This window comes from Arthrobacter sp. 3Tela_A (genome assembly GCF_049311025.1).
GTDB lineage: Bacteria > Actinomycetota > Actinomycetes > Actinomycetales > Micrococcaceae > Arthrobacter_B.
Map to the genome: position 1 here is coordinate 56511 of NZ_JAXIOM010000004.1, position 54713 is coordinate 111223.

Below are 54713 nucleotides of genomic sequence, written 5' to 3' on the forward strand. Positions count from 1 at the left end.
GGCTGCCCCTCGCTGTGCCTGTAGCCGTGCTGAATTGGTATCCGGCCGGTGCCCTGAACCGGTGCGCGCACCGCGTGCACCGTTGTTCCAGGACAAAACCTGATTCGAACATATATTCGAATCTCCAGTGTACGACTGCACTCTGACAATCAGCACAGTGCCCCCTATGAACCGGGTGGGAGTTCCTCTGCTACTCCGCAGCCGCCTCCACCCGGGACTGGGTTGAGAGCGGAATCTCCCGAATGAACAGGCACAGCACACCCCCTGCTGCCACGAGGGGGATGCTGAGCAGGAAGATCGGCGGCAGCGCCGTGCCGAACGCGGCTCCAATTGCCTGCTGCACCGGACCGGGAAGTGCCTGCAGCACCGCCGGCGTGAGCGAATTGATGCTCTCTGCAGGAAGCATCCCCGCGGTCCCTGCCGGGGCATCGGCAAGCTGGCCGGTCAGCCGCTGGATGAAGATCGAGCCGAAGGCAGCGATCCCGAAGGAGGCACCGATCTGGCGGAAGTAGTTCGCGGCGGAGATGGCTGTTCCCATGTTCTTAGGCGGCACACTGTTCTGCACGATCAGCACCAGGTTCTGCAGCAGCGCGCCGATCCCCAGGCCCAGCACCGCCATCCCAATTGCCGTAAACCAGTACGGAGTGTCCTGGGAGATCCGGGACAGCAGCACCAGGCCTGCTATAACCGTTGCACAGCCGGCAACGGGATAGATCTTGTACCGCCCGGTGCGCGCGATCAGCTGGCCGGTACCGATCGAGGTCAGCAGCAGTCCCGCCATCATCGGCAGCATCATCAGCCCGGATTCGGTGGCGCTGGCACCGTTGACCATCTGCAGGAACGTCGGCAGGTAGGAGATGGTGGAGAACATTGCTATTCCGACGGCGATACCCGCCAGCACCGGAATCAGGAAGTTCCGCAGCCGGAACAGGTCCAGCGGCAGGATCGGCTCGCTGGCCCGGCGTTCCGCCCACACAAACGCGGCTCCGGACAGCACTGCAACCGCGGACAGACCGAGGATCTGCGGGCTTCCCCAGTCATAGGTCGTTCCTCCCCAGCTGGTCACCAGGATCAGTGCAGTGGAAGCGACAGCGAGCAGCCCGGCACCGGCATAGTCCAGCCGCGGCCGGGACCGCGGGACTTTGGGCAGGTGCAGGGAGGTAATGACGACGGCGAGCGCGACGGCTCCGATGGGCACGTTGATGTAGAACACCCAGCGCCAGGACCATGAATCGGTGATCCAGCCGCCCAGCAGCGGTCCGCCGACGGACGCGAGTCCAAAGGAGGCGCCGATCAGCCCCATGTAGCGCCCGCGTTCCCGGGGGGAGACCAGGTCTCCGATGATCGCCTGCGCGCCGATCATCAGTCCGCCGCCGCCGATGCCCTGGATAGCCCGGAACGCGATCAGCTCACCCATGTTCTGCGCCAGGCCGGAGAGGACGGATCCGAGCAGGAAGACGGCGATGGCGAAGATGAAGATGTTCTTGCGGCCAAAGAGGTCTCCGAGCTTGCCGTAGACGGGCAGCCCGATGGTCGCGGCCAGGATGTAGGCGGTCACTACCCAGGACAGGTGTTCCAGCCCGTTCAGGTCTCCCACGATGGTGGGCAGGGCCGTGGCGACGATGGTCTGGTCCAGCGCCGCCAGCAGGACGGAGAGGACCAGCCCGGTAAAGACCAGCACCCGTCCGCGCGGCGCGCCCTCGTCCTGCAGACTCTCCGTGTGGCCGGCACGGGCGGGTACTGCCGCATGTGCACCTGAGGCCATCAGCGCTGCGCCTCCCCTTCCAGTTGAACGTTGGCTGTCTTCGCCAGCGGTATCTCTCGAATAAAGAGCGTCAGCACGAAGGCGGCGCCCAGCGCTGGGATTCCGAGCAGGAAGATCGGGGGAAGTGCGGTGCCGAACGCGTCGGCAATGAAGTCGCGCGCCGGAGCCGGCAGGGCTTTGAGCTGGGACGGGCTAATGGAGTTCACCCCCTGGCTGGTCACCCCGCGTACGGCTTCAGGGGCGTTGGCCACCTGGTCGTTGAGCCGGGAGATAAACACCGAGCCGTAGACGGCGATCCCAAGCGTTCCGCCTATTTGCCGGAAGTAGTTCGCCGAGGAGACCCCTGTGCCCATGTTTTGGGGCGGAACACTGTTCTGCACGATCAGCACGACGTTCTGCATCAGCGCCCCAATTCCCAGGCCGAGTACAAACATGCCCAGCGCCGTGAACAAGTACGGAGTTTCTGCGGAGATGCGCGAGAGCAGCAGCAGCCCAAGGATCATCACCAGCGACCCCAGGATCGGATAGATCTTGTACCTGCCGGTGCGGGAAATGAGCTGTCCGGTTCCGATGGAGCTGAGCAGCAGCCCTGCGGTCATGGGCAGCATCATCAGTCCCGAGTCGGTGGCGCTGGCGCCGTTGACCATCTGCAGGAAGGTCGGCAGGTAGGAAATGCTGCCGAACATCGCCAGCCCGACGGCGAGCCCCACCAGTGAGCAGACAACAAAGTTGCGGATCCTGAACAGCCGCAGCGGGAGGATTGGTTCCGGTGCCCGCAGCTCCACGGGAATGAACACCGCGATGGCCACCAGGGCTGCCGCGCCAAGCCCAAGGATGGTCGGGGATGTCCAGGCATAGGTGGTTCCGCCCCAGCTGGTGATGCCCACCAGTGCTGCGCTCGCAAACGCAAGCAGGACGGCGCCGGGATAGTCCAGTTTGATGCCGGCAGCGCTGCGCTTGGGCAGGTGCAGGGAGGTGATGATCAGTGCCAGGGCAATCGCCCCGAGCGGCAGGTTGATGTAGAACACCCAGCGCCAGGACCAGTACTGGGTCAGGTACCCTCCGAGCAGGGGTCCGCTGACTGAGGCAACGCCGAAGGCTGCGCCGATCAGGCCCATGTACTTGCCGCGGTCGCGTGCCGAAACGATGTCCCCGATGATCGCCTGCGCGCCGATGATCAGCCCGCCGCCGCCAACGCCCTGCAGCGCCCGGTAGGCAATCAGCTCGCCCATACTGTGGGCCTGGCCCGAAAGCGCTGATCCCAGCAGGAAGACCGCAATCGCAAAGATGAAGATGTTCTTCCGTCCCAGCAGGTCACCGAGCTTGCCGTAAATAGGCAGCCCGATCGTGGACGTCAGCAGGTAGGCGGTGATGACCCAGGACAGGTGCTCAAGTCCGCGCAGGTCGCCCACGATCGTGGGCAGTGCAGTGGAGACGATTGTCTGGTCCAGCGCTGAGATCAGCACTGCCATGATCAGTCCGCTGAAGACCAGTGCCAGCTGGCGGCGGTTATGCGGCGCCGGTGCTCCCTGCCCCTGCCCGGGCGGCGGTTCAGGCGGTGCCGGCGCTGCGGGCGCGGGTACCGTTTGGGAGGACGACGCCGGTGACCCCAGGTCGGTGGCGGTCCGGGCCACCGGATGGATGGCTTCGGCTCCGTGGGCAGTGAATCGAGCGGCCAATGACGCCTCCTAGGGAAGTCATCCATGGATGTTCTGGAACCAAAACCCACTACCCATTCGACGCCCGCCGTCCGGCCAAGTCAACGGTCCGCTGCGGCTGTTGTGGTCGGCTGCCGCCGGGAAGGCCAGGCGCATCCGGCATGCAGAGCCCGAAGTTCCCCCGCCGGTATCGGCTCCCCGCACGGGGCATTGTTCCGCGGCAGGACGGGGCGCAAACTTGCACTATCCGCGGACCGGTCTGGCCGCCTAAACCGCACGGGATCCCTGAGTGCTCCGGGGTGCACCATGAAGTGGACAATATGAACGGAACGATGAGCGTCATCTTTCGCGCCATCCCCCTCCTGATGGGCGCAGTGTGCCTCTCTTATGGCCTCTACATCCTGGCGGGGCCGGACGATGCCGACCACTTTGTTGCCGGTCACGTCAACGTGGGACTGACGGCCATCTGTTATGCGCTGTTCACCACGGCGGCCACCATCATCCGGCAGCTCATCGACCGCTACGGGCGCGGGTGGAGCATCGCCCTTCCGCTCTCCGGCTACGTGGCTGCTGCCGCAGCCATCGTCTGGGGCATCGTCCTGGCCAACCGGGGCAACGCCCCGGAGAACCTCACCGCCGGATTCGTTGTGCTCGGCATCGGCCTGGTCGCCATGTGCGTCAGCACCGTGGCGGCCGCATCCACGAAATTCACCCTGATCCAGTCAGCACAGCTGCTGGAGCCCATGGGCGGCCCTCCGGACGGTGCGCACTCCCGTGCCGCCGGCGCTGTGCTGATCGCAGTACCGGCGGCGGCGGCGGTCACCGGTTTCTGCCTCGCAACCGGTCTGCTGCTGCGCTCAGACATGCCCGGTTTCGTCGCCGGCCACGTTCTGATTGGCCTCTCGGCGATCTGCGCGTCGCTCATCGCCCTGGTGGCCAGCATCGTCCGCCAGGTTCGCAACGTCTTCAGTGACGCTGAGCGCTTCGCCTGGGCCTGGCTTGTCGGTGCCGCGGGCACGGCCAACCTTGTGCTCGGGCTCTTCGTGCTGTTCAGCTCGGATGAGCCCTACCGGCTGGCCCCGGGGTGCGTGCTGATCGGCCTGGGGCTGATCTGCTTCAGCATCCTGTCAAAAGTACTGCTGCTCGCCCTCGTCTGGCGCCGCACGTTTGCCCTGGCCAACCGCATCCCGCTCATGCCCATCGGAACGGCTCTCACCTGCCTGTTTTTCGCCGCGTTCCTCTTTGAAGCCGCAGGCACGGACCCGGCATTCTTTGTGGGAGCGCACGTGCTGGTTGGACTCGGAGCTGTCTGCTTTACGCTCTTCTCCATCGTGTCGATCCTCGAAGAGGGAACGTCGTAGCGCCGGCACGGAAACTGCTTTTCAGCCGGCAAACTCCATGCCGGGAGCAGGCCGCGGCCTGGTGAGCCAATAGCTTGAGCCATCCGGGCTGCGCCGGACGATTCCTTCGTCGACCATGGCACGCCGGAACATCGCCGGATCCTCAGTAAAGGCGGCCAGCCGGCCGGTGACCTCGGCTTCCGTTAGCCGTGCAGGACTGGCGGCGGGGGTTCCGGCACCGGCGTCCAGTACCCCGTGCCGGGAAAAGACCTCACCGGCCAGGTAGTGCAGGACTTCCAGGCGGTCAGCTCGTTTGGAAGGCAGGCTGCCGGAGCTGCCCCGGCCCAGGTGCCTCAGCGGGGACTCGTCCCTGGGCGCCCGGTCAGCAGCGAGCAGGCGGGAGAAAACCCCGGGCACCGGGTGCAGGCCGTCTCCCCCGGCCCGGACCAGCCCTGCCCTCAGCAGGGCGGTCAGCGATTTGGCTTCCGCACGGTCCAGGTCCTCTCCCAGGAGCGGTTCGCCCTGTCCTGCCGCGGTAATGATCCGGGCGTAGAGGTCCAGGCGGCGGGAATCTGCCAGCGCAGCAGCCACCGCTTTCCAGTTGGAGCTGCCGGGCTTGCCTGGATCTTTCAACTGCCGTGCCTTTCACGTGGTGCATTGGGCGCGGTCAGGATCTGTCCGCACCCGGATCTGTGCCGTAGCCTACTGCAACAGGAATCCGGATCCGAAGGGAGCTGCTGCATGGAGTCGTGCTATCCCGTGCGCTCCTTCGCGGCCGCGGCCGTGGCAGCAGCGGGCAGCGCGGTTGCAGAGCTCTCCTCGCGGCTTTCCGGCGTCCCGGTGCATGCCGAAGCAGACCCGGATCTTTCCCGGGCGTGGTTCGGCGGGTCCTTCCGTCCTGCCGGCTGGGAGGTGCCTCCGCCCTGGGACCCGCTCTCACGCGATTATCCGTGTGCGGACGGCTGGATCCGGCTGCACACCAATGCCCCGCACCACCGACGCGCTGCGCTCGCCGTCCTGGGCCTTCCCGCAGATACCGGGCCCGAGACAGCGGCCGTTGCTGTCAGGGCATGGAAAGGCGGGGAACTGGAAGATGCGGTGGTGGAGGCCGGCGGCTGTGCGGCATGGCTGCGTACGGCTGAGCAGTGGCGGGCCCACCCACAGGGACAGGCCGTCCGGGCCGAACCCCTGATCGGCTGGACCCGACGCGGCGCACGGCCGCCCGCCGACACGTCCGGAACCCCTGAACGGCCGCTGAACGGCGTCCGGGTCCTGGACCTCACGCGCGTCATCGCCGGACCTGTGGCCACCCGCTTCCTCGCCGGGTTTGGGGCACGGGTCCTGCGCATCGATCCGCCAAGCTGGCAGGAACCTGCTTTGGAGGCGGAAATGACGGTAGGCAAGAGCTGCGCCCGGCTGGACCTGCGCACGCCCGAGGGCGCTGCGAGGGTCCGCGAGCTGATCTCCGCCGCAGACCTGGTGGTGCACGGCTACCGTCCCGGTGCCCTCACCGGACTGGGACTGGACGAACACCGCCTCCAGCAGCTGCGCCCCGGCGTCGTAACCGTGGCGGTCAATGCCTGGGGCTGGACCGGTCCGTGGCGCGGACGGCGCGGCTTTGATTCGCTGGTGCAGACGGCGTCGGGGATTGCCGACGCCGGCATGGCCTGGTCCGCGGCGGATGCCCCGCTGCCGCTGCCGGTCCAGGCCCTGGACCACGCAACCGGGTACCTTGCTGCGGCCGCAGCAGTGCGCGCCTGGACCCGGCGGCTGGACGGTGAGGTGTATGCCGCGAGGCTGTCCCTGGCCAGGACAGCGGTGGAACTGCAGCGCGCGGCGGACGCCCGCCGGCCGGTGCCTCCGCCCTGGGAGTCGCCACCGGAGCCGACGCCCCCTGCGCTGCCCCGGGCTGCGGAGCAGACCTGGTGGGGGCCCGGTGAGCGGCTGGCAGCGCCTCTGGTGTTCAGCTCTGTTGGGCCGGTTCCTTCAATGGCGTGGGATCTTCCCGCGGCTCCGCTGGGATCGGCTCCCGCTGCCTGGTAACCGGATTACTGGATTAGCTGCGGCTGAAGGCGTCCAGCCGTGCCTGCGCTTCATCCTCATGCCGGGTGCGCAGTTCGTAGTCGATGAACGCATCGATCATGGCGCGGTAGGTTTTTTCCACCACGGTGGAGTCCTGTTCCTGCGCCTGCGCGGCTTCCCGCACGTGGTTGATGACTTCCTCAACCCGGTCCCTGGCGCGGACCTGGGCGTCGTCGTCCTTCAGTCCCCCGGCCAGGCGGACCAGGCGCTCCCGGCGCCAGATCAGCGCCACAATTTCTTCGTCGATCTCGTCAATGGCCGTGCGTACGGCCCCAAGCTGTTCGGTAGTCGGGTCTGTTTCCACTGTTTCTCCCATGGCTTCCAGTTTACCGGGACCCTGCGGCGGCCTTTTCCGGTTCCTCCGCCCGGCCGAGTTTCGAGGGCCACCAGATACGCCGGCCAATGTCGTAGGAGAGCGCCGGAACCAGCAGCGAGCGCACCACCAGGGTGTCCAGCAGCACGCCGAAGGCCACGATGAAGGCCAGCTGGGCCAGGAACAGCACGGGGATCACCCCCAGCGCCGCGAACGTCGCAGCCAGCACGATTCCGGCGGAGGTGATCACGCCGCCGGTGATCATCAGTCCGCGGATGATCCCGTCCCGGGTGCCCAGGAGGATGCTCTCCTCCCGCACACGGGTCATCAGGAAGATGTTGTAGTCCACGCCCAGGGCAACCAGGAAAATGAACCCGTACAGGGGCACCGCCGGGTCCGCACCGGGGAAGTCCAGCACGTAGTTGAACAGCAGCGCGGAGATGCCCAGCGTCGCCCCGAAGGACAGCATGACGGTGAGGATGAGCAGGAAAGGTGCCAGCACCGCCCGCAGCAGGAGCATCAGCAGGAAGAAGATCACCACCAGCACCACCGGGATGATGAGATTGCGGTCGTGCTCTGCCGCGTCATTGGTGTCCACGGTGGTGGCGGTGGTGCCGCCCACCAGGGTGTCCGGAGTGTCCGCCAGTTCCCGGCGCAGCTCACGGACGGTGTCCTCCGCCGCCGTCGAGTCCGCGTTCTCCGTCAGGGTGGCCTGCAGCAGCACCTGTCCGTCCACGGTCTTCGGGGACGCATTTTCGGCACCGGGGATCGGCGGGACCTGAACCCCGTCCTCCGTGACGGGCAGGGTGCCGGCAGGGGTGCCCTGCGCCACCACCGTGACGTCGGAGATGCCGCTGGTTCCCAGCACCGTGTCCGCGACGGACTTCAGCTCCGGCTCGGGCGCAACGATCAGCACCGGGCTGCCGGACCCGGATGGGAAATGCTCACCCAGGGCCGCCTGGCCTTCCTTGGCTTCGGTCTGGCCCAGCACAAAGTCACTCTGCGGCACACCGGAAGCACGGAAGTCCACCACCGCCACCGCCGCGGCGGCCAGTACGACGGCGCAGATGAGCCAGGTGCGCCGGGAATGGTTCCGCACCGTGCGGGCCACCGCCGGCCAGAAACCGCGGGCCTGGTGGTCGCGGTCCGGATGCGGAGAGCCGAACGCCGGGCGCCGCGGCCAGAACGCGGCCCGGCCAAAGACGAAGAGCAGCGACGGCAGCAGTGTCATGGCGGCCAGATAGGAACAGACGATCCCCAGGGATGCCACGGGCGCCAGGGCCTTGTTTGAGTTCAGGTCGCTGAGCAGCAGGCACAGCAGCCCCGCCACCACGGTACCGGCGGAAGCGGTCACGGGTTCCAGCGTGCCGCGCAGCGCAGCCCGTGTTGCCCCCCAGCGGTCCGCGTGGTCGCGCAGTGCTTCCCGGTAGCGGGAGACGTAGAGCAGGGAATAGTCCGTAGCTGCGCCGATGCCAAGGATGAACAGGATGCCCTGCACCTGCCCGTTCAGCGTCACTGCACCGGCTTTGGCCAGCCAGTACACGGCCAGGATCGCAGCGGAGAGCGCCAGGATGGAGGTCAGCAGCACAAGGATGGGCAGCAGCGGTGAACGGTAGACAATCACCAGGATCACCAGCACCGCGATCACCGCGACGATCAGCAGTGCACCGTCAATACCGCCGAACGCCTGGGAAATATCCGCCAGCTGTCCGGCCGGTCCCGTCACGTACGCGGTGAGCCCGCCGGGCACTCCGTCCTTCGCCACAGTGCTCAGGTTCTCCACGTTGTCGGCAGCGGCGTCGTCATCCGTAATCGGAACAAAGATCTCTGCTGCTTTCCCGTCCTCCGAGTACTGGGCCGGGGAGACCCCGCCGCTGACCCCCGGGGCGTCGGCGAACGCCTTTTCCCGGTCCTGGATGAAGGTGCGGTCGGCGTCCGTCAGCCCGGCGTCGTTGACATAAAGCACGACGGCGGGCACCGCGTCGCTGTCAGTGAATTCCGGCTGCAGTTCGCTGACCTTCGTGGAGGCGGAACTGGCCGGGAGGTAGGAGGCCTGATCATTCTGCTGGACTTCGCTGATCTTGCCGAAGTACGGTCCGCCCACCCCGCCCAGGCCGAACCAGACAATGATCAGCAGCACCGGGATCACGATCCGCAGCCAGGCCGGTGGCCCTGCACTGCGCCCTGCTTCGGGGGGCGGGCCGTCCCGGGGCGGGGCACCGCCGTCCGGGACCGGCGCAGATGCACCCGCAGCGGCGCCGTCGGAGGAGTGGCGGCCCGACCTCGGCTGCCCGGAATTCGGGGGGATCGCTGTGCTCATGGGCCTCATCGCATTCTCGCGAGAGCGCGGGCTGACCCTAGCCGGTCTCCGCCCCGCCCCTGGACGTGCACTGCCTCATTCCATAAGAGCCCCCGGCACCTGCTGCGTCAACGTCATCGGTCAAAGCCCTCTCCGGTGCGGCGCGAAAATACACCCGGGTCATGTTCTGGGTTTGCCGGGTGTTCGGTGGGAAGATTCCTACATGCTGCCCCAGTTGAGCGTCGTTACCCTAGGCGTGCGCGATGTCGAAGTGTCCTACGCCTTCTACGGCCGGCTTGGCTGGCAGCCGCTGCAGTACGTACCGGGCGAAGTGGTGTTTTTCCAGGTGGGCCACGGAATACTGCTCTCCTTCTTCCGCAGCGACCATCTGGCGGCGGAGTCCGGAGCTACCGGGTCGGCCAGCCTGGCGCCGTTCACCCTGGCCCACAACGTTGACTCCCCGAAGGATGTGGACGCCATCCTGCACGAGGCCGCTGCTGCCGGCGGGTCCATCGCCGCTCCGGGCATGCAGATGAGCTGGGGCGGTTACTCGGGCTACTTCACCGACCCGGACGGGTTCCGCTGGGAAATCTGCCACAACCCCGGACTGCAGGTTGCCGCCGACGGCACCGTAAGTCTCTCCGTCCTGGATCCCGGCGACCCGGGCGCAGCGCTTCCCACTGGCTGATTCTGCGGTTCGCCGGGCACCATCTGCAGTGCCCTAGAACAGCACCGCTTCGGCGTCCGTTTCATTCGGTTCCGCATCGGCGTCCAGCAGCCAGGGCCCGTCATGGCGCACATTGCCCACGGCCGGGTTCGCCGGTTCAATCTTCCATTCACCGGCCGCAGCGTAGGCATTTTCAAGTGCGGTGCCCAGGAGGGACAGCGCTGCGGTGGCGTTCAGGGTCCCGGGAGCGATCCACCGGTCCAGGTCCTCGCCGGCCAGCGGCAGCGGCATCCTCCCGTGCAGGGCTCCGAGCCGGGACAGGACGGGGCTGGGATCTTCCGGGTCCGGTGAAGCCAGCGTGATCACAGAGGCGGAGAGCAGCCAGCGGTTCGGGTCATCCGCGGCCAGGGCAGGATCCGCCCACCATTCATACAGGCCTGCGAACCAATGCAGTTTCCCGTCTGCGCGGTGGACATAACAGGGCTTCCGGGTGCCGCCGGGACCGCTCTGCCACTCGTAATAGCCCTCCATGGGTACCGCGCACCGGCGGGCCAGCACGGCGTCGCGGAACGTCGGCTTTTCCAGCAGGGTTTCGCTGCGGGCATTAAACGCCCGCACTCCCACGGAGATGTCCTTGGCCCAGGCCGGAACCAGTCCCCAGCGGGCCACATGCACCTGGCGCACGGCGGCGCCGTCGAGCAGCCGTTCGAGCACTACCGGGACATCCGAGGTCGGTGCGATGTTCCAGGACTGGCGCAGCTCAAGGTTCGCGTCGGCTTCGGCTTCAGCCTCCGCCACCAGATCACCGCTGGCCCGGGCCATCACGTATCGTCCGCACATGCCTCCAGTCTGCCCTGCCCGTCAGCTGCAGGCCCAACCCGGCCCGGGCACCTCCCGGGAATCAAACCGCCTGCGGCAGCGTTGGAACCGGCAGTCGAACAGCAGCACACAAACCAGCAAGGAGCTCCAATGTCCGTCACTGCCGAAGCGTTCACTCCCGAGGCCGGAACCATCACCATGTTTTCCACCAGCTGGTGCGGTTACTGCCGGCGGCTGAAGTCCCAGCTGGACTCGGCGGGGATCGGCTACACCGAGGTAAACATCGAGAACACCGAAGGCACGGCGGAACTGGTGGAAGCCCTCAACGGCGGCAACCAGACCGTTCCGACCGTGATCTTCCCCGACGGCTCGGCAGCCACCAATCCCTCGGCCGCTGAGGTGAAGTCCCGCCTGGGCCTCTGACCTGACCTTTCACCGATTCGATGCCGGGAGCCGCGAAAGTGACTCCCGGCATCGGCGTCCCTAGGATGGAACAGTAGCCCCGGAACGCCGGGGTGCCCCTGAGACATCTCCCGAGAGGCAGCCCTCCCCCATGGTTCACAAGGTCCAAGCTGTAGTAGTCAAGGAAAAGAACGCCCCGGTCTCCCTCGAGACCATCCTGATTCCGGATCCCGGGCCCGGAGAAGCACTGGTGGACATCCTCACCTGCGGCGTCTGCCACACGGACCTGCACTACAAGCAGGGCGGCATCAGCGATGACTATCCGTTCCTGCTCGGCCACGAAGCCACGGGTGTGGTTTCCGCCGTCGGCCCCGACGTCACCGAAGTGGCCCCGGGCGACCGCGTAATCCTGAACTGGCGTGCCGTGTGCGGCGAATGCCGTGCCTGCCGCAAGGGCCAGCCGCAGTACTGCTTCAACACCCACAACGCCACCCAGAAGATGACGCTGGAAGACGGCACGGAACTCTCCCCGGCACTGGGCATCGGCGCATTCGCCGAAAAGACGCTCGTTGCCGCCGGGCAGTGCACCAAGGTGGACGACGACGTCGATCCCGCCGCCGTGGGCCTGCTCGGCTGCGGCGTCATGGCCGGCATTGGTGCCGCCATCAACACCGGTGAGGTAAAGCGCGGCGAATCCGTGGCCGTCATCGGCTGCGGCGGCGTGGGCATTGCTGCCATTGCCGGCGCCAAGCTGGCCGGCGCCACCACCATCATCGCCGTGGACATCGACCAGGCGAAGGTTGACCTCGCGCTGGCCAACGGTGCCACGCACGGCATCAACTCCCGCGAAGAAGATCCGGTGGAAGCCATCCGCGCGCTCACCGGCGGCAACGGCGCCGACGTTGTTATCGAAGCCGTGGGACGCCCGGAAACCTACAAGCAGGCCTTCTATGCCCGCGACCTCGCCGGCCGTGTGGTCCTGGTGGGCGTACCTACCCCGGACATGCAGATCGAGCTGCCGCTGGCAGACGTTTTTGGCCGCGGCGGATCCCTGAAGTCCTCCTGGTACGGCGACTGCCTGCCCAGCCGCGACTTCCCCATGCTGGTGGAGCAGTACAAGCTCGGCCGCCTGGACCTGGACGCATTCGTCTCCGAGCGGATCGGGCTGGGCGACATTGAGGAAGCCTTCACCAAGATGCATGACGGCAAGGTCCTGCGCTCGGTGGTGGAGCTCTAGTGGCGGCCCGCATCGACAAGGTCGTTACCTCCGGCACGTTCAGCCTGGACGGCGGCACCTGGGACGTAGACAACAACGTCTGGATCATCGGCGATGACCTGCAGGTCATCATCATCGACCCGGCCCACGACGTCGACGCGATTGCCGAAGCCGTCGGTGACCGGGAAGTCATGGGCATCCTGCTCACCCACGGCCACGATGACCACATCCGTGCCGTGGCCGAGGCCCAGGACCGGTTCAGCGCCCCGGTTTTCCTGCACGAGGCAGACCGGATGCTCTGGGATGCAGTGTTCCCGGACGAGGCGCCCGATGATGTCATCGAGGACGGCGACACCTTCGAAATCGCCGGGGTCACGCTCGAGGCCCTGCACACGCCGGGGCACTCACCCGGTTCGGTCTGCTTCCTGCTGGAAGACGAAGAGGGCAGCACCCCGGTGCTGTTCTCCGGCGACACGCTGTTCAGTGGCGGTCCCGGAGCCACGGGCCGTTCCTACAGCGACTTCGGCACCATCATCGACTCGATCCGGGAACGCCTCCTGACGCTGCCGGCCGAAACCACAGTCAACACCGGGCACGGGGATTCGACAACGATCGGAGCCGAGGCGCCGCATCTGGACGAATGGATCGCCCGGGGCCACTAAGCTCCTGTCCCCAGCAGCACAGTTCCACCCCCGAGAGGGCAGTTACGGCTCGAAAGAAGCTTCAAAGCGGCCGCAACTGCCCTCTCGGCAGTTGTGGGCGGTTTTTCGGCGGCAGGTCAGGAAACAGCGGCAGCCTGGACCTGCCACCCCTGACGGTCCGGAGTGGCCGTCCAGTTCACCGGCTCTCCGGCCGGAACCAGGACGTCGTTGAGCCACCAGGTTTCGGCCGGAGCCCAGCCTGCCAGCATGGTCTTCATGCCGGCTGCGTCGAGCACACTCCCGGCGGTGCGCAGGTAGCCGGCGACGCTGAGGTGGACGCCGTCGTAATCCCGGGCCACCGCCTGCCAGTCGGGGATCGCCCAGAACCAGGTATCTGCCTCTGCGTTCCCTGAACTGACTGCCCAGCTGCGTCCGCGCGAGCGGGTCACCTCCAGCGGATACGCGGAAACCAGGTTCTGCCAGCTGCGCGCTTCCCGAATTTCGTAGATCCGGGCGCCTTCCGCGGCTCTCAGCGGATAGGTCCGCGCCATGGCCCAGGGCAGCGGGTCTTCGACCATCCGCAGCCCGGCGGGACCATTCCCGGGAATCGCCGGAGTGGTGGCGGGGACGTCCGAAAGCGCGGGGATGGACCACCAGCGGCCCGTCCAGTTGGCGACCAGCGGGGTGTTGCCTTCTTCCGCCGCAATTGAATCACGCCAGCGCTGCAGTCCGGCGGCGCTGCCGGTCAGGGTAGGCGGGTTCGTCCCGGGAACCCTGGTGCTGGCGATCCACTGAACGTAGTACTGGGTGAGCGCACCGGGGGCCAGCCACCACTGGGGCCGCGCGCGGACGACGGCGATGGCCACCGGGAGCAGGAGGTCCCTCACCTCGGGTTCAGCCAGCACGCGCGCGGAGTCCGACGGCGGCTGCCAGTAGGAGGCGCACTTCACGACGCGGTCCAGGCTTTGGAGCACTTGTGCAACGGTGATTCCCGGCCGGTGCGGCACCGCACCGAGAACCCGGAGAACTCTCTTGGCTTCCTCCCCGATGCCGCGCGGCAGCGGGGCGCTGCTCCCACAGGCGAATGCCGGCTGTTCCATTGCGAGGGACCGGGCAAGATCCAGGCAGAGTTCCCGTCCGCGGGGTCCAGCCAGCAGCAGCTGGGCGGCAGGAAATTCTTCCATATGTCCAAGCTAGCAGTGGCGCTGCCAGCCCGTCGTGCGGTGCCCCCGGGAATGGCTCAGCGCTTCCCCAAACGGGTTGCCGAACGCAGCACGGCCCGGTCCCGGACGGCCAGCATGGTCCGCCGCAGGGAGGCCCAGTCGACGGCGTCCAGCGGCAGCGCAGCCAGGGCGCCGGGACGCCGGAGGCCATACTGGAAGCGCGCCCTTACTACCAGAAGGGTCTGGTTTGGCCGCAGCGGCTGCAGCAGCCACAGCCAGGTGGACCGGCCGTCGCCGCCGGCCCAGAGCATCCAGTCCCGCGGCTGCACTTCCTTGATCCGCAGCCGGTGGCCGGTGCTGGTGGTCAGCAGGTCGCCGATGTCCAGGTCCCGCAGCTGCGGCACCGCCCGGTCTGCTTCCCGCTGGTCGGGCAGCCCCAGCCGGTTAAAGACATACCAGCCGGCCCGGCCGTGTCCGATCCGGTTCAGGAACGGCCAGATGTCCGCTGCCGGAGCCGGAATGAGGATGCTTCGGGAATACTGCAGTACCGGGCCGGTCAGGACGGCGTCTCCGGGCATCCGGTGCCCGGCACCCGGCTCGGCCGCGTGCCGCAGGGGACGAACCAGGCGGAGGTAGACCCCCGCTGCCGCTGCGGCCGCCAGCATCCGCCGGTACGGCCTGCCTGCCGGGCCGAAGGCACCGCGCCATCCTGCCACGAAACGCGCTATTCCTGTTCCAGGATTGAAAGGATGTTTCCTGACGGATCCCGGAACCATGCCATGGCCGTGCCCGCGCGCCGGAAGATGCCGTCGCCGCCGAGAAGTTCAAACACCACGCCCCGGCCGCTGAGCTCCTGAACCGCCGCGGCCACGTCCTGCACGGGAAAATTCAGCACGGTGTAGGCGGCCGGGGCATGACCGGCCTTCTCATACACCAGCACGTGGTTCTGCGGCGCCAGTTCAAGCCGCAGCCGTCCCCGGTCCTGGGTGAGAGGCAGCTGCAGCGTTGTGCCGTAGAAGCGGCGGGCCGAGTTCACATCATTGACGGCGAATCCGCTGAACGCCTTGCCGTACTCGAACATGGGCACTCCTTCGGGTTGCCGTGCCCTAGATGATAGTCCCCCTGGGCAGGTGTGCGGCAGCGGCAGCCGCGGTTAGAGCCCGTCGGGTTTGGTCACCACCGTGTGGGTGGCGTGGTCGTAAAGGAAGGTCAGGGGTCCGCCGGAGTGCTCCAGGCGGTAGTTCGCGCCGTCGAAGTGCGCGCCCTGGCCGTAGTTCTCGCCCCAGCCCCGGTTCAGCGCTGCCTTGAACTCGTAGTCCCCCGCGGGCAGGTCCACGCTGAGCTTCCAGAGTTCATCGCTGCGGTCGAAGCCCAGCTGCACAGCCTCGGCTGCGGGGTCCCAGTCCGTCCCGCCCAGCGCATTGCCGAAGGAACCTGGCACTGCCACGGCGGAGGGCTGCGGGAAAGACGGCCCCTCGTAGTGGTCTTCCGCGTGCGCACCGTTGGCCCGCGCCACGGGTTCGGCGGACGCGTCGGATTCGGTCAGAGCCTCCTCCAGCACCGCTTCGCTCTGCACCTCGGCGCCGGTAACTGCGCCGGCTGAATGGCTGCTGCCGCTCAGTGCCGCGTGCAGGTGGTTTACATCGGGGAACTCGGAGAGGGCGGAGCGGCCCTCAGGCGTGATGCTCCAGCCGGCCCGCCCTTCCTTCAGGATCCAGCCGGCCTTGACCAGCTTGGTGCTGGCGGTGACCAGGGCACGTTCACCTCGGGCGACGCCGCTGGCGAGCAGCTCCGCCTCGGTGCCCTGCAGCGGAACCTGTTCAAGTGCCTGCCGCAGCACCTCCGCACGGGAGGTCTTCTTCTCTGCTGAGGGGTCCTGACCGGCCAGGACCTCGAGGATGGCTTTCAGCCGCAGGGCAGTGTTTTCGACGCTCTTCTTGGGCAACGTGCGGGTCCTTTGCTTGAGGGGTCGGGGATTCAAGGAGCTGAGGCGTGGGTGCGCGCCTGCTTCCGCTGCCCGAGCCTAACGGGATGGGGCGGCAGTTGGAAAGGCCGGCCCGCCGGCAGCGGCAATCTGCGCCAGGCTCCCGGGGTCCCTGTACCGAAGGCTGGCGTAGCCGCTGTAGCCGGCCAGCAGTGCGGCTTCGGCCTCGGCCATGGTCAGCCCCGGCCGCAGGTCCTCGGCTGCGCCTGCCGTGGCAGGGTTCCATTCGAGCCCGAGGGCACTGTAGGCAGCGGTGAGGACCTCCCGCAGCGGGGCCGAATCCTGGATGACCACCACTGAGGAAAAGAGCCAGGCTCCGGACACCACGCGCTGGGCTGTGCCGACGAGTTTGATCCCGGGACCGGTTCCTCCGTGGACGCTGTACTCCCCCGGGCAGTACTCGCCGGGGATTTCCCCGACCCCCGCCGGCACCCCGGCGTCCTGCAGGGCACCGGCGAGCAGCCGGGCAAAGCCGGCGAAGCGCGCCAGCGAATGAGTGACGGCGTCGGCCTCGGGTTCAATGTGGTCAAGGATCAGGCAGCCCTGATGGTAGGCCGCTGCCCGTCCTCCGGCTTTGCGGACCAGCGGTTCGAAGCCCAGGTCCCGGCAGGCGGCAGCGGCGTCGGGAAATCCCGGCAGGCGGGCGTCGCGCTGCCCAAAGGCCACGGTGGGACGCGGACGGTAGATCCGCAGGGAGGGGCCCAGCTCTCCGCGCCGGGCGGCGGCCAGCAGCTCAAGAGCGTGCTGGAGGTCTTCTGCAGCACCAAAGGACTCTTCCTGCCGGTAAACGTCCAGCACGCGCTCCGTCGTCACAGGTCAGTTCCTTCCCAGCGGACGGACCGTGAGGATCTGCTCGCTGCGCCCAAACGGCCCGGATTCGTCATGCAGCACCGAAGAGGTCAGGCCGATGCCATCCGTGCCAAAGCTGACCCGGGTGTCCAGGCCCAGCCACTGACCGGCGGGCCGGCGGTACAGGTGGATCTGCAGGTCCACGTTGGGGAACATCCAGCTGTCCCCGCCCGGCGGAACCCGTGCAGCCACCCCGTTGGCGGCGTCGACCAGGCCCAGCAGCCGCACCATCGGCGACGCTTCGGCGCCGTCGAGCATTTCATACGGCGAGCGCACCCAGACCTGGCCGCGTCCGGGACGCAGCCCCGGAACCGCCCGGAACTCGAGGCTGTTGATGAAGTCCCCCGGCCAGGCCGTCATCCCGTCAAAGCCGTCGGCCTGTTCCGGGCCGGGCATCGGCTCATCTTCCACGGCTGCCACCTCGGTGGTGTCCCCCAGCGACAGGCGCCAGGCCGTGGCACGGACGGCAGTGCGGCCGCCGGCAGTCAGTTCAGCTTCGAGCAGTTCAATGGTGCGTCCGGCACGGATGACCTTGGTGGTGACGTCGAAGACCCCCTGCGGAATCACGCCCAGGATTTCGAAGCTGACACGTGCCAGGCGCATTCCGGGACGCGGGTCGGCTTCTTCGAGGCAGTGCACCAGCAGCCCGGCGACGGGCGCCATGTGCTGTTCGTCCTCGTTCCAGGCCCCCTGCGTGTGACGGGTTGATTCAAAAGTCCCCTCACCCAGTGAGCGGTAGTACGATTCGGCCACTTATCCTCCCGGCGCGTTCCTGGATTGTGCGCTCTCAGGCTATCCTGCCGGCGACTCCGGCATGGCCCGCAGCCCTTCCCCGTATTCGCGCCGCGGTGTTGAATAGCCCGTGGAGCAAATCCGGATAGTCCCGGAATCCCAGCAACCCAAGAACCGAGGAACCATGAAGTACACGCATCTTGGCCGTGCCGGCCTGCAGGTCTCCCGCCTCTGCCTGGGCACCATGAACTTCGGGCCCAAAACCCCGGAGGACGAGGCGCACGGCATCATGGACGCTGCCCGGGAGACGGGCATCAACTTCTTCGACACGGCCAATGTGTACGGCTGGGAGAACAAGGGCCTGACCGAGGAAATCATCGGCCGCTGGTTCGCCAAGGGCGGGGGCCGGCGCGAATCGACGGTCATCGCCACCAAGCTCTACGGCTCCATGGGCCCCGGACCCAATCAGACCTTCCTCTCGGCGCTGAACATCCGGCAGGCACTGGACGCCAGCCTGAAGCGGCTGCAGACGGACTACGTGGATCTCTACCAGTTCCATCACATTGACCGGAACACTCCCTGGGAGGAGATCTGGCAGGCCATGGAAACCGCGGTGGCCCAGGGCAAAATCATCTACAACGGCTCCAGCAACTTTGCCGGCTGGCACATCGCCCAGGCACAGGAGAGCGCCCGGCGGCGCCGGTACAACGGCCTGATCTCCGAGCAGAGCATCTACAACCTCATCAACCGCTCCGTGGAGCTGGAGGTGATTCCCGCCGTGCAGCAGTACGGGATGGGATTCATTCCCTGGTCCCCGCTGCAGGGCGGGCTGCTGGGCGGCATCCTCAAATCCCAGGAGCAGGGCGGACGACGGGCCGACGGGCGGGTCCAGGAGCTGCTGGCCAAGCACCGCGGCCAGATCCAGGCGTACGAAGACCTCGCGGCGGAACTGGAGATTGAACCCGGAATCCTCGCCCTGGCCTGGCTGCTGCACCAGCCCGCCGTCAGCGCACCGATTGTCGGGCCGCGGATCATGGGCCAGCTCGACGACGCCCTGGCCGCCCTGGAAGTCGAACTGGACCACAGCACGCTGGAAAAGCTGGACGAAATCTTCCCCGGGCACCAGCCGGCCCCGGAGGACTACGCCTGGTAGCCGGCAGCCGGGCTCAGTCTGTAGCCGGTTCGGCGGGTTCGATGAGCTGCGGGCCGTTGTTCCGCACGGAATTGACTTCACTGGAGACGACGCGCGGGCTGAGCACCGGCTCGGGGATCGAATCCAGCAGGGCCTCAATGGCTTCCGCGTCCGTCAGCTGCGGGTCCAGCCATTCGGCGTAGAGGTCCGGGGGCACCACCAGCGGCGTGCGGTCATGGATGTGTCCGAGTTCGTCAGCGGCCTCGGTGGTGATGATGGTGACGCTGAGCAGCCACTTGTGCTCGTCGTCGTCCGGCAAGTTCGGATCCGGCCAGAATTCGTACAGTCCGGCGAAGGCAATCGGATTCTCCACCGTGGGATGCAGGTAGGTCGGCACCTTCCCGTCTTCGGTCTTTTCCCACTCGTAGTAGCCGTCCGCCGGCACCAGTGCCCGCCGCTTTACCGCTGCCTTGCGGAACGCCGGCTTCTCCAGGATGGTCTCCCGGCGCGCATTGATCATCCGGGCACCGATCCTGGGATCCTTGGCCCACACCGGAACCAGTCCCCACTTCGCCGTGGCCAGACGCCGCACGGTGCCGCCCGGACCGCGCCGTTCCGTGATAATCCGCACATCATCAGTAGGGGCAACGTTCCAGGACGGTTCCACGTTCTCCCCCACCACCTGATCCGCCGCGAAGGCCGAAACCAGGTCCGACGTGGCCCGGGCCATCACATATCGTCCGCACATAAAAAGCATTGTGCCGCAAACCGGCAGCTGAACCCAGAGCCCGGCAGCGGCTGGTCCACGCCACTCATTCGAACATATGTTCTACTTAAGGAATGGACCCTCAGGCTGCGGCGCGGCTGGCGGCCAGGTATGCCAGACGCGCGGAACCCATCGGGCTAACCTCCGATGAACTTGATTTTGACCACTTCCCGCCCACCACCTCCATGCCCGCCATTCCGATCTGGGCATGGATCCGGTTTCCCGGCTGCGCTGAACATGTTGCCGGCGAAACCTGCACCTGGTCAGCGAAAGCAGTGCAGGTGCTGTGGGAAGACGCCGGCACCAGACGCTCTACCTGGGTCTGGGCCTCGGCCGTTTCACGGCGTTCCTCCGGACGTTCCCGCACTGCACTCGGCGAAAGGACACCGGCGCGTGGGAGTAAAAATGGAGATGGCAGCTAGTTCGGTTCCCAGCAGAAAGGTTCCCGGCTCTTGTTCGCCCCGTGCACCTGCATCCGCTCAGCCGATCCCGCGACCGGCCGGATCGACGTCACCGTCTATGACCCGTTTTGCCGCCAGCGCATGCACCGCATCAGCGGCTCCACCCTGCGCGAACCCAGTTACGGTTCCCAGCGCTAACCGCAGGCGCCCGCCCCGATGCCGCCGGACACCGGAGCGGACCCTTCGCACTCTCTGGTGGCCTCAGCCCTGGCTCATCGAGGCGATCTGCAGCAGGTTGCCGCAGGTGTCGGAGAAGACTGCGGTTGTCACCGGGCCCATTTGCGCCGGTGGCTGGGTGAATTCGACGCCGAGAGCCAGCATCCGCTCATACTCCTCGGCAACGTCCTCCACGGCAAAGGAATTGTAGGGAATCCCGTCGCCCGCCAGCGCGTCCCTGAACGGGCCCACGGCGGGATGCGAGCTGGGTTCCAGCAGAAGTTCGACGCCGCCCTCCTCACCCGGATTCCCTACCGTCAGCCAGCGGGCGCCGCCGCCGACAGCCTGGTCCTGCCTTTTCTCGAATCCGAGGACCCGTGTATAAAAATCCAGGGCTTTCTCCTGGTCATCAACAAAGATGCTTGCCGTCACAATCCTCATGGGTCTTGTCCTTCCGCTTCGTTCCGTCCGGATGGCTGCGGCGGCAGCCCGGGTGCCAGAGCCCGAATCCATCCGGCCACTCCCAGGGTCAGCGGCTCCAGGCAAACATGGTGGCGGCGGTAGCGCCCGTCCGCTTCCACCCTGATCAGCCCGGCAGCTTCAAGCACCGCCAGATGTTTTGAAACTCCCTGCCGCGAAATGCCTACTGCGTGATTTGTCATGAGCCGGACACAGAGCTCGTACAGTGTCTGGCCAGGGGCGGACGCGAGTTCCTCCAGCAGGATCCGGCGGACCGGATCGGCCAGGGACCGGAAGACAGCGTCCATACGGACACCATAGGCAACCAGCAGGTTGCATGGAAGAGGGCGGGGAGAAAAAGCTGCGCGCCTCAGTTAGGGCTGGACATGGTTGCGGCGGTTGCGGTGCTCCAGCAGCAGACGGGCTCCGTTGAGGATAAGGGTTTCCACCGGAACTTCCTGTTCCGCGGCCAGCTCTTCCAGTTCCCGGCCCAGCTTGGGCGGGATGTACACCTCAACGTTCATGCGCTTAACGGTATCGCCGCCGCGCGCCCGGTCCGAACCGGATATCTCCGCCGCACCGGGTCCCGGCAGGTTCAGCCCGGCCCCGAACCGGGCACAGCCGGTCGCTCTGCCCGGGCCGGCGGCGCTGCCCAGGGGACGCAGCGGACAATCCGCGGGGCGGCGCCGTCGTTGTAATCGACCACCACTGACGCGGCAGAACGCGGATCGCAGGCTGCCAGATAGATTTCCTGGCCGCGGACGTACCGGCCGTTGGCAGGCGCACGGGGATTCGGATCGGAGCTGTCCCGCTGTTCCAGGCGCCGGCAGGATGTCTCGAAAGACACATCCAGAAAAACGGTGGCGTCCCATATGCCGGACAGTTCGGGCCGGTGCAGGAAGAGCCCGTCCACCAGGACGGCAGCCAGTTCGGGCGCTTGGAGCTCCGGCGGCTGCACCGGCCGGTCGGAGGCGAGGTCGTGGCTGGCAGTACGGTACCGTCCCGAACCGCCCGGCCGCAGCGGATCCACCACAAGGTTCCGGAAGGCGCCGTAATCATAGGAATCCTCGAAGAATCCGCGCGGTGACGCTCTGCCCTGCCGGTAGCGCTCGCGGGTGGGCCGGTGGAAACCGTCGGTCGAAATCCGGATGACCGGGCACTGCAGGCGTGCACCCAGCGCATCGGCAAACGTGGTTTTTCCGGCACCGTCAACGCCGTCGATGCCAATGAACACGCGCCGTCCGGCCGCGGCCGGCTCCGGCAGCAGCGCAGCTACCGACCGCAGTGCCTGATCTGCCCCGGGTGTCATCTCCACAGTCCGAAGCCTAGCTTCCGAAACGCTGCGCGGTGCTAGTCTAGGTAATCGAAAGTATGTTCTAAAATCAATGCGTTCCAATCGCCCGGCAAGGCAGCGGAGGAGTCCCGGCACGTGCCTGTGTTCAGTGTTTCCGGCAACTCCCGCGCTGCGGCCCAGACCGACGCCGATGCCGCCTCCGGATTCCCCAGCCCGTCGCGGGATTATTTTGACGGGCGCATCGACCTCAACCGGCACCTGATCCGGGACATCACTTCGACCTACATCGTCCGGGTTTCGGGGAATTCAATGTCCGGCACCGGAATCAGCGACGGAGATGAGCTGATCGTGGACCGTTCGCTCACCCCGCGGGACGGTTCCGTGGTTGTCGCCGTCCTGGATGGGGAACTCACGGTGCGCAGGCTCCGCCTCACCGGCCGGGGAATCGTCCTGTCCGCAGAGAACCCTGCCTACGAGGACCTCTCCGTCCCGGATCCGGCGGCACTGACCATCTGGGGTGTTGTGACCCGCTGCCTGCACCATGTCTGAGCCGTAGCCTCTTGCGGCCGTGTACCCGCGGACTATTCTGGGACCCCGGGTGCAGCGCAGCGCCTCAGGAGACAGGGGCCGTCCATGCAGCAGCTTCCCATGCCGACCATCATGCGGAACCACCCCGGCAGCGCCCCGCTCCCGGAACTTGACCGCATCACCGAGCTTGCCGGCGGCCTGGCCGGCCAGTTCGAGCTGGTGCCGCTCCTGGAACGTGTGCTCGGGAATGCCGTCGCGCTCCTTGGCTGCGAGAGCGGATCCATCTCGATCGTGCACGAAGCCGAGGGGTACTACCGCAAGGAAGTGGACCAGGGCGTCGGCTGCCACCAGGGCCAGACATTTCCCCTGGCTGAAGGCCTTACCGGGCAGATCGTCAAGACCCGCGGGACGGTCATCCTCGACTGCTACGCATCCGTGCCCGCGGGCCACATTGACCCCGGCGATCCCAGATGGGCAAGCGCTGTCATCGGTGTGCCGATCACGTGGGACGGTGCCGTGATCGGCACGTTTGCCATCTTCAGCAACGGTCCCGGCCGCGTCTTCACCGACGGGGATGCCTCCCTGGTGGAGCTCTTTGCCAACCACGCCGCCATTGCCATCATGAACAGCCGGCTCCATCAGGCCGCTGCCGCGAAGGAACGTGAGGCCGCGGTCGCCGGCGAGCGCGAACGCGCTGTGCAGGAGGTCCACGAAACCATCGGCCGGTCACTGGGCGCACTCCTGCTCCACCTCGACCGCGCGGACAAGGCCACGCCGGGAGGTTCGCCCTCCGCCCGGCACATCGACTCCGCCCGCGTGCTTGCCCACGAGGCCCTCTTTGACGCGAGGCGCACCGTGCTCGGCCTGGCCCCCTCCGGCCTGGCCGGACGTACCATCGAGGAAGCTGTCCGGGCCGAACTCGACACCGTGCGGGCCGGCCGCCCCGAAAACCTCAGCTTCCTCGTCACCGGTGAGCAGCACGACCTGGCGCCCGTCGTCGCCTACCAGCTCTATATGGTGATCCAGGAAGCCGTGGCCAATGTCGTCAACCACTCCGGAGCCACCACCTGCCGGGTCGGGATCTTCTATGACGAAGCCGGCATAAGAGTCGTCGTCGAGGACAACGGCCGCGGCTTCGAGCCCCGGAACATCGAGCGTGACATTGGAAGCACAGAGGGAATCCAGCTTGGCCTCCACGGCATCGCCTCCCGCATCCACTATCTGCGGGGTGAACTCCACGTGGATTCGACGCCGGGGTGGGGCACCAGCATCCGCGCCCAGGTGCCGTATTCCTCGAACGGCGACTCGTCCCGGGAACGCTGGAAAGTCCTCGTGGCGTGTACCCGGCCGCTCGTCCGGGCCGGTCTCGTCCGACTGCTTGAAACCTCCGAACCGTCCGTGCAGGTCCTCGGGGAAGTTGCCACGCTGGAGGACCTCACCGAATCGGTGTCGCTGCTCCAGCCGGACATGATTGTCCTCGACGAGCCTCTGCTCGGCCCCTACGCGGAGCAGCGAACGGCCGGCGGCGACACGGTCGAGCGGCCGGTCGTGGCGGTGGTGGACCACCCGACCAATGAACAGCTGGCCCTCTCGGCATCCGCCGGCGTGCGGGGTTTCATCTCACTGTCCGCCACCTCTGCGGAGGTGGCGCGCATCGTCGTCGCAGCAGCCCGCGGCGACGCCCTGCTGGACGGGGCTGTCTTCAGCCGCCTTGCGGGAAGCCGCGACAGCTCCGACGCCGCCGCCTCCCGTTTGACCGCCCGCGAACTGCAGGTGCGGAACCTGCTCGCCGAGGGCCTGGCGGACAAGCAGATCGCCACCCGCCTGGGGATCTCCGTGAAGACAGTTGAGAAGCATGTAGGCGCAATGCTCCGGAAGACCGGTGCCCGCAACCGCACCATGCTCGTGACCCTTCAATAGCATCAATAGCACTGCCTCAGAAGGCAGCCGCGCCCGCTGAAGCGACCTCCTGGTCCTGCTCGATGGTGCCGGTGGAGACCCCGATGGCACCCATGATGCTGCCGTCGCGCACCAGCGGAATGCCGCCGGGGAAGACGGCAAGCCTGCCGCCGTGCGCATCGCTCAGGCCGAAGATCGGCCCGTCGGGCCGGGTAGCGCCCTGCAGGTCTCCGGTCTCGCCCTGGAACGCGATCGCCGTGTAGGCCTTGTTGATCGCAATGGTGATGCTGCCGATGTTGGCGCCGTCCATCCGGACGTGCGCCTTGAGGTTCCCGCCGGCGTCGACGACGGCGATGTCCATCGGCTGGCCGATTTCGGTTGCCTTCTGCGCCGCCGCATCGATCACGCGGCGGGCTTCCTCGGAGGTGATGGTCTCGAGCACTGATCCCTGGGCCATAGGTGTCCTTCGCCATTGAAGTTGAAACGCAGCGGCTTTTGAGCAGCCGCGGCCCATTCAACCACCGCGGCGGCGCGCTGGCGAGGTGGTGAATCCCCCCATGGGGAGGGCGGGTTACCACCCATTCCGGCGCGCGGACAGGGCGCTTAGCATGGCCTGAAACCAAGCCGGGAGGGAAGTGCTGTGGGCGTCGTACCGCTGAAGGAAATCGTTAATCCTGCGTTCCAGGAACGCTACGGGGTGCCCGCCATAAACATCTTCAATGACCTGACCATGGAGGGCGTGCTCGCCGGCGCCGTGGAGGCGAACTCACCGGTGATCCTGCAGACCTCGGTCAAGACCGTGCGCAGCATCGGCTCCCGGGTCCTCTTCGACATGTGGCAGTCGATGACCCGCGGCATCGAGGTGCCGGTGACGCTGCACCTGGACCACTGCCCGGACCGCGAGGTCGTCACCGAATGCCTTCAGGCAGGCTGGAACTCGGTGCTCTTTGATGCCTCCAGCCTCCCGGTCGAGGAGAACCAGCGCCAGACCATCGAGGTAGTTGCCGAGGCCCGCAGCTACGGAGCCCAGGTTGAGGGCGAGATCGAGGCAATCACCGGCGTCGAGGACGACCACGGGTCCGATGAGGTGTCCAAGCAGCAGAGCCTGGAAGTGGCACTTGGTTTCATTGACGCCACCGGGATTGATGTCTTCGCCCCGTCGATCGGCAATGCCCACGGCAGTTACAAGGCGGCGCCGGTGCTTGACGCCGACCGGGTTACGCAGATTGTCGAGGCACGCAGCCTCCCCGTCGCCCTGCACGGCGGCAGCGGGCTCAGCACCGAGCAGTTCGCGGACCTTATTGCCCGGGGATGCGCGAAGGTCAACATCTCCACGGCGCTCAAGGAGACGTACATGCAGTCCAGCCTGGGCTTCCTCAAGCAGGCCGAACAGGAGCGCAGGTGGGATCCGCCCTCGCTCTTCAAGCACACCCGCGGAGACGTCATCTCGATGGTCACGGACCTCTGCACACAGTTCGGCAGCGCGGGCAAGGGCGGCCGCTGAGCATGCCGGCCCTCATCTTCGACTGCGACGGCGTACTCGCCGACACCGAACAATACGGGCACCTGCCGGCCTTCAACCAGACTTTCGCCGACTTCGGCGTTCCCGTGCAGTGGTCGGTGGATGAGTACGCCGAGAAGGTGAAGATCGGCGGGGGCAAGGAAAGAATGCGCAGCATCCTCACCCCGTCGCTGGCCGAAACGCTGGGCCTGCAGGACGCCGACGCCGCGGACCGCGCAGTTCTCGCCTGGCACCAGCGGAAAACCGAGGTCTACAAGGGCCTCGTGGCAAGCGGCGTGATGCCGCCGCGGCCGGGCATCGCGCGGATTGTGCAGGAAGCGCACGACGCCGGCTGGACACTCGCCGTCGCCTCCACCTCGGCGGAACCCGCGGTCCGCGCCGTCCTGCAGCATGCCGTTGGGGATGACCTCGCGGCGTCCTTCTCCGTGTTCGCCGGAGACATCGTGCCGGCGAAGAAACCGGCACCGGACATCTACCTCCTCGCGCTCCGGGAGCTCGGCGTCGATCCGCAGGACGCGCTCGTGGTCGAGGACAGCGCGAACGGTCTGCGTGCCGCCGCCGGAGCCGGACTCCGGACCCTCGTGACGGTCAGCGGTTTCACCCGCGGGGAAGACTTCGGCGGTGCGGCACTGGTGGTCAGCTCGCTCGGCGACCCCGGCCGGGAGCAGGCAGAGGTGCTCGCAGATCCGTACGGCGTCGGCCTTTCCGGCACCGTCACCCTCGCCACCCTGCAGACCCTGCTGGCCCTCCCCACGACGCACGAAACGGAGACACCATGAGCAGCACCGACCTGAGTTCGGTCGAATTCATCGTCCAGTCCCTGGCCCAGACCGCCGTCGACCAGGAACAGGTTTTCGGGGACCTCGACGCCGTCGTGGGTGACGGCGACCTTGGCTACTCCCTCGCCCGCGGCTTCGAGAAGGTCCTGGCCGACTGGGACACGTTCAAGCGCGACGACGTCGCCACCTTCCTGCAGCAGATAGCACTCACCATCTCCAGCCGGATCGGCGGCACCTCGGGGCCGCTGTGGGGCACCGCTTTCCTGCGGGCATCGGCGGCTGCGAAGCAGACGGACACAATCGACGGCGCCGCCGCCGTCGCCATGCTGCGCGGGGCCACCGACGGCATCAAGGCACGCGGCAACGCCGACCTCGGCGATAAGACCCTGCTGGACGCCCTGATTCCCGCAACCGACGAACTTGAGCGCCAGCTCGCCGCCGGTGCCTCGCCGGCCCAGTGCCGCACCGCGTTCGCCGCCAAGACCCGGGAATGCGCTGATGCCACCTCGGAAATGGAAGCCAGGCGTGGCCGGGCCAGCTACAGCGGAGCTCGCAGCATAGGTTCCCCGGATGCCGGCGCGGCGGCGGTCGCCATCATCGTCGAACGCATGGTCGCCGACTGGCCCTAGCCAACCAACCGCACCAATTTGTCCCAGCCAAATCACAACGACGTGGAGTCCCCCATGAAGAAGTTCGTCAATGATCCGCAGCAGTTCGTCCCGGATGTACTCGAAGGCCTGGCCCTCGCGAACCCGGACACCCTGAAGTACGTGCCGGAATACAACCTGATCATGCGCGCCGACGGCCCGGACCAGAACAAGGTCTCCATTGTGCAGGGCTCGGGCTCAGGGCACGAGCCGGCCCACACGATGATCGTCGGCAAGGGCATGCTCGACGCCGCCTGCCCCGGCGACGTGTTCGCTGCGCCTCCGCTGGACTACGTGTATGAGACCACCAAGCTCATGGCCTCACCCAAGGGCGTGCTTCTCCTGGTGAACAACTACACCGGCGACAAGATGGTCTTCGAGATGGCGCAGGAGATGTCCTCGGCGGACGGGATGGATGTCAGGACCCTCTTCATCAACGACGACGTCTCGGTGGAAGACTCCACCTACACCATTGGGCGGCGCGGGGTTGCGGGCAATTTCTTCGTCATCAAGGCCGTGGCCGCAGCCGCCGAGCGCGGCGCGGACCTGGACGAAGTGATCCGCATCGGCGAGAAGGTCAATGCCGCCACCCGGACCATGGGCGTCGCGCTCACCGCCTGCACTCCGCCGGCCAAGGGAAGCCCGCTGTTTGAACTCGGCGAGGACGAGATCGAGATGGGCGTCGGCATCCACGGCGAGCCGGGCCGGCGCCGGGCGCAGATGATGGGCGCCAGCGAGATCGTCGAGGAGCTCCTCGCCCCGGTGGTCCGCGACCTTCCCTTCGCCGACGGCGACCGGGTGGCGCTGATGGTCAACGGACTGGGCGGCACGCCAATCAGCGAGCTGTACCTGCTGTACGGGCTGGCCCACAAGAGCCTCGCCGAGCAGGGCATCAGTGTGGGCCGCAGCTACGTCGGGGAATACTGCACGTCCCTGGACATGGCCGGTGCATCCATCACGCTGGTGAACCTCGACGACGAGATCGAGTCGCTGCTGTTGGACCCGGCGGAGGTGCCGATCCGGGTCTTCTAGTAGGCTGGAGACTCGAACGTTTATTCGAAAGGCGGTGCGGCTTGGACAGGAGGCTGCAGCGGATCGCCCTCGTGGACGTGAACAGCTTTTATGTCTCCTGCGAGCGCGCCTTCGACCCCCGGCTGGAGGGCCTTCCCGTCGTCGTGCTCTCCAACAACGACGGCTGTGTGGTGGCGCGCTCCGACGAGGCTAAGGCCCTGGGCATCAAAACCGGGGAACCGTGGTTCAAGCTGGCCGACGCGGCACCGCACCTCGGGCTGATCCAGCGGTCCAGCAACTACGAGCTCTACGGTGACCTCAGTTCCCGGGTCATGGAACTGCTGGGCCGCTTCGCCCTGTGGCAGGAGGTCTACTCAATCGACGAATCGTTCCTGGGCCTAAGCGGCACTGCCCGGGAGCTGGACGTGCAGGGCGCCCGCATCCGTGCCGCCGTCGCCCGCCACACCGGGCTGCCGGTGTGCGTCGGGATCGGCACCACCAAGACGCTGGCCAAGTTCGCCAACCGGATCGCGAAGCAGAACCGGCACCTGGGCGGTGTCTGCAACCTGGACACCATGGATCCCGCCGCCCTGGAGACCATCATGTCCCGGGTTCCCGTGACCGGGCTCTGGGGCGTGGGCGCGAAACTGGGGAAGCGGCTCAAGGCCATGGGAATCGCGACCGTGGCGGATCTGAAGGCAGCCGATCCCGCGGTGATCCGCAGCCGCTTCTCCGTGACGCTGCAGCGGACCGTCCTGGAGCTCAACGGCACACCGTGCCTGCCCCTGGAGGAGGAGCGCGCGGACCGGCAGCAGCTGATCTTCTCCCGCAGCTTCTCCGTTCCCGTGACGACGGCGGCCGAGATGCGGCAGGTGATGAGCATCTACGCACAGCAGGCCGCCTCGCGGCTGCAGCGCGAACACCAGCAGGCCCGGGTACTCACCGCCTATGCCGGGACGTCGCACTTTAGCCACAAGGCGGCGTCGTTCCCTTCCGTCACCGTGAAACTCCAGAACCCCACGTCCGATCCGGTGGTGCTGACCCGCGCTGCGGTGGGCGCCCTCGAAGACCAGATTGTGGAGGGCGTCCCCTACACCAAGGCGGGGGTCATGCTTACCGGCCTGTCCGACGCCGGAGCCCAGCCGGTCTTCGACGCTTTCGTCCCGGAGCAGGAAAACCGCCACCTCGGAGAGCTGCTGGGCAAGGTGGCCGAGAAGTACGGCTCTGCCAGTATTGGTCTGGGTGTGGCCGGGATGCCCAGCGCCCGCCCGGAGTGGACCATGTCACGGAAGTTCTCCTCCCCGCGCTACACCACGGTGTGGGACGAACTTCCGGTGGTGAAGGCCCGCTGAGACCGGGACGCCTCAGTCGCCGCGGTCCGGCTGCGTGAGCCTGAGTTCCTCCACATCAAGCCGGGTTTCCAGCAGCCGGAGAACCCGGTCGTCGATCGTTCGCTCATCCCGCAGCGCCAGCACCACCGTGCGCTTGCGCTCCAGCAGTGCCAGCCGCAGCTCGGTCTCCTGCTGCCAGCGTTCCAGCACCGGTGCCGGTTCGCCCGCTCCCTGCCCGCTGCCGCCGGCCCGCAGCACCTCCAGATGGTGCCGGTACTCGTGGCTCAGGCGCTCCACTACCCTGCCGTCCGTGCCCAGCCGGGCCGCCAGCTCCGGCAGTGAGGACAACCCGTCCTCAGCGGCCCGCACCTCCGCCAGCCGGCGCTCTTCCTCCAGCCGGGTGTCCTCCGGCAGCCTGGCCCACCGCACGATCACCGGAAGCAGGGGCCCCTGGACGGTGAGTGTCACCAGAATCACCCCTGCCGTCACGAAAATGATCTGGCCCCGGTCCGGGAAGGGCGTGCCGGCGGCTGTCAGCGCCGGAACCCCCAGCGCCGCTGCCAGGGACACGGCGCCCCGAAACCCGGCCATGCCGCTGAGGATCCGGGAGCGGTTGCTGACCCGCCGCAGCTTCTGCGAAGGCCTCCGGTCGATCAGCCGGATCAGATAGGTCGTCACAAACAGGAACGCAATGCGCACCAGCACCAGCACCACGCAGACAACCGCCACCGCCAACAGCCCGACGGCGATCTGCGGCCCGTCCAGCAGGCGCACGGCAACGTGCAGTTCAATCCCAATCAGTACGAACAGTGCGGCATTGAGCATAAACGTGGAGAAGGACCAGAAAGCCTGCGACTGGCGGCGGGCCAGCGCCGCCGTCACCCGGGGCCCTGCCTGGCTCATGATCAGGCCCACCACCACGACGGCGAGCACACCGGACCCTCTGGTCTCCTCCGCCAGCAGAAAGGCAGCGAACGGGGTCACGAAAGTGGCGACGTTGCTCAGCATGGGGTCCTGGATCCGCCGGCGCACCCAGATTCCGGCCCAGGCTGCCAGCAGGCCGGCAACTATTCCGCCGCCGTAGGACAGGGCAAGGATTCCGGTGATGGACAGCGGCGTGTACCCGCCGTCTCCGGCCACGATCCCCACCGCGACGGCGTAGATAACCAGTGCTGTGCCGTCATTGATGAGGCTTTCGGCACGCAGCACGGTGACATTGCGGTGGGGCAGGCTCCGGGCGAGGGCTGCCACCGCTGTGGCGTCTGTCGGTGCCAGGGCGGCACCGAGAACCCAGGCCGGTCCCCAGGGCATGCCCAGGGCATTGGCCGTAAAGGCAACTGCTGCCGCGGTCACCAGGACGAGCCCGGTACCGGTCAGGACGATGCCGCGCAGGTTGCTCCGGATCTCCCGCAGGGAGGTGGTGAGGCTCTCCCAGTACAGCAGGGCGGGCAGGAAGAGCAGCAGCACCACCTCGGAGGGCAGCTCCACCTGCCTGAACGCCGGCACGAATCCCAGCGCCACTCCCCCGGCCAGCAGCAGCAGCGGCGGGGCAATCCGAAGCCTTTCGGCGCCCAGCGAACAGGCCAGGATGGCGACCCCGAGTGCCACTACGAGTTCCAGACCGAGCACGGGCCAACCTTCCCTCGGGCAGTCTTTCCGGCTGGGCAGCCTACTTAAGTGTGCCGAGGACCGGCAGCTCCGTCGAGGGCGGCCGGTGCACCCGTAACGGGTTTACCCGGTACCGGCCCGGCCCGGAGCGCGCAGCATCGACCAGACCGGCGGGCCGCCGTCGGGCATCTCCGAGACTGCCCAGACGTCGAATCCGAACCGGCGGTAGAACGCCACATTGTCTTCGGCGGAGGTTTCCAGCGCGACGGTGCGCTCTGGACCGGCGGCCAGCATGGACTCCATGAGCCGGGCACCCAGGCCGTTTCCCTGCGCTGACGGTGCGACGGCGATGGTGGCGAGCGTCCAGGACCCGCCCGGCGGCTGCGGCAGGGAATATTCGAGGTTCCTGGCCGAGACGCCGTGAAGGGACACCAGTTTCTCCTGCAGCTCCGGCGTCAGCGGGGCCAGCTCACCCAGATCGGGAGGCAGCAGGACTGCGACGGCGGAGCGGTCCCCGTTGGTCCACACCTCGCCGTGCGGAAGCGCGAGGTGTTCCAGATAGAGCCGCTGGATGGCTCCGATCCGGGCCTCCCGGCGCTCGCTGTCCACGGTCCAGCGGGTCCAGACGTAGTCTGCGAACGCCTCCGCCAGGACGGCAGACAAGGCCGCGATCTCCGCCGGCGACGCGTGCTCCAGCCGTGCAATACCCATGCTTCTGTTTCTCCAAGTCTGTCTGGTTCCCGCTGCCCAGGGCAGAGCGGCTACTTCGAACCGGTCCACGCCCTGCGCCACCAGGGCCGGCGTGGCTCCGGCTCCGGTTCCGGCGCCGGATCCCCGGCACGCCGCTCGCGCCAGCGCTGCACCTCCAGCTCAACGTTCCGCAGCCTGGTAACGACCGGCGGCCCGCCCAGCAGCTGCCGCCGTGCCTCAATGATCCTGCGGTTGAAGTCCTCCACGGTTTCGCGGACCTGCGCGGCGGACGGCTTGGCGTCCAGTACGCCGTCGAGCTCCGTGTCCTCGACCCGCAGCAGCAGTGCCGGAGGACCCAGGCCGCTGATGTTCTCGCGTTCGATCAGGCCCTTGACCCACCAGTCGGGATCATTGGCTTCGCTGAGGTTGGGGATAGGTTTGCCCGCGTACTGCAGGTTGTCGAACTCGCCGCGCATCATCGCGTCCCGGATCAGGTAGTCCGCTTTGCTGGCCGGATCAACCTGTTCCTTCCGGCGCCGCAGCTCCGCTTCCTCCTCGGTCTCCTCCTGCTGTTCCGGAGCACCGGCCGCCCGTATCCTCGCTGCCCGTTCCATCCGACGCCGGTAGGCGTCAGCCCCGCGGTTGCCCATTGCTGCTTGTCCTCCCAGCCCCAAAGGCTAGCGGTCGATCGTCTTCTCCAGTTCTTCAGGGTAGCGGGCGCCCTGGATCGGAATGCGGGCGGCGGCGTCGTCAATGGCCTGCAGGTCCTCCGCGCTTAGGGCAACGCTCGTGGCTTCGAGGTTCTCCTCCAGCCGCTCCAGCTTGCGCGTCCCCGGAATCGGGACGATCCATGGCTTCTGCGCCAGCAGCCAGGCCAGCGCAATCTGCGCAGCCGTTGCATCCTTGGCCTGCCCTATGCTCTCCAGCAGGTCCACGACCGCCTGATTGGCCTGCCGGGCCTGCGGGGTAAAGCGCGGCAGTTTCCCGCGCATGTCCCCGGCCGCGAACTCGGTGGAGGAGGAGATCTTCCCGGTGAGGAAACCGCGCCCCAGCGGACTGAAAGGCACAAACCCGATGCCCAGGTCGGCGCACGCCGGCAGTACGTGTTCCTCCGGCTCGCGCCACCACAGCGAATACTCGCTCTGCACCGCAGTGACAGGCTGGACGGCGTTGGCCGCCCGGATGGTTCCCGCCGAGGCTTCAGAGAGGCCGAAATGCTTTACCTTACCCTCGGTGATGAGGTCCTTCACCGTTCCAGCCACATCCTCGATGGGCACCTGGGGATCAACCCGGTGCTGGTACAACAGGTCAATGAACTCCGTCCGCAGCCGCCGAAGCGAGCCGTCCACGGCTTCCCGGATGTGCTCGGGACGGCTGTCCAGTCCGATCTGCCGGCCGTCCCGGTTGATCTTGAACCCGAATTTGGTGGCCACGACCACCCGGTCCCGGAACGGTGCCACAGCTTCCCCTACCAGTTCCTCGTTGAGGTAGGGACCGTAGACTTCCGCGGTGTCGAAGAGCCGTACCCCGCGGTCAAAGGCAGTACGGATCACGTTGATGGCATCTTCGCGGCTGCCTGTTGGTCCGTAGCCCTGGCTGAACCCCATGCAGCCCAGACCCAGCTCCGATACCTTCAGCCCCGCTGTGCCCAGCTCACGCGTCTTCATCCGTCTCCTCCCGCCGGCGGACAAACAGCGTCCGGCTCCGGTTCAGCCGGCTGCGGTCTGTTCCGCTCGTTTTGCCTTCCACCCTGCGCCCGGCCGGCAGCGCCGTCAACAGCTTCGGCGCTGTTCCTGCGGAAATCCTCAGTCCACCTGGGCTACGGCGCCGCCGGTGAGCCGGACGAGTTCATCGAGGTCGGTCCGGAACACCGAGTACGGCGTTCCGGCTGCCACCCATACATCCGGATAGCTGCCCAGATCGCGGTCGATGACGGTTTCCACAGGTGTGGGATGGCCCACCGGAGCCACGCCGCCGATCTGCTGGCCGGTCGCCCCGCGCACCTGATCCGCTGATGCCCGCTTGATCTTCTGCCTGTTCAGCCGCTTCGCCAGCGCAGCGGTGTCCACGCGGTGGGCACCGCTGGTGATGACCAGGAGGGGAACGCCGTCGGCCATAAACACCAGGGAGTTGCCAATGGCTCCGACGTCGCAGCCCAGGGTCTGCGCTGCCTCGGCAGCAGTCCGTGCCGAACCGTCCGTGACGACAATCCGGGCAGCTGATCCCAGCTGCACCAGTGCCTCTTTGACCCGCGCCGCTGCCGCTGCCCATTCCGGATTCTCCATGCCCGCGACACTAGCAAAACCGGGCCGTGCGGCGTCGTCATATTCGGGCTGGAACGCCCTGGCCTAGCTGCGGGTGATCGTGTCCGGCTCCGGGCCGGAGCGGATGCCGGTGTCCAGGGCATTGATGTTGGAGAGCTCCTCGGCGCTGAGGGAAAAGTCGAAGAGGTCGATGTTCTCAGCAATCCGTTTCGGCGTGACCGACTTGGGAATCACACAGATCCCCAGCTGGATTTCCCAGCGGAGAATCACCTGGGCCGGGGTCTTGTGGTGTTCCGCGGCGATGCCCACGATTACCGGATCGTGCAGCGGGTCCTTCGGCGCCGTACCGGAACCGTGCTTCCAGTAGCGGGTGACACCGCCGATGGGTGACCATGCCTCGGTCAGAATGCCGTTTTCAAGATTAAAGGAGCGGAGTTCCGGTTCGCTGAAGTACGGGTGAACCTGGATCTGGTTCACGGCAGGTACGACGTCGGTGCGGGCCAGGAGTTCGCTTAGCTCCGCGGTGCTGAAATTGCTGACTCCGATGGCCCTCACCCTGCCCTGCTCGTACAGGGTCTGCAGCGCCTGCCAGGACGCTACGGTGGCCTCGAAATCTGAGGGCAGCGGCTGGTGGAGCAGGTACAGGTCCAGCACGTCCAACCCCAGCCTTGCCATGCTCGCATCGAAGGCGCGGAGAGCTGAGTCGTAGCCGTAGTCATCCACCCACAGCTTCGTGGTGATAAAGAGTTCGGCCCGGTCCACACCGGACTGGGCCAGGGCCGCGCCCACCTCAGTCTCATTGCGGTACGCCGCTGCGGTGTCAATCAGCCGGTAACCGTTGGCGAGCGCCATCTCCACCGCAACCGTCGTCTCCGCCGGAGCACTGCGGTACACCCCGAATCCCACGGCATCCAGGGCGATGCCGTTGTTCAGGGTCAGCTTGGGCATGATGGCGTTCATTGCAGCTCCTAGCGCGCATTGGCTCTGTCTTCCAAGAATCCCGCAGTCTGAACGCGGTGCACAGCCTTCGGTGCTTGGCCGGGTGCTGTGGTGCTGGATGCAGGGTCAGGAACGGGACGCCCGGTGCCGGCGGACGGCGGCCCGGTTGCCGCAGCGGACGGAGCAAAAACGCTGCCTGCCGTTGCGGGTGGTATCCGCCACCACGTTCCGGCACGGGTCGCCAGGCGCCTCACCTGCTTGGGAAGGCGTCGCTTTTCCGTGCCGGCAGCGCACCAACCCTGCGTTAGCATGCATCTTCGCAATGCCTACCGTTGTTCGCAGCCGGCTGGCGGGGAAGACTGGGAACAACCTAGGGAGCGGAGCGGATCATGTCAGCTGACGTGCTGGTTGTCATCGGAGCGGGTGGCATGGGGATGGCGGTGGTGCGCCGGTGCGGAGCCGGCCGCAAAATACTGCTGGCCGACTTCAACGAAGCCCTGCTCCAGGACGCCGTGGATGCGGCGCTCGCGGACGGATACGACGTCGAATCCTCCGGCGTGGACGTCTCCTCGCGGAACTCGGTGGCCGCGCTCGCAGCCACCGCCCGGGAACTGGGCCGGGTCACCGCCGTCGTGCATACTGCCGGGCTCTCCCCCGCCCAGGCACCTGCTGAGGCGATCTGGAAGGTGGACCTCTACGGGGTGGCAGTGGTGCTGGAGGAATTCGAGAAGGTCATTGCCGCCGGCGGGGCCGGAGTGGTGATCTCCTCGATGTCCGCGTACATGGCCGGCGGCAGCATTCCCCCGGATGCGCTGGCGGAACTGGCCGCCAAACCGGCGGACGATCTGCTGGGCCTGCCTTTTGTGACCGGCATCGACAACCCGGGATACGCCTACTCGGCGGCGAAGCGTGCCAACCAGGTGCGGGTGCAGTCCGCGAGCCTGCGCTGGGGTGCCCGCGGCGCCCGGGTCAACAGCATCAGTCCGGGCGTGATTTCGACGCCGATGGGCCAGCAGGAGCTCGCCGGCGAGTCCGGGGCGCAGATGCGGGCAATGATCGACGGCTCGGGAACGGGCCGGGTTGGAACACCCGGAGACATTGCGAATGCTGCCGCGTTCCTGATCAGCAGCGACGCGTCCTTCATCACCGGCGTGGACCTGCTGGTCGACGGCGGCGTGGTGGCTGCCCTGGAAGCCGGGCGGTCCGCGGCGTCGGCCGGGTAGGCAGGACGGAGCGCCTGACGCGAACGCTCAGTAGTTCGGGGCAGCAGGCAGGCCGGCGAATTCTTCCAGGGTTCTGCCGGTTTTGTGCAGCTCATTGGCCAGGTCAGTACCTACAAAACGCAGGTGCCATGGCTCGTAGGCGAAGCCGGTCACGGTTTCCCGGCCCGCGGGATAGCGGATGACGAAGCCGTACCGGTGGGCGTTCTCCGCAGCCCAGGCGCCGGCAGGCGTCGCTTCGAAACAGGCCTCGAGGGCGCAGGTTCCGTCCGCGTTGCCAATATCCACGGCCAGGCCGGTCTGGTGTTCGCTGTGTCCCGGCCGGGCTGAAATCGCGTCCGCTGCAGCATCCCCGTAGGTCGCCGAGTAGGAGAAATGGATGTGGGCCTGGTCCTCGGCAGTCCGGAACCCGCTGACAGCGGTAATACCGATGCCGGCAGCCGCAGCATCCGCACTCAGCTGGTCGTAGGCAGCTGCCGCCTCGGGGCGCAGCAGCACTCCCGGCCCGTCATGCAGGTCCGCCGGTACGTACGCCCGGTCCGCCAGTGGACGGTTTTTATTGACGACGACCGTGAGGCTGTCCGGGGAATCAAAGTCCAGCCCTGCGGTTTGGGCCGAAGCCTGCTGGGCCTGCGACTCGAACCAGGACAGATATCCCAGCAGGCAGAGACAGACACACCCGATGAGGGCAATGTGTGTCTTGACGAGCTGGCGCGGCATTTCTTCCTCCACCGCAACTTTCCCACAATCCGGCGGCGTGGAGCAGCATCGACGCGAAAACCGGCGGCGGGACGGACCCGGTCCCAAAGGCCTGCCCCGCCTGTAATGTGCCGGCGTCGGACTGTTTTAGGCCGGAGCGTTCGCAGGGTCAGCACCGCAGGGCACTGCCTCAGAGAGCACCGAGTACGGAATCTCCGCTGCGAGTATCCGAACAGCGGCGCGGTGTCCTGAGCACAGGGCCGCATTCACGGTGGCTGGATCAGCTTCCCAGGTAGCTTCCCCAGCCAGGTGCAGCACTCCGTCGATCGGTTCAGCCAGGCGCGTGTGATCCTCCGCGGTGCAGCCGCGCGTCATGTAGGCGTAGGCTCCGCCGGCCCACTCATCCCCCTGCCAGTCCGTGATCCTTGCGTGCACGGGGTCGGGGACGCGGTAACCGTAGATCTCTCTCAGGGATGCCATGACCGAATCCACCACTCGCTCGTCGGACCATCCCTGGATGTCCTGCGCGCACTCCCCTGCCGCGAACGTCAGCAGCGTCGGCTCACCGGAGATGTCCGTCAGGTCGTACCAGGAATGCCACCACTTTGCTGCCCCGCCCTGGCGGCGGACGGCATACACACCCTCATCCCAGAACCGTTCCGGGAACCGCAGGAAGACCTTCTCGAAGGCGTTCATCCGAAACTTGGAGACCGCCTCGGTGACCAGCTGGGGCAGCGGCGGGTCAAAGGCGATGCGTTCCGACTGCAGGACTCCGATCGAAACTGTGATGACCGTCTGGGCAGCAGTGAAGGTTCCCCGGTTCGTCTCCACCACGACGCCGGACTCCACCCCTGCGGCTCCGGGCCGCAGGACGCGGGCCACCACGTGTTCAAGGCGCACGTCGAGCCCTGCCGCGAGGTTTGAGGCCAGCTGGTCGTACCCGCCCGGGAAAACCACCTCGTCGCCGAGAATGACTTCGTCCTCCAGTCCGTGGGCGTCGAGCACGCGCGAGTCGGCACCGTACTGTTCCTCGGAGCGGTGATCCAGGTATTCGACGACGCGTGCGGCGCGCTCCGGGTCCCAGCCTTCGGCGTCGGCCACCTGTGCGACGGCGGTGCGGGCCGCGTCCGCGTAGCAGGCGCCCGGCGGAAGGGCCTCGATGACGGCGGTGAGCTGGACTTCCACGCGGGCGGCGTCGTCGATGAACTGTTCGGCGGCACTGTCGGAGAGCCGGGCGCCGTCAGGCCTGTAGTAGGCGATGGGCCGGCCGCCGGGCTGGTAGCTGCCGACCGTGAACTCGGCGTCGGCCATGCCGAAGGTGCACGTGAGTGCGTGCAGCGGCCCGCCGTCGATCCCGTGGATCCAGGAGGCTCCGAGGTCCGTGATCCGGCCGTCGAGGCGTTCGGTATGCAGCCGGCCGCCAATGCGGTCCCGCGCCTCGAGCACCACGACCCGCTGGCCCTTGGCCGCGAGCGTCCGGGCAGCGCTGAGGCCCGACACTCCGGCGCCCACGACAATTGTGTCGAATTCCTCCATACCGATATTCACCGCTCAATTCGCTTTCCAGATGATGGGAACCTTCTTTTCCCTCACACTAGTGCGGCGTCTGAAAAGCGTGTTTATTCGATGTCATCTGTGACTCCGCAGCGAAGCGGCCTCAGCGCTTTCATGCAAGGCTGGATCCATGGACTTACCGGTATCGCCTGCACTGACGATCCCCGCAGCGGAACTCGTGTGGCGCTTCTCCCGTTCATCCGGACCGGGCGGCCAGCACGTGAACACAACGGACAGCCGCGTCGCCTTGTCCTGGAACGTCGCCGGCTCAGCGGCGCTGTCCGATGACCAGCGCGCGCGGCTGCTGCAGCGGCTAAAGAGCCGTCTGATTGGTGGTGCACTGGTCGTGACTGCTTCCGAACAGCGCTCCCAGCTGCGTAACCGGGAAATCGCCCTGGCCAAACTTACCGAGCTGGTGGCTGAGGCACTGGCACCAGGGCCTGCCTCGCGCCGCCGGACCAAACCCACCCGCGGCTCCAACTTCCGGCGCCTCGATGCAAAAAAACAGCGGTCAGACACAAAGCAGCAGCGGCGGAAACCTCCGAGGGATTAGGAGCTTCACCCGGTTCATCGCACTGGGGTCAGCTGCCCTGCGGTGCCAGCTCCACCTCACGGTCCAGGGCTTCCAAACCCGCGGGAAGACCGTCCGGGAACCGAGGAGTGTCCTGTTTCTTGGGGCGCTTGGACAGTTTCGGCGCGCCTGCTTCCGTCAGTTCCCTGTTGAGTACGACGATGCTTTCCACCGTCCATTCCCGAGCGACCCTCAGTGTGCCGTCTCCAAAGGGGAAAGCGACTTCCCCGTCGATCTCCGGCTCGGTGTAGGCCTTGGCAGAGGTCCAGGAAATGTAGGAGGCCCTGGTCAGCGGCAGCGTTGAATTTACTTCCGAGGTACTGAGCCGGGCGTAGTCGGGCTGCCAGATGCGAACGACTTCAGCGAACATGGCCGCTGAGTCGGAAACGGAGCCGAGGGGGAAGACATCGTCCAAGGCCATGTGAATCTTGTTCCAGCGGTCCAACGGTGAGCCACATGTAATGTGGATCCGGGCTGCCGCCGGCAAGTCGTCACCTTCCGGCCCGGAGCTCAGAAACGCAGTGAAGGACGTTGCCGTTTCACCCCATTCCAGGTCGCGGTTCTCCTGGAGGAGATCGGCAAGGACATCCGGGCTGGTCGGCACGACCACAAAGGTCGCTTTTCTGCTCATCAGGTCTTCGGTGTCGCGGTACCAGCTCATCCCTGTTTTTTCTGACAGGAGTACCAGAGCCGCGGACAGACGGGCAGACGAGGATTCGCAGCCCTCCTCGCGGCCGTTCCAGCCGAGGCTAATGGCGGCCCGGCTCTCGGCTCCGAAGATTTCCTTAACAGTCTTCACGAAGTTCAACCTACCCGTCTTTCGGCACGGGCAGCCTGTTGGGCTGGCTGATCATGGACCACGAGTCGTCAGCCGAAGAGCTCGGGCTATTGCATGACCCTTCCGCGGATATGGCCATGGACCTTGCGGTAAGGAATCCGCCGGCTACTACTCCCCCGCCGCGGCAGGAACAGCGACTGTGGATAACACCCTGGCCAAATCGGGGGTATCAGACGGGAACTGCGGCGGATCCTGCTGTGCTGGGCGCTTGCTGAAGCTTGGTGCACCTGCCGCTGCCAGCTCGGCATTCAGGGCGACGACATGTCCAGGAGTCCATACCCTTGCCGCGCGAAGGCTCCCGTCCCCGAACGGGACACTGACTTCGAGGTCGCTCACCGGTTCCGCATAGGCCTTGTTCGACGTCCAGGACAGGTATGCCGCCCGGGTCATCACGAGCTCTTTCTGAGCTGCGGAATTGCTCAGCCTGGCATGGTCAGGCTGCCAGACGCGGACCAGCTCAGCGAACAGGGCAGCTGTCTCAACGGGGCCGCCGAGGGGGAAATCATCTGCAAGCTCCAGCTGTATCTGGTTCCAGCTGTCTGCTGCTGATCCCACGGAACCGGACAGAGCCGCCGCCTCCGCGTTGCCCAGGGAAGGCGTGTCACGGCTCAGGAGGAACCGGAAGGTGGCAGCTGTGTCTCCCCAGTTGGTGAAGAGCTGCGTCCGGAGAATTCCGACGAGGACGGCCGGGTCAGCCGGGACAGGCACAAAGTTTGAGGTTCGGCTCTGCAGGTCTTCAGCGTCGCGGTACCACTGCAGTCCTGTGAGGCCGGACAGAAGGGACATGGACGCGGCGAGTCGCCGGGCAGAGGATTCGAGGCTTTCCTCGCGTCCGGCCCAGTTGAGGTTCGCGTACGTGTCTTCGCACGCGTCTCCAAAAACATCCTTCACGGTCCTCACAGCGCTCAACCTACCCGTTGTTCGGCATGGGGACCCAGTTGATCCCGGGCTGTCCGTCATGCCCCGAGGATAGCGTCAGCCCCTACTCCCCGGCCTCGGCAGGAGGAGCGAATGTGCATAGGTTCGCCGGCTGCCCCTAACTACCGCTCAGGCGCCCTGCGGTGCCAGCTCCACCTCACGGTCCAGGGCTGCCAAACCTGCGGGAAGCGCGTCCGGAAACTGCGGAACGTCCTGCTTCTTCGGGCGTTTGGACAGCCTCGGGGCGCCGGCGGATTCGAGTTCCCGGTCGAGCGCGGTGACCCCTTCAACCGTCCATCCCCGCGCCACGCTAAGAGTGCCGTCTCCAAACGGGAACCGCACATCCATCCGGGTTTCCGGCTCAGCGTAAGCATTGCTTGAGGTCCACGAAATATAGGAAGCCCGGGTGAAGACCCTGTTCTCCAGCACCGCGATGTTCGTCAGTCTGGCGAAATCAGGCTGCCAGATCCGGACCAGCTCCGCGAACCATCTTGTGGCCTGCGCAGGAGAACCCATAGGGAAGTCTTCCGAGAGTGAGATCTGTACCTTGTTCCATTTGTCGACCGGAGATCCCACCGACGCGTGAAGTTGGGCCAAGGCCGGTTCCCCTTCTGCCGGGTCAGTCGCACTCAGGATGGCGGAAAACGATGATGCAGTCTCGCCCCAGTCCAACCGGACTTCCTCTCGGAGGAGGTCGGCGACTGCGTTTACGTCCGGGGGTACTGTCGCAAAATGTGCTGAGCGGCTCTCCAGCGGCTCTGTATCCCGCCACCACTGCAGCCCGGTGAGCTCAGAGAGCAGCACCATGCTGGCAACAAGGCGTGTGGCTGCTTCGAGCTGAGTCTCTTCACGGCCGTTCCAGCCAAGACCCACGAAAGTGTCCTCGCTGTGCTGGCCGAGCATTTCCCTGACTGTCTTCACGGAGTTCAACCTACCTGTCTTTTGGCATGGGGACCCAGTTGATGGTCAGACGTCCCGACTCGAGCATTTCGTAGGCGTCGGCGTCCTGCATGACCCGTTTCCGGAACGCGTCGGCAACTGTTTTGTCGTCAAAGTTCCATTCCAGCCGAGCGTTGGGTATGTCTTCGAGCGCTCTGACTTGCCTGGCGAATTGGCCTTCGAACCAGGCATTCAGCTGCTTCTCGAAACGCCCCCCGATATTGGCCATCCAGGCGTAGTAGCCCTTGGACTCCTGAAAACGGTGCAGCGGCGGCGGACCTGGATCGGGGATGTATCCGTCGAAGCTGACTTCGCCCTTCGAATTCGGTGTCGTCTTCTCGACCGGGAACATGTACTCGAGCCATTTGCCGTCCACGGGATCAACGCCGGTGATGAACTGCTGGTACGGTCCTCCGTGATCTTGTGCGGTGGTGTAGTTCCAGGAGCCGCCGCCGATGCCGGTCTCCCCCAGTTGGGGCTGCATGTCCGGCGCCCGGCCGACATATCCGGGCCGCGGATCGTTGAGGTTAGGCATCCGGACTCCGTAACGGGGCGGACCATCTGCTGCCGGAGTTCCGGAGCTGCTGCCAGTGCCTCCTGAACTGCCGCGGCTGTTGGGGTCCACTGCTTCGCTGCGCCAGACGGAGGTACTCGAGTCAGCCAGCCACGTATCGGGGATGCCCGCGAACGACGGCTGCAGTCCCGCGAAAATGCCTGCGGGCCGTCTACCAGAATTCTGCGCTGAGGGTGCTGGGCGGTGCGGTGCGTGGCCTGGGGCGTGTGGCCGGACCGAACCCAGGTCACCGACCTTGAGGGCTTTGGCGGCGAGCCCGCCGGGAATGAGGATCGTGGCGATGTCGAAGATGTTGCGGCCGCCGGCGCGGGCAGGATCGGTCTCCCACATGTCCAGGCCGATCGCGTCGCCGCCCATGTCCCAGAGTTTGGCGCGCGCTGTATCGCCCAGGGGCCCGAAATGGGTGGCAAATCCCATGGTGACCACCAGGTCCCCCAGCCCGGCCCACGCTTCCTGGCCTTTCTCGGCTCCGCGGATGAACAGCAGCGACCCGGCGAACTCGACCGTATCCCTGGCGCCGTCCATGAAGCCGAACATCATGCCCTGCGGGATGGAGCCCTGTTTGAAACCCGTGTAGTTCCATTCGGCGTTGTTGCCCCAGCTGAGCAGGTTCGCCTCGCCCATGGCCTCGTACGCACCGCCGGTCAGCCCGAAGGCCCTCTCCCCTGCCCCGGCACGTCCTGTCTCATCAGCGGCACCATAGGTTGCCCCTCCCCAGATCCCTCCGAGGGCGTTTGCGCACCGGCGCTGGGTCTCCTCCAGCTCCATGGTCAGGGCTGTCAGGGACCCGAGGATCCGGTCCTGCTTGTCCGTCATGGCCCGGTCGGTGTTCCATTCCGGGTCACCGGCGGTTTCGGCCATGAAGGCCTGCGCCTCCGGCTTCACCGTGGTCAGGTACCGGGTCTTGATCTCGGCTGCCTCGTCGGCGTACCGGCGCAGGGCGGCTGCGGCTGTCTCGACGTCCTCGAGCAGCGCATTGGCGGCGTTCGTGACCGGGACCATGGCGCTGTACACGTTCTCCTGGCCGGGAGCCGTATACACGCCGGGGTTTTGCAGGGCCGACCAGGTCGTGGTGCTCTCAGCGGTGGCTTCCTGGACGGTGCGGGCAGCGTAGAGCAGGGTGACAGTGTGTTCGCGGACGCCGTCCGTGTCCGGGAACTGGGATTCAAAACTGACGAGGTCAATGGCTGCGGACCCGTCACCGCACTGGGCGATCACTGGATCCACAACCCGGGGCCGGCCCGTGTCGGGGCGTTGGGGGGTTTGCCAGCGGGTCATCCATGATGGCGGCCTGCGCTGCCTGTGCACTGCTGGTCCGGGCGGTGCCGCTCATCTCCTGGTCGGCGGTGAGAAGGATGTTTACGACGTCGGTGACCGCGGTGATGTTGTTCCGCATCCGGGTCTCGATGATGAGCATGCTTCGCTGGAGCACATAGGTGTTCAGTCCGGACAGCTGTTCGGCGACCGGCCAGGCCTGGGCCGCGGAGGCTATGTTCGCGGCGGCGGTTTCCAGGGCCCTTGCCATGGTCTCGTTTGTCTCGGACTGGCGGGCCACGTCGGAGAGTACCGAGCCGATGACTGACGGGGTGACATCGAAGTTCCCCTCGCCTCCCGCGGACGGCGGCGGGCCGGGGGTCTGGTGCATGTCGAACTTCATGATCCCCCTGGGTACAGCCTGGCCGTTGACAAGGCCCCATCCAAACGAAAGGGCTCGGACCGGTCAAGGGTGGCGCATGGGCAGAACTACCCATGTGCGCTGGATACACCGGACTAACCACAGCAGCGCTTCGTTAAACAGCTACGCCGCAGCAGGCTGCGAAGCCCGCTGCGGCGTCCCTGTGAAAGAAGCTTCTCGGGAAACTAGAAGTCCCAGTCCTCGTCTTCAGTGTTCACGGCCTTGCCGATCACGTAGGAAGAGCCCGAGCCGGAGAAGAAGTCGTGGTTCTCATCCGCATTCGGGGACAGCGCCGAAAGGATGGCCGGATTCACGTCCGTCAGGGTGGACGGGAACATGGCCTCGTAGCCCAGGTTCATCAGGGCCTTGTTGGCGTTGTAGTGCAGGAACTTCTTGACGTCCTCAGCCAGCCCGACGCCGTCGTACAGGTCGTGCGTGTACTGGACTTCGTTCTCGTACAGCTCATACAGCAGTTCGTACGTGTAGTCCTTCAGCTCCTGGCGGCGCTCTTCGGAAACAGTCTCCAGGCCACGCTGGAACTTGTAGCCGATGTAGTAGCCGTGCACAGCCTCATCACGGATGATCAGGCGGATCAGGTCGGCAGTGTTTGTCAGCTTGGCCCGGGAGGACCAGTACATCGGCAGGTAGAAGCCGGAGTAGAAGAGGAAGGACTCCAGCAGGGTGGAGGCCACCTTGCGCTTCAGGGGATCATCGCCGCGGTAGTAATCCGTGACGATGTGCGCCTTCTTCTGGAGGTTCTCGTTCTCCGTGGACCACCGGAAGGCCTCTTCGATCTCCTTGGTGGAGCACAGCGTGGAGAAGATCGACGAGTAGCTCTTTGCGTGGACGGACTCCATGAACGCGATGTTCGTGTAGACCGCTTCCTCGTGCGGGGTAAGCGCATCGGGGATTAGCGAGACGGCGCCGACCGTGGCCTGCACGGTGTCCAGCAGGGTCAGGCCGGTGAACACGCGCATGGTCAGCTGCTGCTCTTCCGGGGTCAGCGTGTTCCACGACTGGACGTCGTTGGACAGGGGCACCTTCTCAGGCAGCCAGAAGTTGTTCACCAGGCGGTTCCAGACTTCTACGTCCTTATCGTCCTGGATGCGGTTCCAGTTGATCGCCTGCACGTGGTCGATCAGCTTAAGCTTCTCGGTCATTGTTTTCCTTGTCTTGAAGAAGTTGAAGATGGACGGCGGCTACAGCATGCAGCTGACGCAGCCCTCAACTTCGGTGCCTTCCAGGGCGAGCTGGCGCAGGCGGATGTAGTAGATGGTCTTGATGCCCTTGCGCCATGCGTAGATCTGCGCCTTGTTGATGTCACGCGTGGTGGCGGTGTCCTTGAAGAACAGCGTCAGGGACAGGCCCTGGTCCACGTGCTGCGTGGCCGCGGCGTAGGTGTCGATGATCTTCTCGTAGCCGATTTCATACGCATCCTGGTAGTACTCCAGGTTGTCGTTGGTCAGGTACGGAGCCGGGTAGTAGACGCGCCCCAGCTTGCCTTCCTTGCGGATCTCGATCTTCGACGCCACCGGGTGAATGGAGGAGGTGGAGTTGTTGATGTAGGAGATCGAGCCGGTCGGCGGTACGGCCTGCAGGTTCTGGTTGTAGATGCCGTGCTCCATGACGGAGGCACGCAGCGCAGCCCAGTCGGCCTGGGTGGGGATGTGCACGTTCTCGAACAGTTCCCGCACACGCTCGGTCTGCGGAACCCATTCACCGTTCACGTACTTCTCGAAGAACTCGCCCGAGGCGTACTTGGACTTCTCGAAGCCGGCGAACGTACGGCCGGTTTCAATAGCCAGCAGGTTCGAGGCACGAACGGCGTGGTAAACGACCGTGTAGAAGTAGATGTTCGTGAAGTCGATGCCTTCTTCGGAACCGTAGTGGACCCGCTCCCGGGCCAGGTAACCGTGCAGGTTCATCTGGCCAAGGCCAATCGCGTGGGACTGGTCGTTGCCCTTGGCGATGGACGGAACGGAGCCGATGTGGCTCATGTCCGAGACAGCGGTCAGGGCACGGATAGCGGTTTCGATGGTGCGGCCGAAGTCCGGGGAATCCATGGTCTTCGCAATGTTCAGCGAGCCCAGGTTGCAGGAGATGTCCTTGCCGGTCTGGTCGTAGGAGAGGTCATCGTTGTACGTGGTGGGCTGGGAAACCTGGAGGATCTCCGAGCACAGGTTGGACATGATGATCTTGCCGTCGATCGGGTTTTCCCGGTTCACCGTGTCTTCGAACATGATGTACGGGTAGCCGGATTCGAACTGGATCTCGGCGAGGGTCTGGAAGAACTCGCGGGCCTTGATCTTGGTCTTCTTGATCCGGGAATCATCGACCATCTCGTAGTACTTCTCGGTGACCGAGACGTCGGAGAACGGCATGCCGTAGACCTTTTCGACGTCGTACGGGGAGAACAGGTACATGTCCTCGTCGCGCTTGGCCAGCTCGAACGTGATGTCCGGAATGACGACGCCGAGGGAGAGGGTCTTGATGCGGATCTTTTCGTCCGCGTTCTCGCGCTTGGTGTCCAGGAACCGGTTGATGTCCGGGTGGTGGGCGTGCAGGTACACGGCACCTGCACCCTGGCGGGCACCGAGCTGGTTGGCGTAGGAGAAGGAATCTTCAAGAAGCTTCATCACGGGGATGACGCCCGAGGACTGGTTCTCGATCTGCTTGATCGGGGCACCGACCTCGCGGATGTTGGTCAGCGCGAAGGCGACGCCGCCGCCGCGCTTGGAGAGCTGCAGCGCGGAGTTGATGGAACGGCCGATCGACTCCATGTTGTCTTCGATGCGAAGCAGGAAGCAGGAAACCAGCTCACCGCGCTGCTTCTTGCCGGCGTTCAGGAAGGTGGGGGTCGCCGGCTGGAAGCGGCCCTCGATGATTTCGTCTACCATCTGCTCGGCCAGCTGCTCGTTGCCGCGGGCCAGGTGCAGGGCAACCATGCACACACGGTCCTCGTATCGCTCCAGGTAACGCTTGCCGTCGAAGGTCTTCAGCGTGTAGGAGGTGTAGAACTTGAAGGCGCCAAGGAAGGTCTCGAAGCGGAACTTCTTCTTGTACGCGCGCTGGTACAGCTCACGGATGAAGTTCATGGAGTACTGGTCGAGGGTTTCCCGCTCGTAGTACTCGTTCTTGACCAGGTATTCCAGCTTCTCTTCCAGGTCGTGGAAGAACACGGTGTTGTTGTTGACGTGCTGAAGGAAGTACTGGCGTGCAGCCGCACGGTCGGCATCGAACTGGATCTCACCGTTCTTGCCGTAGAGGTTCAGCATGGCATTGAGCTCGTGATAGCCCAGGCCCTTATAGGCTTCCGGCAGCTCCTTGGAGTCCGTCATGCCGGCTTCTGCGACTGATGTGTCCAAAACTCTTCCAATCCTTGGTTTACCTTGGCAGCGTCCTCGGACGTGCCCATGAGTTCAAATCGGTACAAAACGGGAACCCGGCACTTGGCGGAAATAATGTCCGCGGCCAGGCAGTAGTTTTCACCGAAGTTTGTGTTGCCTGCGCCGATGACGCCCCGGATCAGTGCCCGGTTTGCCTCGACGTTCAGAAATTTGATGACCTGCTTGGGTACCGCGCCCTTGGCGGCGGCTCCCGGCTGGGCTGCCGTTCCACCATAGGTGGGCAGCAGCAGCACGTACGGCCGCCGTGCGAGGAGAGTTGGTGCTGAAGTCAGCAGGGGAATCCGTGCGGAGGGGCGGTCCAGTTTCGCGGCGAACCGTCCGGTGTAGCCCGACGCCGAGGTGAAGTACACCAGATCCGCCTCGGTGACCGGGTTGGGTTCCGGCGAGTTTTCACCGGGTTCCGGGTTTGCCGGGAGGTGCAGTGCGCCGGGGCCTGCGGCGGCCCCGGCTCCCGGAATCACGGTTCCCAATGTCATTGCGTCCTGCTTCTTTGACAACGGTTCTGGCTGCTTCTTGGTTTGCTGCGCTGGTTACTGCGAAGTCTTGCTGGTCGTGCTGGTGGTTTGTCCTGGGCGAACCCGGACAAACCGGTGAGGCTTATTTCAGCCTAGGCGACGGAGGTGACACTGGCCTGTGCCAGTTCCTCGATCTTGTCCGGGCGGAAGCCGGACCAGGAGTCCTGCTCGGTGATGACAACGGGAGCCTGCATGTATCCCAGCGCACGAACGCGCTCCAGGGCTTCCGGATCCTGGGACATGTCCACGCTCTGGTAGGCGATGCCCTTCTTATCGAGGGCGCGGTAGGTGGCGTTGCACTGAACGCACGAAGGCTTGGTGTAAACCGTAACGGTCATGGTGGTCTCCCCTAGATGATGCGAAGTCTGTCCATTGATACTACATCCAGCCACAACATCTAGTGCGGCAGCCGAGGCCCTACCCCAAGATGATGTATTACAAGTATGTCATTCGACACGTCCGTCGTCCACAGTTTCTGCACAGGCAAGGCCGTGGATTTACGTGGATTTCCGCAGGCCGCCCGGCACTTCTCCACAGCCTGTGGAGACCGGGTGCACAGGCTGTGAGGCTAAATGAATGATCGCGTGTCGTCCCCATTGGGCGTGTCGCGCGTAGTGCCTGCTACCACTAGATATTGTGGTCGACGTCGATTCAGGGCACCACAGAGGGGGAGGAAGGTGGCAAGGAAGAGCCATGGTTAATCCGATCCACCTGAAAACCCTGCTCGAGGTTATGCGCTCCGGTTCCTTTGCTGCCGCGGCACTGCACCTGGGCTACACCGCCTCCGCCGTCTCACAGCAGATGTCGGCACTTGAACGGGAAACCGGAACCACTCTCTTCGAGCGGTCGGCGCGCGCAGCAGTCCCTACGGAGGCCGCCGTGGTGATGTCCCGCCATGCTGCCAAGGTCCTCACCGACATGGACGCCCTGCTGGCCGCCGCAGCCCGCGCCGAAGCCGGGACCGGCCACGAACTGCGCCTAGGCATCTTCCCCAGCCTTGCCACGTTCGCCCTCCCCCGGCTGGTTGGTTCCCCGGACTGGAAGGACCTGGGGATCGACCTGAAGATCTTCGTGGCCGAACCCGGGCAGACCATCCAGGGGCTCCGCGGCGGCGGGGAACTGGATGTGGCCCTGGTGTTCCAGGTTGGACAGGGCGGGCTGGCATGGCCGGCAACAGTGAGCCGGCAGTGGCTCGGGGATGACAACTTCCGTGTGGTGCTGCCCGAACAGTGGGGCATCCGCGCCGGAGCCAAGGTCACCGCTGAACAGCTCTCGGACATGCCGTGGATCATGCACCACCCAGGCACCCCGGACGCGCTCGTCATCGAAAGGCTGTTTGCCAGCTGCAGCCTCCACCCGAGGGTCGCCGCGTACTGCGACGATTTCAACGCGAGCCTTCAGATGGCTGCGGCAGGCATCGGGGCTGCGCTGGTTCCCGAACTTGCCATGCTGAACCACAGCCGCGGCGTCGTAGTCCTTGATGTCCCGGAGATCCGGCTGGCCCGCTCCATCTTCGCGCTGGTCATCAACGACCGGCAGGGCCCGCGCACCCGGGTCTTCCTGGACCGGCTGGCCGATGTGCTTCAGGGCATCAGCATCTCTCCCTCCCCCGGCCCGCCGCTCACGTCACGAAACTAGGGCCGTCGGTTCCCCAATAGTGGGCCAGGCCGCATAAATCGACGCTCCCACGGGCCAGCAGGCATACTTGCGGCATGGCTCTCCGAGGCAAGTCCCTGCCCAAACCCTCGCTGGCGACTGTGTCCAACCGGCTGACCGGGATGCTGCGCTACACCCGGTTCCAGCTGGCTGTGAAAGCCGCAGTAGCCGTGGGAATCGCCTGGAGCATTGCCCCGCTGGTACCCGGCGTTGCCTCGCAGTATCCCTACTACGCGCCGCTGGGGGCACTGGTCAGCATGTACCCCACAGTGGCCGGATCAGCCCGCGCCGGCGTCCAGACCCTGATCGGACTGGTCATTGGAATCGGGCTGGCCCTGATTGCACTGCTCTTTGGCGGGCCCACCGTCTGGACCATCGCACTGATCGTTGGTCTGGGCGTGCTGCTGGCCGGTATTCCCCGGCTGGGCGCCGGACGGGACTACCTGCCTATGGCCGCGCTCTTCGTCCTGGTGCTGGGCGGGGACGATGCCGATGGCTATTCCTACGGCTATGCAGTGCAAATGTGCGTTGGGGTGCTGGTCGGCCTGACCGTGAACACCGTCCTGTATCCCCCTCTGCACCTCAACGGCGCCGTGGACGGCCTCGCGTCGCTGCGCCTGACCCTGGCGCGCCAGCTGCGGGAGATGGGGATGGCGGTGGGCGAGTCCTGGCCGCCGGAGCATGAGGACTGGTCCAACCGTCGCACTGAGCTCATTTCCTTCAGCCGCGAGGTCCGCGAAGCTGTGCAGCTGGCGGACTCCAGCCGGTATGGCAACCTGCGCCGCAGACGCCATCAGCACGACGTCAATGCGGATTTCCGTGCCCTTCGGGCCATGGAACGCGTCACGCTCTACGTGGAGGACATGACGGAGGTCCTGGCCACTGCAATCTGGACCTCGCCGGAGGAGACTCCGGTTCCTGGAACGGTGGCCGATGCCCTGGAACGAGCCATGCTCGCCTCCGCCGAAGCGGTGGAAACATGGGATGCGGACACCGAGGAATACACCGAGGCCGTCAACGCGGTCCAGGATCTTGTCACCACCATGAACGGCCAGGCGTCCCCGGATACCCCTATGGATGCCACCGCATCCCTTGCGATGAGCCTGCGGCGGATCATGCGGACGATCCGCACCGAGGAAGACCAGCCCTAGCCGGCGTCGGGCAGCAGTCCCTTTTCCATCAGCTGCCGGGACATGCCCGCACCGTCAGGAGCGTAGATCCAGGGAATGTCCCGCGGCGGGGCGCCCGGCCCGGAGGAACGGCCGCCGGCCAGCACCGCCTCGCTCGGGGACAGCTCGCGGATCGCTACGGCCCGGACGTTGGCCGGATGGGTGCGGCTGAACTCGGCGTAGATGGCTTCGTCGTGCTGCCCGTTGTCCCCGATCAGCAGCCAGCTCACATCCGGAAACTCCTTTGCCAGCCGTTCGAGCTGTGTGCGCTTGTGCTCGGGGCCGCTGCGGAACCAGCGGTCACGGGTGGGACCCCAGTCGGTGAGCAGCAGCGGACCGGCCGGGTACAGGTTGCGGGTAATAAAACGGGTAAGCGTCGGAGCTACGTTCCAGGCACCGGTGGAGAGGTAGAAAACCGGAGCACCCTCGTTTTGCCGCACGAGCCGGTCCATCAGCACTGCCATGCCCGGAGTGGGCGTGCGGGCATGCTCATCAAGCACAAAGGTGTTCCAGGCTGCCAGCAGGGGACGCGGCAGGGCCGTGACCATAATGGTGTCGTCAATATCGGAGATGACACCGGTTTTAGCCGCCGGGTCAACGATGTAGACCGGCGACGCTACGGGGGCGGCGTCGGGTTCCGCTTCCGGGCGGAGGGTTACGCTCTGCCAGCCCGGTGCCAGCGAGGCTGGAAGCACGACGTCGATCACTCCCCCGCGGTCGGCAGTTACCAGGTGCTTCTCCTCGCCGACCTCAATGCGGACGACGGCGTCGTTGACGGGCGGGCTGATGAAGTTGCGCCAGCCGCGCACACCGTCCCGCAACGCCTGTGCTGAACCGCCGCTGCGCGCCGACAGCTTACCCGGTTTGGCCAGCACCACGCGGCCCAGCACCCGCACCCAGGAAGTGGAACCGTAGCCCGTGAAGGAGAGCACCGTCTGCACGCCGCCGCGTTTGCGGGCGGCGTTCATGCGGTACCCGTGGATCCGGTCCTCGAGCCTGGCTCCGATGTGCATCGCCTGGTCCTTGGTCCGTTTCACGGCGGGCAGTCCGGGTACAGATGTTGATGGCATGCCCCCAGTCTTGCAGACACACAGGACACTTGATATTCGGTGCTGCACACTCAGCCCCGGTCCCAGGCGGGACGGCTGCTGCAGGTCCGGCGGCAAAACGGCGAAACAATGGACGGCTCCCGGTTCGGGAGCCGTCCATTGTCTCTTAGCTGATTACCGGCGCACAGTTCTACCTGTGCTGAGGCGGTCTACCGGTACTGGGACCGCACCGGGCAGTCGAACGGATCCCGGGCGGAGAGGCCGACGCGGTTCAGGTACTTGACCACAATGCCGTAGGACTCAACGAGCGTTGCCTCCGTGTACGGGATCTTGTGCTTGGCGCAGTGCTCCTTGACGATTTCCGAAGCGCGGGCCAGGTGCGGGCGCGGCATGCTCGGGAACAGATGGTGCTCCACCTGGTAGTTCAGTCCGCCCATGAACGTGTTCATGCCGCGGCCGGTGATGTTACGTGAGGTGAGAACCTGGCGGCTGAGGAAGTCGACGCGGGAATCGCGCGGGATCAGCGGCATGCCCTTGTGGTTCGGAGCGAACGAGGCGCCCATGTAGACGCCGAACACACCCAGCTGGACGCCGAGGAAGGCGAACGCCATGCCGACCGGCAGGAAGTAGAACACTGCCGCCACGTAGAGGCCTAGGCGCAGGAAGACCATGATGATTTCGGTGTAGCGTCCCTTGACCTTGTTCTTGGAGAACAGGTGCTTGATGGACGTGGCGTGCAGGTTGATGCCTTCAAGCAGCAGCAGCGGGAAGAACAGCCACCCCTGGCGGCGGGTCATCCAGGCCATAATGCCCTTGCGGGTCTCGGCCTGTTCCACCTGGAAGGAAATAGTGTCCATCTCGATGTCCGGGTCCTTGCCCACGGTATTCGGGTTGGCATGGTGCCTGCTGTGCTTGTTCATCCACCACTGGTAGCTGATACCTACGACGGCGTTGGCGAGGAAGCGTCCGGCGCGGTCGTTCGCGGGGCCGGACTCAAATACCTGGCGGTGGGAAGCTTCATGGGAAATAAAGGCAAGCTGCGTGAACAGGATGCCAAGTGCTGCGGCAATCAGCAGCTGGAACCAGCTTTCCCCGATGAGGAAGAAGCCGGTGCCGGCAGCGATGAGGCCGGCACAGAGGAACACGAAGGTGGTGATGTAAAAGGCACGGCGCCGCTTGAGCAGCCCTTCGTCGCGGATGATCTTCAGCAGGGCTGAATAGCTGCTGGTGACAGCGTTCTCGCGGTTCCTGGTGGTACGTGGTTGTGCAGCAATGCTCATAAGCGCCTTCTGAGAGTCTCTTCGACTTCCCAGCCGCGAAGTAGAGCAATTGCCCTGTGGATGTGGCAAGCGTAACCCAGATTACTGGTAACACGCTGTGACCGGTCCGTAACATTCAGGTTCTTCCCCTGGCCGAACGCATCGGGCCCGTGCCGTTGACCCCCGCCGGAGGAAGCAGGAAACATGGCTCCCACGCACCAGCACGCAAGCCCAGAATCCGGGAGCTGCAATGATCCGAGTCCTGACCATCGACGGCGGAGGCATCCGCGGCATACTCCCCGCAACCTGGCTTATGGCCCTTGAGGAACACACCGGAAAACCTGTCTCCGAACTCTTCGACGTGGTGGTCGGCACCTCAACCGGCGGCATCCTTGCCCTGGGACTGACTAGTCCGGCAGAGAACGGAAAACCGCACAGCGCGGCAGAACTGCGCAGCCTCTACGTGGATCACGGAGCAGAGATCTTCTCCGGAAACGGTCCGGCACACGATGCCGGTTCTGCCCCGGGCTCGCTGGCCCGCTACTCGTCCGAGCCGCTGCGCGGATACCTGAACGACTTCTTCGGGGACCGGCCGCTTTCCGCAGCGCTGAAACCGGTGGCCGTGGTTACGGTGGACATCCGGAACTTCGCCGGCCTGCTCTTCAGCGGCGGTGGCCTTGGACAGGACCCGCTCGGGGACGCACCAATGCAGCTCGCGGCACTGGCGACGTCGTCGGCCCCCACCTACTTTGACCCCGTCCCTTATACCGGACCGGACGGCGTCGAACGGCTGCTGGTGGACGGCGGACTGGCGGCCAACGACCCCGCTTTCGTCGGGTTCAGCATCGCCGTGGTGCAGCAGCGCACGGCCCGGCAGGGAGAGGACATCCTGCTGGTGTCCATGGGCACCGGCCTGCAGAACGGCGGAGAGTCCCTTGAATCCAATTCCGTTTCCCAGCTGGCCCACCCTCAGCAGCTCGCCGCCCTGGAACCGGTCATCGAGTCGCTGTACGGAGCCCCCGGCCGCCTTACCCGCAGGCTGCTAAGCCTCGCTCTGGGCGAGCGGTATGTGCGGCTGCAGACGCCGCTGCTTCCCGGCGTCGACCATGCACTCGATGATGCCAGCCCGGAGAACATCGACGGGCTGCTCCGAACCGCCGAGGCCCTGGCGGCTACCGGCCAGCTTCGGGACCTGGCGGGCCAGTTCAGCACCTGAACCGTTTGACATTGACGCAGCGTCAACCTTTAGCGTTG

General features: G+C 65.9%; 58 protein-coding genes and 1 pseudogene. 20 read left to right on the forward strand and 39 right to left on the reverse strand.

Translation table 11 applies throughout. The features are described from left to right. Positions 1-190: 190 nt before the first annotated feature. Positions 191-1765, reverse strand: a complete 1575-nt coding sequence (locus tag TVC13_RS02510) for an MDR family MFS transporter (protein ID WP_422399669.1) — start codon at positions 1763-1765, stop codon at positions 191-193. Continuing rightward, positions 1765-3444 carry an MDR family MFS transporter gene (locus tag TVC13_RS02515; protein WP_422399670.1) on the reverse strand — a complete coding sequence of 560 codons (1680 nt, stop codon included), beginning with the start codon at positions 3442-3444 and terminating at the stop codon, positions 1765-1767. Before TVC13_RS02515 ends, TVC13_RS02510 begins: the two co-directional genes overlap by 1 nt. Before the next feature lie 311 nt (positions 3445-3755). Between TVC13_RS02515 and TVC13_RS02520 the strand changes: the two genes are divergently transcribed. Beyond that, positions 3756-4784, forward strand: coding sequence for a DUF2776 family protein (locus tag TVC13_RS02520; protein ID WP_422399671.1), 1029 nt, complete (start codon positions 3756-3758; stop codon positions 4782-4784). Between the two features lie 21 nt (positions 4785-4805). On the opposite strand, the gene TVC13_RS02525 is transcribed toward TVC13_RS02520, so the two are convergent. Further along, positions 4806-5396: a DUF2087 domain-containing protein gene (locus TVC13_RS02525; protein ID WP_422399672.1), complete on the reverse strand. Its 591-nt coding sequence runs from the start codon at positions 5394-5396 to the stop codon at positions 4806-4808. A 108-nt stretch (positions 5397-5504) separates the two neighbouring features. Here TVC13_RS02525 and TVC13_RS02530 point away from each other — a divergent pair, with 108 nt between their 5' ends. Then, entirely contained in the window at positions 5505-6806 is a 1302-nt protein-coding gene (locus tag TVC13_RS02530) for a CoA transferase (protein WP_422399673.1), read from the forward strand. 13 nt (positions 6807-6819) lie between these two features. Here the strand turns inward: TVC13_RS02530 and TVC13_RS02535 are convergent, their stop codons facing one another. After that, positions 6820-7161, reverse strand: coding sequence for a chorismate mutase (locus tag TVC13_RS02535; protein WP_422399674.1), 342 nt, complete (start codon positions 7159-7161; stop codon positions 6820-6822). A 10-nt stretch (positions 7162-7171) separates the two neighbouring features. Further along, entirely contained in the window at positions 7172-9478 is a 2307-nt protein-coding gene (locus TVC13_RS02540) for an MMPL family transporter (protein WP_422399675.1), read from the reverse strand. A 202-nt stretch (positions 9479-9680) separates the two neighbouring features. On the opposite strand from TVC13_RS02540, the gene TVC13_RS02545 reads away from it, so the two are divergent. After that, positions 9681-10145: a VOC family protein gene (locus TVC13_RS02545; RefSeq protein WP_422399676.1), complete on the forward strand. Its 465-nt coding sequence runs from the start codon at positions 9681-9683 to the stop codon at positions 10143-10145. Between the two features lie 33 nt (positions 10146-10178). Here the strand turns inward: TVC13_RS02545 and TVC13_RS02550 are convergent, their stop codons facing one another. Then, positions 10179-10964 (reverse strand): SOS response-associated peptidase, encoded by a 786-nt coding sequence (locus tag TVC13_RS02550; protein ID WP_422399677.1) that lies wholly within the window; start codon positions 10962-10964, stop codon positions 10179-10181. A gap of 129 nt (positions 10965-11093) precedes the next feature. On the opposite strand from TVC13_RS02550, the gene TVC13_RS02555 reads away from it, so the two are divergent. The 3 genes from TVC13_RS02555 to TVC13_RS02565 all read left to right on the forward strand — a co-directional run bounded on the left by TVC13_RS02555 (position 11094) and on the right by TVC13_RS02565 (position 13223). Next, positions 11094-11366, forward strand: coding sequence for a mycoredoxin (locus TVC13_RS02555; RefSeq protein WP_422399678.1), 273 nt, complete (start codon positions 11094-11096; stop codon positions 11364-11366). Between the two features lie 130 nt (positions 11367-11496). Continuing rightward, on the forward strand, positions 11497-12582 hold the full coding sequence (locus TVC13_RS02560; protein WP_422399679.1) for an S-(hydroxymethyl)mycothiol dehydrogenase: 1086 nt from the start codon (positions 11497-11499) through the stop codon (positions 12580-12582). After that, complete coding sequence (locus TVC13_RS02565; RefSeq protein WP_422399680.1) at positions 12582-13223, forward strand: MBL fold metallo-hydrolase; 642 nt, start codon at positions 12582-12584, stop codon at positions 13221-13223. Before TVC13_RS02560 ends, TVC13_RS02565 begins: the two co-directional genes overlap by 1 nt. 116 nt (positions 13224-13339) lie before the next feature. Here TVC13_RS02565 and TVC13_RS02570 read toward each other — a convergent pair whose 3' ends face one another. The 6 genes from TVC13_RS02570 to TVC13_RS02595 form a co-directional block, all read right to left on the reverse strand. After that, entirely contained in the window at positions 13340-14386 is a 1047-nt protein-coding gene (locus TVC13_RS02570) for a hypothetical protein (RefSeq protein WP_422399681.1), read from the reverse strand. 56 nt (positions 14387-14442) lie between these two features. Next, positions 14443-15081, reverse strand: coding sequence for a hypothetical protein (locus tag TVC13_RS02575; RefSeq protein ID WP_422399682.1), 639 nt, complete (start codon positions 15079-15081; stop codon positions 14443-14445). Between the two features lie 8 nt (positions 15082-15089). Continuing rightward, on the reverse strand, positions 15090-15446 hold the full coding sequence (locus tag TVC13_RS02580; protein ID WP_422399683.1) for a VOC family protein: 357 nt from the start codon (positions 15444-15446) through the stop codon (positions 15090-15092). Positions 15447-15518: 72 nt separating this feature from the next. Then, positions 15519-16310, reverse strand: a complete 792-nt coding sequence (locus TVC13_RS02585) for a winged helix-turn-helix domain-containing protein (RefSeq protein ID WP_422399684.1) — start codon at positions 16308-16310, stop codon at positions 15519-15521. A gap of 78 nt (positions 16311-16388) precedes the next feature. Beyond that, positions 16389-17162, reverse strand: a complete 774-nt coding sequence (locus TVC13_RS02590; RefSeq protein WP_422399685.1) for a lipoate--protein ligase family protein — start codon at positions 17160-17162, stop codon at positions 16389-16391. Between the two features lie 3 nt (positions 17163-17165). Next, entirely contained in the window at positions 17166-17951 is a 786-nt protein-coding gene (locus TVC13_RS02595; protein WP_422399686.1) for a thioesterase family protein, read from the reverse strand. A gap of 163 nt (positions 17952-18114) precedes the next feature. Here TVC13_RS02595 and TVC13_RS02600 point away from each other — a divergent pair, with 163 nt between their 5' ends. Then, on the forward strand, positions 18115-19083 hold the full coding sequence (locus TVC13_RS02600; protein WP_422399687.1) for an aldo/keto reductase: 969 nt from the start codon (positions 18115-18117) through the stop codon (positions 19081-19083). 13 nt (positions 19084-19096) lie between these two features. On the opposite strand, the gene TVC13_RS02605 is transcribed toward TVC13_RS02600, so the two are convergent. Further along, positions 19097-19810, reverse strand: coding sequence for an SOS response-associated peptidase (locus TVC13_RS02605; RefSeq protein ID WP_422399688.1), 714 nt, complete (start codon positions 19808-19810; stop codon positions 19097-19099). A gap of 100 nt (positions 19811-19910) precedes the next feature. Then, on the reverse strand, positions 19911-20195 hold the full coding sequence (locus TVC13_RS02610; protein ID WP_422399689.1) for a hypothetical protein: 285 nt from the start codon (positions 20193-20195) through the stop codon (positions 19911-19913). Positions 20196-20280: 85 nt separating this feature from the next. On the opposite strand from TVC13_RS02610, the gene TVC13_RS02615 reads away from it, so the two are divergent. Continuing rightward, a complete protein-coding gene (locus TVC13_RS02615) occupies positions 20281-20427 on the forward strand; it encodes a hypothetical protein (RefSeq protein WP_422399690.1) in 147 nt (48 codons plus the stop codon). Positions 20428-20490: 63 nt separating this feature from the next. Here TVC13_RS02615 and TVC13_RS02620 read toward each other — a convergent pair whose 3' ends face one another. The 4 genes from TVC13_RS02620 to TVC13_RS02635 all read right to left on the reverse strand — a co-directional run bounded on the left by TVC13_RS02620 (position 20491) and on the right by TVC13_RS02635 (position 22213). After that, positions 20491-20886 (reverse strand): VOC family protein, encoded by a 396-nt coding sequence (locus TVC13_RS02620; protein WP_422399691.1) that lies wholly within the window; start codon positions 20884-20886, stop codon positions 20491-20493. Next, the gene (locus TVC13_RS02625; protein WP_422399692.1) at positions 20883-21212 is read right to left on the reverse strand and encodes an ArsR/SmtB family transcription factor; all 330 of its coding nucleotides are present in this window, start codon (positions 21210-21212) and stop codon (positions 20883-20885) included. The genes TVC13_RS02620 and TVC13_RS02625 overlap by 4 nt, the downstream gene beginning before the upstream one ends. Positions 21213-21278: 66 nt before the next feature. Beyond that, positions 21279-21428 carry a hypothetical protein gene (locus TVC13_RS02630; RefSeq protein WP_422399693.1) on the reverse strand — a complete coding sequence of 50 codons (150 nt, stop codon included), beginning with the start codon at positions 21426-21428 and terminating at the stop codon, positions 21279-21281. A 71-nt stretch (positions 21429-21499) separates the two neighbouring features. Further along, the gene (locus TVC13_RS02635; RefSeq protein ID WP_422399738.1) at positions 21500-22213 is read right to left on the reverse strand and encodes a uridine kinase; all 714 of its coding nucleotides are present in this window, start codon (positions 22211-22213) and stop codon (positions 21500-21502) included. Between the two features lie 120 nt (positions 22214-22333). On the opposite strand from TVC13_RS02635, the gene TVC13_RS02640 reads away from it, so the two are divergent. Together TVC13_RS02640 and TVC13_RS02645 are read left to right on the forward strand one after the other, a co-directional pair. Further along, positions 22334-22747, forward strand: coding sequence for a LexA family protein (locus tag TVC13_RS02640; protein WP_422399694.1), 414 nt, complete (start codon positions 22334-22336; stop codon positions 22745-22747). Positions 22748-22831: 84 nt separating this feature from the next. Further along, positions 22832-24646 (forward strand): GAF domain-containing protein, encoded by a 1815-nt coding sequence (locus tag TVC13_RS02645; RefSeq protein ID WP_422399695.1) that lies wholly within the window; start codon positions 22832-22834, stop codon positions 24644-24646. Between the two features lie 16 nt (positions 24647-24662). Here the strand turns inward: TVC13_RS02645 and TVC13_RS02650 are convergent, their stop codons facing one another. After that, positions 24663-25082 carry a GlcG/HbpS family heme-binding protein gene (locus tag TVC13_RS02650; protein WP_422399696.1) on the reverse strand — a complete coding sequence of 140 codons (420 nt, stop codon included), beginning with the start codon at positions 25080-25082 and terminating at the stop codon, positions 24663-24665. A gap of 183 nt (positions 25083-25265) precedes the next feature. On the opposite strand from TVC13_RS02650, the gene TVC13_RS02655 reads away from it, so the two are divergent. The 5 genes from TVC13_RS02655 to TVC13_RS02675 are packed head-to-tail and all read left to right on the forward strand — an operon-like array spanning position 25266 to position 29936. Next, complete coding sequence (locus TVC13_RS02655) at positions 25266-26129, forward strand: class II fructose-bisphosphate aldolase (RefSeq protein WP_422399697.1); 864 nt, start codon at positions 25266-25268, stop codon at positions 26127-26129. A 2-nt stretch (positions 26130-26131) separates the two neighbouring features. Further along, entirely contained in the window at positions 26132-26926 is a 795-nt protein-coding gene (locus tag TVC13_RS02660; protein ID WP_422399698.1) for an HAD-IA family hydrolase, read from the forward strand. Beyond that, positions 26923-27555 (forward strand): dihydroxyacetone kinase subunit DhaL, encoded by a 633-nt coding sequence (dhaL, locus tag TVC13_RS02665; protein ID WP_422399699.1) that lies wholly within the window; start codon positions 26923-26925, stop codon positions 27553-27555. Before TVC13_RS02660 ends, dhaL begins: the two co-directional genes overlap by 4 nt. 54 nt (positions 27556-27609) lie before the next feature. After that, positions 27610-28605, forward strand: a complete 996-nt coding sequence (dhaK, locus tag TVC13_RS02670) for a dihydroxyacetone kinase subunit DhaK (RefSeq protein ID WP_422399739.1) — start codon at positions 27610-27612, stop codon at positions 28603-28605. A gap of 41 nt (positions 28606-28646) precedes the next feature. After that, complete coding sequence (locus TVC13_RS02675) at positions 28647-29936, forward strand: Y-family DNA polymerase (RefSeq protein ID WP_422399700.1); 1290 nt, start codon at positions 28647-28649, stop codon at positions 29934-29936. 12 nt (positions 29937-29948) lie between these two features. On the opposite strand, the gene TVC13_RS02680 is transcribed toward TVC13_RS02675, so the two are convergent. The 7 genes and pseudogenes from TVC13_RS02680 to TVC13_RS02710 form a co-directional block, all read right to left on the reverse strand. After that, positions 29949-31544 carry a Na+/H+ antiporter gene (locus TVC13_RS02680; protein WP_422399701.1) on the reverse strand — a complete coding sequence of 532 codons (1596 nt, stop codon included), beginning with the start codon at positions 31542-31544 and terminating at the stop codon, positions 29949-29951. Between the two features lie 102 nt (positions 31545-31646). Further along, positions 31647-32234 (reverse strand): GNAT family N-acetyltransferase, encoded by a 588-nt coding sequence (locus TVC13_RS02685; protein ID WP_422399702.1) that lies wholly within the window; start codon positions 32232-32234, stop codon positions 31647-31649. Between the two features lie 50 nt (positions 32235-32284). Beyond that, a complete protein-coding gene (locus TVC13_RS02690) occupies positions 32285-32863 on the reverse strand; it encodes a DUF1992 domain-containing protein (RefSeq protein ID WP_422399703.1) in 579 nt (192 codons plus the stop codon). 27 nt (positions 32864-32890) lie between these two features. After that, a complete protein-coding gene (locus TVC13_RS02695) occupies positions 32891-33880 on the reverse strand; it encodes an aldo/keto reductase (RefSeq protein WP_422399704.1) in 990 nt (329 codons plus the stop codon). A 138-nt stretch (positions 33881-34018) separates the two neighbouring features. Beyond that, the gene (locus TVC13_RS02700) at positions 34019-34498 is read right to left on the reverse strand and encodes a YbaK/EbsC family protein (RefSeq protein WP_422399705.1); all 480 of its coding nucleotides are present in this window, start codon (positions 34496-34498) and stop codon (positions 34019-34021) included. 63 nt (positions 34499-34561) lie between these two features. Further along, complete coding sequence (locus tag TVC13_RS02705; protein ID WP_422399706.1) at positions 34562-35437, reverse strand: aldo/keto reductase; 876 nt, start codon at positions 35435-35437, stop codon at positions 34562-34564. Between the two features lie 105 nt (positions 35438-35542). After that, a pseudogene (locus TVC13_RS02710) lies at positions 35543-35656 on the reverse strand (CGNR zinc finger domain-containing protein); the annotation flags it as partial. A gap of 149 nt (positions 35657-35805) precedes the next feature. On the opposite strand from TVC13_RS02710, the gene TVC13_RS02715 reads away from it, so the two are divergent. Then, a complete protein-coding gene (locus TVC13_RS02715; protein WP_422399707.1) occupies positions 35806-36639 on the forward strand; it encodes an SDR family oxidoreductase in 834 nt (277 codons plus the stop codon). Between the two features lie 27 nt (positions 36640-36666). Here the strand turns inward: TVC13_RS02715 and TVC13_RS02720 are convergent, their stop codons facing one another. Both TVC13_RS02720 and TVC13_RS02725 read right to left on the reverse strand, forming a co-directional pair. Beyond that, positions 36667-37356, reverse strand: a complete 690-nt coding sequence (locus tag TVC13_RS02720; RefSeq protein ID WP_422399708.1) for a M15 family metallopeptidase — start codon at positions 37354-37356, stop codon at positions 36667-36669. A 126-nt stretch (positions 37357-37482) separates the two neighbouring features. Then, positions 37483-38871 (reverse strand): flavin monoamine oxidase family protein, encoded by a 1389-nt coding sequence (locus TVC13_RS02725; RefSeq protein WP_422399709.1) that lies wholly within the window; start codon positions 38869-38871, stop codon positions 37483-37485. A gap of 148 nt (positions 38872-39019) precedes the next feature. On the opposite strand from TVC13_RS02725, the gene arfB reads away from it, so the two are divergent. After that, positions 39020-39442 carry an alternative ribosome rescue aminoacyl-tRNA hydrolase ArfB gene (gene arfB / locus TVC13_RS02730; RefSeq protein ID WP_422399710.1) on the forward strand — a complete coding sequence of 141 codons (423 nt, stop codon included), beginning with the start codon at positions 39020-39022 and terminating at the stop codon, positions 39440-39442. Between the two features lie 28 nt (positions 39443-39470). On the opposite strand, the gene TVC13_RS02735 is transcribed toward arfB, so the two are convergent. The 9 genes from TVC13_RS02735 to nrdH all read right to left on the reverse strand — a co-directional run bounded on the left by TVC13_RS02735 (position 39471) and on the right by nrdH (position 48664). Further along, entirely contained in the window at positions 39471-40259 is a 789-nt protein-coding gene (locus tag TVC13_RS02735; protein WP_422399711.1) for a hypothetical protein, read from the reverse strand. A gap of 147 nt (positions 40260-40406) precedes the next feature. Next, positions 40407-41198 carry a hypothetical protein gene (locus TVC13_RS02740; RefSeq protein WP_422399712.1) on the reverse strand — a complete coding sequence of 264 codons (792 nt, stop codon included), beginning with the start codon at positions 41196-41198 and terminating at the stop codon, positions 40407-40409. Positions 41199-41345: 147 nt separating this feature from the next. Then, a complete protein-coding gene (locus TVC13_RS02745) occupies positions 41346-42137 on the reverse strand; it encodes a hypothetical protein (protein ID WP_422399713.1) in 792 nt (263 codons plus the stop codon). Positions 42138-42147: 10 nt separating this feature from the next. Further along, positions 42148-43947 (reverse strand): hypothetical protein, encoded by a 1800-nt coding sequence (locus TVC13_RS02750; RefSeq protein ID WP_422399714.1) that lies wholly within the window; start codon positions 43945-43947, stop codon positions 42148-42150. Beyond that, positions 43928-44386, reverse strand: a complete 459-nt coding sequence (locus TVC13_RS02755; RefSeq protein WP_422399715.1) for a DUF6507 family protein — start codon at positions 44384-44386, stop codon at positions 43928-43930. The genes TVC13_RS02750 and TVC13_RS02755 overlap by 20 nt, the downstream gene beginning before the upstream one ends. A 203-nt stretch (positions 44387-44589) precedes the next feature. Further along, a complete protein-coding gene (gene nrdF, locus TVC13_RS02760) occupies positions 44590-45564 on the reverse strand; it encodes a class 1b ribonucleoside-diphosphate reductase subunit beta (protein ID WP_091604277.1) in 975 nt (324 codons plus the stop codon). 39 nt (positions 45565-45603) lie between these two features. After that, positions 45604-47742, reverse strand: coding sequence for a class 1b ribonucleoside-diphosphate reductase subunit alpha (nrdE, locus tag TVC13_RS02765; RefSeq protein ID WP_422399740.1), 2139 nt, complete (start codon positions 47740-47742; stop codon positions 45604-45606). Then, positions 47739-48287: a class Ib ribonucleoside-diphosphate reductase assembly flavoprotein NrdI gene (gene nrdI, locus TVC13_RS02770; RefSeq protein WP_422399716.1), complete on the reverse strand. Its 549-nt coding sequence runs from the start codon at positions 48285-48287 to the stop codon at positions 47739-47741. The genes nrdE and nrdI overlap by 4 nt, the downstream gene beginning before the upstream one ends. A 131-nt stretch (positions 48288-48418) precedes the next feature. Then, the gene (gene nrdH, locus TVC13_RS02775) at positions 48419-48664 is read right to left on the reverse strand and encodes a glutaredoxin-like protein NrdH (RefSeq protein WP_055240898.1); all 246 of its coding nucleotides are present in this window, start codon (positions 48662-48664) and stop codon (positions 48419-48421) included. Positions 48665-49019: 355 nt separating this feature from the next. Between nrdH and TVC13_RS02780 the strand changes: the two genes are divergently transcribed. Beyond that, on the forward strand, positions 49020-49964 hold the full coding sequence (locus TVC13_RS02780; protein ID WP_422399717.1) for a LysR family transcriptional regulator: 945 nt from the start codon (positions 49020-49022) through the stop codon (positions 49962-49964). 74 nt (positions 49965-50038) lie between these two features. Continuing rightward, positions 50039-51133, forward strand: coding sequence for an FUSC family protein (locus TVC13_RS02785; protein WP_422399718.1), 1095 nt, complete (start codon positions 50039-50041; stop codon positions 51131-51133). Here TVC13_RS02785 and TVC13_RS02790 read toward each other — a convergent pair. Next, positions 51130-52221, reverse strand: a complete 1092-nt coding sequence (locus TVC13_RS02790; RefSeq protein WP_422399719.1) for an App1 family protein — start codon at positions 52219-52221, stop codon at positions 51130-51132. The genes TVC13_RS02785 and TVC13_RS02790 overlap by 4 nt on opposite strands. 188 nt (positions 52222-52409) lie before the next feature. Further along, positions 52410-53480 carry a fatty acid desaturase family protein gene (locus TVC13_RS02795; RefSeq protein WP_422399720.1) on the reverse strand — a complete coding sequence of 357 codons (1071 nt, stop codon included), beginning with the start codon at positions 53478-53480 and terminating at the stop codon, positions 52410-52412. A gap of 229 nt (positions 53481-53709) precedes the next feature. Between TVC13_RS02795 and TVC13_RS02800 the strand changes: the two genes are divergently transcribed. Beyond that, positions 53710-54675, forward strand: coding sequence for a patatin-like phospholipase family protein (locus TVC13_RS02800; protein ID WP_422399721.1), 966 nt, complete (start codon positions 53710-53712; stop codon positions 54673-54675). Positions 54676-54713: the final 38 nt, after the last annotated feature.

Coding starts and splice junctions, on each gene's coding strand:
- TVC13_RS02720 (WP_422399708.1), bottom strand. CDS start 37,356: ATGCCGCGCCAGCTCGTCAAGACACACATTGCCCTCATCGGGTGTGTC.
- TVC13_RS02530 (WP_422399673.1), top strand. CDS start 5,505: ATGGAGTCGTGCTATCCCGTGCGCTCCTTCGCGGCCGCGGCCGTGGCA.
- TVC13_RS02795 (WP_422399720.1), bottom strand. CDS start 53,480: ATGAGCATTGCTGCACAACCACGTACCACCAGGAACCGCGAGAACGCT.
- dhaL (WP_422399699.1), top strand. CDS start 26,923: ATGAGCAGCACCGACCTGAGTTCGGTCGAATTCATCGTCCAGTCCCTG.
- TVC13_RS02630 (WP_422399693.1), bottom strand. CDS start 21,428: ATGAACGTTGAGGTGTACATCCCGCCCAAGCTGGGCCGGGAACTGGAA.
- TVC13_RS02605 (WP_422399688.1), bottom strand. CDS start 19,810: ATGTGCGGACGATATGTGATGGCCCGGGCCACGTCGGACCTGGTTTCG.
- TVC13_RS02660 (WP_422399698.1), top strand. CDS start 26,132: ATGCCGGCCCTCATCTTCGACTGCGACGGCGTACTCGCCGACACCGAA.
- nrdI (WP_422399716.1), bottom strand. CDS start 48,287: ATGACATTGGGAACCGTGATTCCGGGAGCCGGGGCCGCCGCAGGCCCC.
- TVC13_RS02570 (WP_422399681.1), bottom strand. CDS start 14,386: ATGGAAGAATTTCCTGCCGCCCAGCTGCTGCTGGCTGGACCCCGCGGA.
- TVC13_RS02600 (WP_422399687.1), top strand. CDS start 18,115: ATGAAGTACACGCATCTTGGCCGTGCCGGCCTGCAGGTCTCCCGCCTC.
- TVC13_RS02580 (WP_422399683.1), bottom strand. CDS start 15,446: ATGTTCGAGTACGGCAAGGCGTTCAGCGGATTCGCCGTCAATGATGTG.
- TVC13_RS02520 (WP_422399671.1), top strand. CDS start 3,756: ATGAGCGTCATCTTTCGCGCCATCCCCCTCCTGATGGGCGCAGTGTGC.
- TVC13_RS02685 (WP_422399702.1), bottom strand. CDS start 32,234: ATGGGTATTGCACGGCTGGAGCACGCGTCGCCGGCGGAGATCGCGGCC.
- TVC13_RS02650 (WP_422399696.1), bottom strand. CDS start 25,082: ATGGCCCAGGGATCAGTGCTCGAGACCATCACCTCCGAGGAAGCCCGC.
- TVC13_RS02550 (WP_422399677.1), bottom strand. CDS start 10,964: ATGTGCGGACGATACGTGATGGCCCGGGCCAGCGGTGATCTGGTGGCG.
- TVC13_RS02725 (WP_422399709.1), bottom strand. CDS start 38,871: ATGGAGGAATTCGACACAATTGTCGTGGGCGCCGGAGTGTCGGGCCTC.
- TVC13_RS02695 (WP_422399704.1), bottom strand. CDS start 33,880: ATGAAGACGCGTGAGCTGGGCACAGCGGGGCTGAAGGTATCGGAGCTG.
- TVC13_RS02555 (WP_422399678.1), top strand. CDS start 11,094: ATGTCCGTCACTGCCGAAGCGTTCACTCCCGAGGCCGGAACCATCACC.
- nrdE (WP_422399740.1), bottom strand. CDS start 47,742: ATGACGGACTCCAAGGAGCTGCCGGAAGCCTATAAGGGCCTGGGCTAT.
- TVC13_RS02540 (WP_422399675.1), bottom strand. CDS start 9,478: ATGAGCACAGCGATCCCCCCGAATTCCGGGCAGCCGAGGTCGGGCCGC.
- dhaK (WP_422399739.1), top strand. CDS start 27,610: ATGAAGAAGTTCGTCAATGATCCGCAGCAGTTCGTCCCGGATGTACTC.
- TVC13_RS02700 (WP_422399705.1), bottom strand. CDS start 34,498: ATGGAGAATCCGGAATGGGCAGCGGCAGCGGCGCGGGTCAAAGAGGCA.
- TVC13_RS02625 (WP_422399692.1), bottom strand. CDS start 21,212: ATGGACGCTGTCTTCCGGTCCCTGGCCGATCCGGTCCGCCGGATCCTG.
- nrdF (WP_091604277.1), bottom strand. CDS start 45,564: ATGACCGAGAAGCTTAAGCTGATCGACCACGTGCAGGCGATCAACTGG.
- TVC13_RS02800 (WP_422399721.1), top strand. CDS start 53,710: ATGATCCGAGTCCTGACCATCGACGGCGGAGGCATCCGCGGCATACTC.
- TVC13_RS02545 (WP_422399676.1), top strand. CDS start 9,681: ATGCTGCCCCAGTTGAGCGTCGTTACCCTAGGCGTGCGCGATGTCGAA.
- TVC13_RS02645 (WP_422399695.1), top strand. CDS start 22,832: ATGCAGCAGCTTCCCATGCCGACCATCATGCGGAACCACCCCGGCAGC.
- TVC13_RS02510 (WP_422399669.1), bottom strand. CDS start 1,765: ATGGCCTCAGGTGCACATGCGGCAGTACCCGCCCGTGCCGGCCACACG.
- TVC13_RS02690 (WP_422399703.1), bottom strand. CDS start 32,863: ATGGGCAACCGCGGGGCTGACGCCTACCGGCGTCGGATGGAACGGGCA.
- TVC13_RS02785 (WP_422399718.1), top strand. CDS start 50,039: ATGGCTCTCCGAGGCAAGTCCCTGCCCAAACCCTCGCTGGCGACTGTG.
- TVC13_RS02790 (WP_422399719.1), bottom strand. CDS start 52,221: ATGCCATCAACATCTGTACCCGGACTGCCCGCCGTGAAACGGACCAAG.
- TVC13_RS02705 (WP_422399706.1), bottom strand. CDS start 35,437: ATGAACGCCATCATGCCCAAGCTGACCCTGAACAACGGCATCGCCCTG.
- TVC13_RS02635 (WP_422399738.1), bottom strand. CDS start 22,213: ATGACACCCGGGGCAGATCAGGCACTGCGGTCGGTAGCTGCGCTGCTG.
- nrdH (WP_055240898.1), bottom strand. CDS start 48,664: ATGACCGTTACGGTTTACACCAAGCCTTCGTGCGTTCAGTGCAACGCC.
- arfB (WP_422399710.1), top strand. CDS start 39,020: ATGGACTTACCGGTATCGCCTGCACTGACGATCCCCGCAGCGGAACTC.
- TVC13_RS02755 (WP_422399715.1), bottom strand. CDS start 44,386: ATGAAGTTCGACATGCACCAGACCCCCGGCCCGCCGCCGTCCGCGGGA.
- TVC13_RS02620 (WP_422399691.1), bottom strand. CDS start 20,886: ATGAGGATTGTGACGGCAAGCATCTTTGTTGATGACCAGGAGAAAGCC.
- TVC13_RS02780 (WP_422399717.1), top strand. CDS start 49,020: ATGGTTAATCCGATCCACCTGAAAACCCTGCTCGAGGTTATGCGCTCC.
- TVC13_RS02560 (WP_422399679.1), top strand. CDS start 11,497: ATGGTTCACAAGGTCCAAGCTGTAGTAGTCAAGGAAAAGAACGCCCCG.
- TVC13_RS02535 (WP_422399674.1), bottom strand. CDS start 7,161: ATGGGAGAAACAGTGGAAACAGACCCGACTACCGAACAGCTTGGGGCC.
- TVC13_RS02715 (WP_422399707.1), top strand. CDS start 35,806: ATGTCAGCTGACGTGCTGGTTGTCATCGGAGCGGGTGGCATGGGGATG.